Origin of the sequence: Methylobacterium cerastii (assembly GCF_022179125.1) — a bacterium.
Classification (GTDB): domain Bacteria; phylum Pseudomonadota; class Alphaproteobacteria; order Rhizobiales; family Beijerinckiaceae; genus Methylobacterium; species Methylobacterium cerastii.
Map to the genome: position 1 here is coordinate 54240 of NZ_BPQG01000074.1, position 56302 is coordinate 110541.

General features: G+C 71.0%; 50 protein-coding genes and 1 tRNA gene (2 of these 51 only partly in view). 15 read left to right on the forward strand and 36 right to left on the reverse strand.

Annotation, left to right across the window (positions count from 1 at the left end):
• A protein-coding gene (locus MFF13_RS21195) for an extensin-like domain-containing protein (RefSeq protein ID WP_238272904.1) crosses the window boundary here: on the reverse strand, positions 1–629 show its 5' portion. It extends 190 nt beyond the left edge of the window; the window shows 629 of its 819 coding nt (coding positions 1–629); its start codon is at positions 627–629; the stop codon falls past the left edge of the window.
• Between the two features lie 235 nt (positions 630–864).
• Here MFF13_RS21195 and MFF13_RS21200 point away from each other — a divergent pair, with 235 nt between their 5' ends.
• The 3 genes from MFF13_RS21200 (at position 865) to MFF13_RS21210 (ending at position 4661) form a co-directional block, all read left to right on the forward strand.
• Positions 865–1530 carry a dienelactone hydrolase family protein gene (locus MFF13_RS21200; protein WP_187273610.1) on the forward strand — a complete coding sequence of 222 codons (666 nt, stop codon included), beginning with the start codon at positions 865–867 and terminating at the stop codon, positions 1528–1530.
• Between the two features lie 73 nt (positions 1531–1603).
• Positions 1604–3682 carry a M3 family metallopeptidase gene (locus MFF13_RS21205; RefSeq protein WP_147764489.1) on the forward strand — a complete coding sequence of 693 codons (2079 nt, stop codon included), beginning with the start codon at positions 1604–1606 and terminating at the stop codon, positions 3680–3682.
• 157 nt (positions 3683–3839) lie between these two features.
• Positions 3840–4661 carry a hypothetical protein gene (locus MFF13_RS21210; protein ID WP_238272888.1) on the forward strand — a complete coding sequence of 274 codons (822 nt, stop codon included), beginning with the start codon at positions 3840–3842 and terminating at the stop codon, positions 4659–4661.
• A 16-nt stretch (positions 4662–4677) separates the two neighbouring features.
• Here MFF13_RS21210 and MFF13_RS21215 read toward each other — a convergent pair whose 3' ends face one another.
• From MFF13_RS21215 to recQ, 8 genes are all read right to left on the reverse strand, one after another.
• Complete coding sequence (locus MFF13_RS21215) at positions 4678–4896, reverse strand: hypothetical protein (protein WP_238272889.1); 219 nt, start codon at positions 4894–4896, stop codon at positions 4678–4680.
• Between the two features lie 288 nt (positions 4897–5184).
• Positions 5185–6084, reverse strand: a complete 900-nt coding sequence (locus MFF13_RS21220; RefSeq protein ID WP_147828589.1) for an NAD(P)/FAD-dependent oxidoreductase — start codon at positions 6082–6084, stop codon at positions 5185–5187.
• 133 nt (positions 6085–6217) lie between these two features.
• Entirely contained in the window at positions 6218–6556 is a 339-nt protein-coding gene (gene grxD / locus MFF13_RS21225; protein WP_147750751.1) for a Grx4 family monothiol glutaredoxin, read from the reverse strand.
• A gap of 30 nt (positions 6557–6586) precedes the next feature.
• Positions 6587–7093, reverse strand: coding sequence for a DUF29 domain-containing protein (locus MFF13_RS21230; protein ID WP_238272890.1), 507 nt, complete (start codon positions 7091–7093; stop codon positions 6587–6589).
• 20 nt (positions 7094–7113) lie between these two features.
• Entirely contained in the window at positions 7114–7350 is a 237-nt protein-coding gene (locus tag MFF13_RS21235; RefSeq protein WP_147727612.1) for a BolA/IbaG family iron-sulfur metabolism protein, read from the reverse strand.
• A gap of 22 nt (positions 7351–7372) precedes the next feature.
• Complete coding sequence (gene purL, locus MFF13_RS21240; protein WP_147828587.1) at positions 7373–9592, reverse strand: phosphoribosylformylglycinamidine synthase subunit PurL; 2220 nt, start codon at positions 9590–9592, stop codon at positions 7373–7375.
• A gap of 154 nt (positions 9593–9746) precedes the next feature.
• The gene (locus MFF13_RS21245) at positions 9747–10976 is read right to left on the reverse strand and encodes a hydrolase (RefSeq protein ID WP_147828600.1); all 1230 of its coding nucleotides are present in this window, start codon (positions 10974–10976) and stop codon (positions 9747–9749) included.
• Between the two features lie 127 nt (positions 10977–11103).
• Positions 11104–12954 carry a DNA helicase RecQ gene (gene recQ, locus MFF13_RS21250; protein ID WP_147828586.1) on the reverse strand — a complete coding sequence of 617 codons (1851 nt, stop codon included), beginning with the start codon at positions 12952–12954 and terminating at the stop codon, positions 11104–11106.
• A 78-nt stretch (positions 12955–13032) separates the two neighbouring features.
• On the opposite strand from recQ, the gene MFF13_RS21255 reads away from it, so the two are divergent.
• Positions 13033–13275, forward strand: coding sequence for a type II toxin-antitoxin system VapB family antitoxin (locus tag MFF13_RS21255; RefSeq protein WP_147828585.1), 243 nt, complete (start codon positions 13033–13035; stop codon positions 13273–13275).
• Entirely contained in the window at positions 13275–13679 is a 405-nt protein-coding gene (locus tag MFF13_RS21260) for a type II toxin-antitoxin system VapC family toxin (RefSeq protein ID WP_147828584.1), read from the forward strand. Before MFF13_RS21255 ends, MFF13_RS21260 begins: the two co-directional genes overlap by 1 nt.
• Before the next feature lie 20 nt (positions 13680–13699).
• Here the strand turns inward: MFF13_RS21260 and recF are convergent, their stop codons facing one another.
• The 5 genes from recF to rpsT all read right to left on the reverse strand — a co-directional run bounded on the left by recF (position 13700) and on the right by rpsT (position 19256).
• The gene (gene recF / locus MFF13_RS21265) at positions 13700–14851 is read right to left on the reverse strand and encodes a DNA replication/repair protein RecF (protein WP_238272905.1); all 1152 of its coding nucleotides are present in this window, start codon (positions 14849–14851) and stop codon (positions 13700–13702) included.
• A gap of 89 nt (positions 14852–14940) precedes the next feature.
• A complete protein-coding gene (locus MFF13_RS21270) occupies positions 14941–15279 on the reverse strand; it encodes a hypothetical protein (RefSeq protein WP_147828583.1) in 339 nt (112 codons plus the stop codon).
• Positions 15280–15310: 31 nt separating this feature from the next.
• A complete protein-coding gene (gene dnaN / locus MFF13_RS21275) occupies positions 15311–16429 on the reverse strand; it encodes a DNA polymerase III subunit beta (protein ID WP_147828582.1) in 1119 nt (372 codons plus the stop codon).
• A gap of 186 nt (positions 16430–16615) precedes the next feature.
• Positions 16616–18103 (reverse strand): chromosomal replication initiator protein DnaA, encoded by a 1488-nt coding sequence (gene dnaA / locus MFF13_RS21280; protein WP_147750761.1) that lies wholly within the window; start codon positions 18101–18103, stop codon positions 16616–16618.
• Positions 18104–18983: 880 nt separating this feature from the next.
• Complete coding sequence (gene rpsT, locus MFF13_RS21285) at positions 18984–19256, reverse strand: 30S ribosomal protein S20 (RefSeq protein ID WP_147750762.1); 273 nt, start codon at positions 19254–19256, stop codon at positions 18984–18986.
• A 307-nt stretch (positions 19257–19563) separates the two neighbouring features.
• On the opposite strand from rpsT, the gene speB reads away from it, so the two are divergent.
• Positions 19564–20532, forward strand: a complete 969-nt coding sequence (gene speB, locus MFF13_RS21290; protein ID WP_238272906.1) for an agmatinase — start codon at positions 19564–19566, stop codon at positions 20530–20532.
• Here the strand turns inward: speB and MFF13_RS21295 are convergent.
• From MFF13_RS21295 to MFF13_RS21315, 5 genes are all read right to left on the reverse strand, one after another.
• Positions 20511–21551, reverse strand: a complete 1041-nt coding sequence (locus MFF13_RS21295) for an aldose epimerase family protein (RefSeq protein WP_147828580.1) — start codon at positions 21549–21551, stop codon at positions 20511–20513. The genes speB and MFF13_RS21295 overlap by 22 nt on opposite strands.
• Positions 21552–21821: 270 nt before the next feature.
• On the reverse strand, positions 21822–22298 hold the full coding sequence (locus tag MFF13_RS21300; protein WP_147828579.1) for a BLUF domain-containing protein: 477 nt from the start codon (positions 22296–22298) through the stop codon (positions 21822–21824).
• A gap of 158 nt (positions 22299–22456) precedes the next feature.
• Positions 22457–22867, reverse strand: a complete 411-nt coding sequence (locus MFF13_RS21305) for a BLUF domain-containing protein (protein WP_147828578.1) — start codon at positions 22865–22867, stop codon at positions 22457–22459.
• A gap of 103 nt (positions 22868–22970) precedes the next feature.
• On the reverse strand, positions 22971–23948 hold the full coding sequence (locus MFF13_RS21310; protein WP_238272891.1) for a cobalamin B12-binding domain-containing protein: 978 nt from the start codon (positions 23946–23948) through the stop codon (positions 22971–22973).
• Between the two features lie 213 nt (positions 23949–24161).
• A complete protein-coding gene (locus MFF13_RS21315) occupies positions 24162–25934 on the reverse strand; it encodes an ABC transporter ATP-binding protein (RefSeq protein ID WP_147828577.1) in 1773 nt (590 codons plus the stop codon).
• Between the two features lie 263 nt (positions 25935–26197).
• Here MFF13_RS21315 and MFF13_RS21320 point away from each other — a divergent pair, with 263 nt between their 5' ends.
• Positions 26198–27142 carry a metal ABC transporter substrate-binding protein gene (locus MFF13_RS21320; protein WP_147828576.1) on the forward strand — a complete coding sequence of 315 codons (945 nt, stop codon included), beginning with the start codon at positions 26198–26200 and terminating at the stop codon, positions 27140–27142.
• A gap of 3 nt (positions 27143–27145) precedes the next feature.
• On the opposite strand, the gene MFF13_RS21325 is transcribed toward MFF13_RS21320, so the two are convergent.
• Complete coding sequence (locus tag MFF13_RS21325) at positions 27146–27373, reverse strand: hypothetical protein (protein WP_147750769.1); 228 nt, start codon at positions 27371–27373, stop codon at positions 27146–27148.
• Between the two features lie 289 nt (positions 27374–27662).
• A complete protein-coding gene (locus tag MFF13_RS21330) occupies positions 27663–27989 on the reverse strand; it encodes an amino acid transporter protein (RefSeq protein WP_238272892.1) in 327 nt (108 codons plus the stop codon).
• Between the two features lie 105 nt (positions 27990–28094).
• Here MFF13_RS21330 and MFF13_RS21335 point away from each other — a divergent pair, with 105 nt between their 5' ends.
• On the forward strand, positions 28095–29840 hold the full coding sequence (locus tag MFF13_RS21335; protein ID WP_238272893.1) for a heparinase II/III family protein: 1746 nt from the start codon (positions 28095–28097) through the stop codon (positions 29838–29840).
• 73 nt (positions 29841–29913) lie between these two features.
• Entirely contained in the window at positions 29914–31512 is a 1599-nt protein-coding gene (gene purH / locus MFF13_RS21340) for a bifunctional phosphoribosylaminoimidazolecarboxamide formyltransferase/IMP cyclohydrolase (protein ID WP_238272894.1), read from the forward strand.
• Between the two features lie 169 nt (positions 31513–31681).
• Here purH and MFF13_RS21345 read toward each other — a convergent pair whose 3' ends face one another.
• From MFF13_RS21345 to MFF13_RS21365, 5 genes are all read right to left on the reverse strand, one after another.
• Entirely contained in the window at positions 31682–33388 is a 1707-nt protein-coding gene (locus tag MFF13_RS21345) for an MFS transporter (RefSeq protein WP_238272895.1), read from the reverse strand.
• A 290-nt stretch (positions 33389–33678) separates the two neighbouring features.
• Positions 33679–35373, reverse strand: a complete 1695-nt coding sequence (locus tag MFF13_RS21350; RefSeq protein ID WP_147828573.1) for a cation acetate symporter — start codon at positions 35371–35373, stop codon at positions 33679–33681.
• Positions 35370–35744: a DUF485 domain-containing protein gene (locus MFF13_RS21355; RefSeq protein ID WP_147828572.1), complete on the reverse strand. Its 375-nt coding sequence runs from the start codon at positions 35742–35744 to the stop codon at positions 35370–35372. The genes MFF13_RS21350 and MFF13_RS21355 overlap by 4 nt, the downstream gene beginning before the upstream one ends.
• Before the next feature lie 144 nt (positions 35745–35888).
• A complete protein-coding gene (acs, locus tag MFF13_RS21360) occupies positions 35889–37838 on the reverse strand; it encodes an acetate--CoA ligase (RefSeq protein ID WP_147828571.1) in 1950 nt (649 codons plus the stop codon).
• 349 nt (positions 37839–38187) lie between these two features.
• A complete protein-coding gene (locus tag MFF13_RS21365; RefSeq protein ID WP_147828570.1) occupies positions 38188–40953 on the reverse strand; it encodes an ATP-binding protein in 2766 nt (921 codons plus the stop codon).
• Positions 40954–41181: 228 nt separating this feature from the next.
• On the opposite strand from MFF13_RS21365, the gene MFF13_RS21370 reads away from it, so the two are divergent.
• Together MFF13_RS21370 and MFF13_RS21375 are read left to right on the forward strand one after the other, a co-directional pair.
• A complete protein-coding gene (locus MFF13_RS21370) occupies positions 41182–41670 on the forward strand; it encodes a phasin (RefSeq protein ID WP_147828569.1) in 489 nt (162 codons plus the stop codon).
• Positions 41671–41831: 161 nt separating this feature from the next.
• The gene (locus tag MFF13_RS21375; RefSeq protein ID WP_147764034.1) at positions 41832–42167 is read left to right on the forward strand and encodes a hypothetical protein; all 336 of its coding nucleotides are present in this window, start codon (positions 41832–41834) and stop codon (positions 42165–42167) included.
• A 631-nt stretch (positions 42168–42798) separates the two neighbouring features.
• On the opposite strand, the gene MFF13_RS21380 is transcribed toward MFF13_RS21375, so the two are convergent.
• The 5 genes from MFF13_RS21380 to MFF13_RS21400 form a co-directional block, all read right to left on the reverse strand.
• Entirely contained in the window at positions 42799–43470 is a 672-nt protein-coding gene (locus MFF13_RS21380) for a L,D-transpeptidase (RefSeq protein ID WP_147828568.1), read from the reverse strand.
• Between the two features lie 150 nt (positions 43471–43620).
• Positions 43621–44439 carry a transglutaminase-like domain-containing protein gene (locus tag MFF13_RS21385; RefSeq protein WP_147828567.1) on the reverse strand — a complete coding sequence of 273 codons (819 nt, stop codon included), beginning with the start codon at positions 44437–44439 and terminating at the stop codon, positions 43621–43623.
• A gap of 68 nt (positions 44440–44507) precedes the next feature.
• On the reverse strand, positions 44508–45407 hold the full coding sequence (locus tag MFF13_RS21390; protein ID WP_147828566.1) for a transglutaminase family protein: 900 nt from the start codon (positions 45405–45407) through the stop codon (positions 44508–44510).
• 117 nt (positions 45408–45524) lie between these two features.
• Positions 45525–46046: a response regulator gene (locus MFF13_RS21395; RefSeq protein WP_147750790.1), complete on the reverse strand. Its 522-nt coding sequence runs from the start codon at positions 46044–46046 to the stop codon at positions 45525–45527.
• A 181-nt stretch (positions 46047–46227) separates the two neighbouring features.
• On the reverse strand, positions 46228–47412 hold the full coding sequence (locus MFF13_RS21400; RefSeq protein WP_147750784.1) for a transglycosylase SLT domain-containing protein: 1185 nt from the start codon (positions 47410–47412) through the stop codon (positions 46228–46230).
• A 315-nt stretch (positions 47413–47727) separates the two neighbouring features.
• Here MFF13_RS21400 and alaS point away from each other — a divergent pair, with 315 nt between their 5' ends.
• Positions 47728–50412, forward strand: a complete 2685-nt coding sequence (gene alaS / locus MFF13_RS21405) for an alanine--tRNA ligase (protein ID WP_238272896.1) — start codon at positions 47728–47730, stop codon at positions 50410–50412.
• A 176-nt stretch (positions 50413–50588) separates the two neighbouring features.
• On the opposite strand, the gene MFF13_RS21410 is transcribed toward alaS, so the two are convergent.
• The 3 genes from MFF13_RS21410 to aroQ form a co-directional block, all read right to left on the reverse strand.
• A complete protein-coding gene (locus tag MFF13_RS21410) occupies positions 50589–51005 on the reverse strand; it encodes a DUF2147 domain-containing protein (protein WP_147828564.1) in 417 nt (138 codons plus the stop codon).
• Between the two features lie 88 nt (positions 51006–51093).
• Complete coding sequence (locus MFF13_RS21415; protein WP_373322589.1) at positions 51094–51666, reverse strand: hypothetical protein; 573 nt, start codon at positions 51664–51666, stop codon at positions 51094–51096.
• A gap of 122 nt (positions 51667–51788) precedes the next feature.
• Positions 51789–52244 (reverse strand): type II 3-dehydroquinate dehydratase, encoded by a 456-nt coding sequence (gene aroQ, locus MFF13_RS21420; protein WP_147753590.1) that lies wholly within the window; start codon positions 52242–52244, stop codon positions 51789–51791.
• Positions 52245–52462: 218 nt separating this feature from the next.
• Between aroQ and MFF13_RS21425 the strand changes: the two genes are divergently transcribed.
• The gene (locus tag MFF13_RS21425) at positions 52463–53308 is read left to right on the forward strand and encodes a 3-oxoadipate:acetyl-CoA acetyltransferase (RefSeq protein WP_147753589.1); all 846 of its coding nucleotides are present in this window, start codon (positions 52463–52465) and stop codon (positions 53306–53308) included.
• A 2-nt stretch (positions 53309–53310) separates the two neighbouring features.
• Entirely contained in the window at positions 53311–54084 is a 774-nt protein-coding gene (pcaD, locus tag MFF13_RS21430; RefSeq protein ID WP_147828562.1) for a 3-oxoadipate enol-lactonase, read from the forward strand.
• Between the two features lie 24 nt (positions 54085–54108).
• Here pcaD and MFF13_RS21435 read toward each other — a convergent pair whose 3' ends face one another.
• A complete protein-coding gene (locus MFF13_RS21435) occupies positions 54109–54327 on the reverse strand; it encodes a hypothetical protein (RefSeq protein ID WP_147828561.1) in 219 nt (72 codons plus the stop codon).
• A gap of 285 nt (positions 54328–54612) precedes the next feature.
• Positions 54613–54688, reverse strand: a tRNA-Ala gene (locus MFF13_RS21440).
• A 340-nt stretch (positions 54689–55028) separates the two neighbouring features.
• On the opposite strand from MFF13_RS21440, the gene aroA reads away from it, so the two are divergent.
• Positions 55029–56302, forward strand: partial view of a 3-phosphoshikimate 1-carboxyvinyltransferase gene (gene aroA / locus MFF13_RS21445; protein ID WP_147828560.1) — the 5' portion only. Its footprint extends 76 nt past the window's final position; 1274 of the gene's 1350 nt are visible here — the first part of the coding sequence; the start codon lies at positions 55029–55031; its stop codon lies beyond the right edge, outside the window.

A 56302-nucleotide genomic window follows, 5' to 3' on the forward strand; every position in this document is an offset into this window, starting at 1 on the left:
GCGAAGGTGAAGCTCATCACGTCGACGCCGTTGGCGAAGGCATGCTCGCTGAGCTTGGCCTCGACGTCGTGGTTCTGCCCGCGGCACTCGTAGGAGGTGCCGATCGCGATCCCCGCCAGCGGCTGCTTCAGCTCGCGCTCGGCCGCGACCTGGACCTCGGTCGTCCAGCGCGCCAGCGCCTCGGCGGCGGCGCAGGTCAGGGTCGCCGGCTGCGGCAGCGCCACGTCGGTCAGACCCGTCAGCTTCAGCGGCAGCGGCGTGCCGCATTGCCCGTTGACGATCGCCGGCAGCGGCTCGAACGCGGCGCCGAGGCGCTTCAGCCGCACACGGCAGGCGGCGTCGTCGGGCGCCGCGACCTTGAGGGCGAGCGCCGCCTCGCCCGACAACTCGGCCGGCCGCTCCGGGGGAAGCGGCGGCGGGACCGGCATCTCGGGGGGCTTGTCGGCGACCTTGTCGCCGGGTTTGACCTCCGCCTGGGCGGGCGGCTCGGCGGGTTTCGGCTCCGGCGCCGAAGCCGGGGGCGTCGCCGGCGTCAGCTCGGCCGGGCGCTCCGGCGGGCGCGGCGGGTCGCTCACGGTCGCGCCCGGCGCGGTCGCGGGCTTCAGCTCCGCGGGCCGCTCGGGCGGCAGCGGCGGCGGCACGGGGACGGTCGCCTCGGGCGCCTGCGTTTGCGCCTTGATGCCCAATGCCTTGACGTCCAAGGCCTTGGCGTCCTGGGCCTTGGCGTCCTGGGCCTTGGCGTCCTGGGCCTTGGCGTCCTGCGCCCTCGCATCCTGGGCCCTCGCATCCCGTCCCGCCGTCATGGCAAGCAGGGTCGTGCCGGCGAGCGCGAGCGCCGCGAACCGTCGAGACCGACCTGACGCCATGACCCATCCACCCCATCCGGTCGTCACCCGCGACACGATCCTGTGCGAGGGACGACCCGTCACGATCGAGCGGTTCGCCCCGCACGGCAAGGACGCCCCGGCCACGGCGACCGTGATTCTGCTCCACGACGCCGAAGGGCCAGGCTCGGACCGGCCGGTCCGGGCCGAGGCCGCGGCCTTGGCGGAGGCCGGCTTCGCGGTGCTGCTGCCGCACTATCTCGACCGCACCGGCGAGGCACGGGTGGGCTTTTCGGGGATCAGCCGGCATTTCGGTGCGTGGCGCGACGCCCTCGAGACGGTCCGGGCGCAGGTCCCCGGCCCGGTGGCCCTGGTCGGCCGCTCGCTCGGCGGCGCCCTGGCGCTGGCGCTCGCCGCGCGGGCGCCGGGGGCGAACGCGGCGCTGGTGCTGCGCGCGACCTTCCTGCCGCCGGAGCTCGGTACCGGTCCCCTCGCCCTGCCGCCGGCGCTGGCGCTGCACGGCGCGCGGGACGCCCTCGTCGGCCCGAGCCATCCGGAAACCCTGCGGCGGCGGATGGAAGAGGCGGGCGGGACCTGCCGCGTCCACCTCTACCCGGACCAGGGCCACGCCTTCGACCCGGCGACGGATGCCGACGCGACCGCGCGCGGCGTCGGCTTCCTGAAGCGTGCGTTCGGTCCTATCTGAGGTGGACACGTATCCGACCGCCGCCCTCCGGCGGCCCCAGCCGACGCGCGGCGCGAGACATCGAGACCTTCAGATGACGACAGCGCAAAATCCCGGCCTCGCCGACCTGCCGGCCGGCAACCCCTTCTCCGAGGCGGCCTGGGGCACGCCGGCCGAGCTTCCGCCCTTCGAGCGCATCCGGCCCGAGCACTACCTGCCGGCCTTCGAGGCGGCGCTGGCGGCGCACGACGCCGAGATCGCGGCGATCGCAGGCGAGGCCGCGGCGCCGAGCTTTTCCAACACCGTCGCGGCGATGGAGCGGGCGGGCCTCGCCCTCGATCGGGTCGCCGGGGTGTTCTACAACCTCACCGGCAGCCACACGAACCCCGAGCTGCAGGCGATCGAGCGGACGATCGGCCCCAAGCTCTCGCGCCACGGCAGCGCGATCTACCTCAACCCGGAGCTGTGGGCGCGCATCTCCGCGGTGGACGCCGACGCCGAAGGCCTGGGCGACGAGGAGCGCCGGGTGCTGTCGCGCTACCGCACCCGCTTCCGCCGCGCGGGCGCCGACCTCGGGCCGGAGGACAAGCTGCGCGTCGCCGAGATCGCCGCGCGGATGTCGGAGCTCGGAACCCAGTTCAGCCAGAACCTGCTCGCCGACGAGAGCCGCTTCCTGCTGCCGCTGGACGCCGCCGAGGACCGCGCCGGCCTGCCCGACTTCCTGGTCGCCTCGGCCGCCGACGCCGCCAAGGAGCGCGGCGGCGCGCACAGCCACGTCGTCACCCTGTCGCGCTCGCTGATCGAGCCGTTCCTGGTGTCCTCGACCCGGCGCGACCTGCGCGAGCGCGCCTACGAGGCCTGGATCCGCCGCGGCGAGGGCGGCGGCGACACCGACAACCGCGGCATCATCCGCGAGATCGTACAGCTCCGCGCCGAGCGGGCGCGGCTGCTCGGCTTCGACAGCTTCGCCCACTTCAAGCTCGACGACACCATGGCGGCGACCCCGGACGCGGCGATGGACCTGCTGCGCGAGGTCTGGACCCCCGCCCTCAAGCGCGCCGGCGCCGAGCGCGACCGGCTGCAGGCGATCGTGCAGGCCGAGGGCGGCAACTTCGCGCTCCAGGCCCACGATTGGCGCCACTACGCCGAGAAGCTGCGGCGGGCCGAGCACGACCTCGACGAGAGCGAGATCAAGGCGTACCTGCCGCTCGATTCGGTGATCCATGCCGCCTTCGACACGGCCTCGCGCCTGTTCGGCCTGACCTTCGCCGAACTCCCGGACGTACCGCGCTACCACCCGGACGTCCGCGCCTGGCGCGTCGGAAACGCCGACGGCTCGGAGGTCGGCACCTTCCTCGGCGACTACTTCGCGCGGCCGACCAAGCGCAGCGGCGCCTGGATGAGCGCCTTCCGCTCGCAGGAGCGGCTCACCGGCGACGTGAAGCCGATCATCGTCAACGTGATGAACTTCGCCAAGGCCCCGGCCGGCGAGGCGCCGCTGTTGTCCTTCGACGACGCACGCACCCTGTTCCACGAGTTCGGCCACGCCCTGCACGGGCTCCTGTCCGACGTGACCTATCCGGTGCTGGCCGGCACCGCGGTGTCGGGCGACTTCGTCGAGCTGCCCTCGCAGCTCTACGAGCATTGGCTGGAGCAGCCGGAGGTGCTGCGGACCCATGCCCGCCACCATCGCACCGGCGAGCCGATGCCGGAGGCGCTGCTGACGAAGCTGCTCGCCGCCCGCACCTTCAACCAGGGATTCGCCACCGTGGAATACACCTCCTCGGCGATCGTCGACATGACCCTGCACCTCTCGGCCGGGGGCGAGGACGGCCTCGACGTGGGCGCCTTCGAGGCCGACGCGCTGGAGCGGATCGCGATGCCGTCCGAGATCAACATGCGCCACCGCACGCCGCATTTCGCGCACATCTTCTCGGGCGACGGCTATGCCGCGGGCTACTACAGCTATCTCTGGTCCGAGGTGCTGGATGCCGACGCGTTCGACGCCTTCCGCGAGGCCGGCGACATCTTCGATCCGGCCACCGCGAAGCGCCTTCGCACCTACGTCTACGGCGCCGGCAACCTGCGCGACCCGCGCGAGGCCTACACCGCCTTCCGCGGACGCCTGCCGAGCACCGGACCGCTGCTGCGCAAGCGCGGGCTGGCGGCCTGACCTCCGGGTCGGGCAGCGGCCGCATCGCACGCCTGCGGCCCTACGGGACCGGGGGCGGAATGGGCCGACGAGGCCCGGCGGGGGCGGTAACCCTTTGGTAAACAAACGTCCTTAACCAAAGCTTTCGACAGAGATGCCGGACGCGGAGGCGAGGGCCATGACGACGAACATCGATTCGCCCGCGGAGGCCGTGAAGGCCTCGCCGGACGCGCTGCTGAAGGCTGCCGTCTCCGGTGGCAAGCCCAAGGCGGCGCCGACTGTGCCGACGGCCGCCAAGGTTGGCCGCCGCCTCGACGGGGTGGCGATGGGTCTGGCCGGGGCCGCCCTCGCGCTCGGCACGGTGCTCGGCGCCGGCACCGCGATGCTGGCGACGCCTCGCTCCGAGGGCACGGGCGTCGTGCTGGCCGAGATCAACGCGGCCCTCGAAGCCAACCGGCTGGAAGCCTCGCGCCTCGCCATCGCCTCCGACCGCCTCGACAAGTCGGTCGCCGCCCTCAAGGAAGTCTCCGAGGCCGCCCGCAGCGAGGCGAAGGTCCGCGGCGGCGCGCTGATGGAGAAGGTCGGCAAGACGGAAACGGCCCTGGTGGCCAAGATCGCGGCCCTGGGCGAGCGCATCGACCAGGCCGAGAAGGAGCAGGCCGCCCGCCTTGCGGCGACGACCGCGCAAGCGGACAAGCGCACGGTGGCGGCAGCCACCGCTCCGGCGCCCGTGCCCGCTCCTCTACCGGCCGCCAAGGCGGAGCCGGTCCAGACCGGAAGCATCACCGAACCCAAGCCGAAGCCAGCGATCATCGAGTCCTGGGCCGTGCGCGACGTGTACGACGGCACCGCCATGCTGGAGGACCGCCGCCGCCGCCTCGTCGAGGTCGCGATCGGCGATTCGATCCCCGGCGTCGGCCGGGTCGAGGCCGTCGAGCGGCGCGGGCGGGAATGGGTGGTGGTGACGCGTCAGGGCCTGGTCACGCCGCAGCCCTGGTAGGGCGCGGGGAAAATCGTCAGCTCGAGGCGATCGGCGTCGGGGTGAGGGTGCCGGCGCCGACCGGGAAGCGATGCTCGATCGTCATCGGGTCGGCCATGATCGCGGCGCGCTCGGAGCGCTGGCGGCCATGCGTGAGGGCGCGGGTCTGTGCGGTGCGCGTCGGGTGCAGGATGGCCGCGAGAAGGGCTTGGCCTTCGAACTGGGACCCGAGGTTCTTGGCGTCGAAGACGGGCATGACCGGCCTTGCAGAGACAGCGGAGCGTCGGCACCGACGGCCCAGAAGAACTGGACCGTGCGGGAGTAACGGGGACAAGCTGAACAAGTTCCGAACCTTTGAGGATCGAAACTCTTTTTTCATCATTGCATTGCGGCGGCCCGGCCATGGTGCGAGATCGCACGCCGACTTGCAGCAGGGAGCGATTTCCAGACTACGCACCCTGGGTAGAACGCCGTCGCAGGTCGTCGCGCGCGGTGCGCGTGCCGCGCTGCCTGCCGGAAAAGCATCCGTTGCACGCCTGCGCGATCAGCGGGTGTCCTCGCGCAGCAGCTCGGTGTTGACCGCGAACGCCGCCATCGCGCCCTCCGCGGCGGCGACGACCGCGAACTGCACCCGGCGCGAGGCGTCGCCGGCGACGTAGAGCCCGGGCACGTTCGTCTTCTCGTACTCGCGGGTCGGCACCACGCCGGCCTCGTTCAGGGTGCAGCCGAGCTGCGTGATGAGCGTCGAGGGCAGACAGCCCGTCGGCATCAGGAACACCGCGCGGCAGGGCAGGGCGGTGCCGTCGGCGAAGGCGAGGTGAGTCGGCCCGTCGGCGTCGCCGTCGAGGCGTGCGATCGGCGCCTCGATCAGCCGGACCCCGTTGCGCGCCAGGCGGGCGCGGTCGTCGTCGGAGAGTTCGGTCGGGTGGCCGTCGGTGCACAGCGTCACGTCGCGGCTCCACGCCGTCAGCTCCAGGGCGAACCCCTTGGCGACCGGGCCGTGGGCGTAGGCGGCGATGGGGCTGTCGCGCCGCTCGTAGCCGTCGCAATAGGGGCAGGAATGGACGCCCGCGCCCCAGTAGCGCGCGAAGCCGTGGATCGCCGGCAGATCCTGGTGCAACCCGGTGGCGAGGATCAGGCGGCGGGCGGATTCGCGGCGCCCGTCGGCGAGCGTGATCGCGAACCCGTCCGCGACCGCTTCGGCCCCGATCGCCTCGCCGTCGCGAAGCTCGACGGTGTCGTAGCGGGCGAGGTCGGCGCGGGCGAGGGCCCGGAGTTCGTCGGGCGGCGTGCCGTCGCGGGTGAAGACGCCCCAGGTCAACCGGGCGGCGGCGTTGCGCGGCGTGCCCTGGTCGACGAGCAGGACCCGGCGGCGGCAGCGCCCGAGGATCAGGGCGGCGTTGAGGCCCGCCGGGCCGCCGCCCACGATGATGACGTCGTGCATGCCGCAGCACCTCCGGATGTCGCCCCCGATCCCCTCCCTGGGCTCAAGCCGCGGCATGCGCGAACGTTTCTCGGGAGCGGACACGAAAAAGGGCGCCGGGGCGCCCTTCGTCGTCGTCCGGTCGCGCGGCCCGTCAGGCGGCGGCGGACTTCACCGGGATGCCCTTCTCGGCCAGGAAGGTCTGCAGCTCGCCCGACTGGAACATCTCGCGGGTGATGTCGCAGCCGCCGACGAATTCGCCCTTCACGTAGATCTGCGGGATGGTCGGCCAGTTGGAGAAGGCCTTGATGCCGTCGCGGATGCCGGCGTCGGCCAGCACGTTCACGCCCTTGAACGGCACTTCGAGGTAGTTGAGGATCTGCACGACCTGCCCCGAGAAGCCGCATTGCGGCATGGTGGGCGTGCCCTTCATGAACACGACCACGTCCTGGGACTTGATCTCGTTCTCGATGCTTGCGTTGACGTCGGTCATGGGTTTCGGTCCTTGATCTGCAAGAGTGATCTAATGATGGTCGGGGCGCGCTTTCAACACCTCGGCGAGACGTTCCAGGGCGCGGTCCATGTCGAAACCGTCCGACGACATCTCCTCGGGGGTGAAGGGCATCCGGTCCGGCAGTCCGCCGATCAGCCTGCCGCCGAAGACGTCGAGCGAGGCGTCGGCGATCGTTTTGGCGTTCGCCCAGAGGCGCTCCCAATCGATCCTCTGGCGCAGGAAGGGACGATAGTTCCGCTGCGCCGAGGCCTGGAAGACCAGGACCTCCTTGCGCCAGGAACGGGTCGACTGCGCAGCCGGCGCGGAGGCATATTTCAGTACGTGGATCAGCATCTGGGACATCGCGCTCTCGACGCGATCGATCTCGGACCGGCCCACGCCCTCGATCTCCTCGGCGACGTTCTCCCAATCGGGGACGTTCGACAGCTCGGGGCGCGTCGCGAGGGACCGCAACGCGGCGACCTGCTGGTCGGCCCACGTCACCGTGTGGTCGTCGTAGAGGCTCGGCTGGTCCATCGGCACCACCGCTGCGGCGACTAATCCTGCGGGACGCCCGTCGTCAGCGCAAGGGCGTGGAGCACGCCCCCCATCCGCCCCTGGAGCGCGCCGTAGACCATCTGGTGCTGGGCGACGCGGGTCTTGCCCTTGAACGCCGCCGACAGCACCGTGGCGGCGTAGTGGTCGCCGTCGCCGGCGAGATCCTTGATCTCCACCTTGGCGTCGGGCAGGGCCTCGACGATCATCCGCTCGATCTCGCGCGCGTCCATCGGCATCGGTCGGTTCCTTGGTCGGGGTTCAGGCGGCGGCCGGCAGGCTCGCCATGTAGGCCGGCAGCCAGCCTTCGTGCGCCTCACGAAGCTCGGCGACGGATATGGTCTGCCCGCCCGGCAGGGTCAAACCGTCGCCCTCGACGACGCCGACCACCGAGGCGTCAATGCCCTGCGCCGAGGCGGCGTAGAGGATGTCGGTCGCGACCTCGGCCGGCACGGCGACGAGATAGCGGGCCTGGTCCTCGCCGAAGAGGTAGGCGTGGGCCGGCATGCCCTCGGGGGCCTCGGGCAGCGTCGCGCCGAACGAGCCGGCCATCGCCATCTCGGCCAAAGCCACCGCGAGGCCGCCGTCGGAGAGGTCGTGGACGGTGTCGATCTGTCCCGAGACGATCAGCCCGCGGACGAAGTCGCCGTTGCGGCGCTCGAGCGACAGGTCGACGGGGGGCGGCGCGCCCTCCTCGCGACCCTCGATCACCGACAGGTAGATCGACTGCCCGAGCCAGCCCTCGGCCGCGCCGACCAGCACCAGCACGTCGCCCGCGCGCTTCAGGGCGATGGTGGCGTGGCGCGCGACGTCGTCGAGCACGCCGACGCCGCCGATGGTCGGGGTCGGCAGGATGCCGACGCCGTTGGTCTCGTTGTAGAGCGAGACGTTGCCGGACACGACGGGGAAGTCGAGCGCCTTGCAGGCCTCGCCGATGCCCTGGATGCAGCCGACGAGCTGGCCCATCACCTCGGGTTTTTCCGGGTTGCCGAAATTGAGGTTGTCGGTGATCGCGAGCGGCCGGCCGCCGACGGCGGTGATGTTGCGCCACGCCTCGGCCACGGCCTGCCGCCCGCCCTCGACGGGGTCCGCCTCGCAATAGCGCGGCGTCACGTCCGCGGTGAGGGCCAGCCCGCGCGGGCCGTCCTCGACGCGGACGATCGCCGCGTCGCCGCCGGGCTTCTGCACGGTGTTGCCGCCGATGAAGTGGTCGTACTGCTCGTAGACCCAGCGCTTCGAGCACAGCTCGGGCGAGCCGACGAGGCGCTTCAGCGCCTCGGTCAGCGAGGCCGGGGCGGCCACGTCCGCGGCGTGGATCTCGGGCAGGTGCGTGTTGGCGATGTGGGGCCGGTCGTAGAGCGGCGCCTCGTCGCCGAGCTCCTTGATCGGCAGGTCGGCGACCACGTCGCCGTGCCACTTCACCACGAAGCGCAGGGTGTCGGTGGTCTTGCCGATCACCGCGAAGTCGAGGCCCCACTTCACGAAGATCGCCTCGGCCTCGGCCTCCATGCCGGGCTTGAGCACCATGAGCATGCGCTCCTGGCTCTCCGAGAGCATCATCTCGTAGGGGGTCATGCCCGCCTCGCGGGCCGGCACCTTCTCGATGTCGAGCTCGACGCCGAGATCCCCCTTGGCGCCCATCTCGACCGCCGAGCAGGTGAGCCCGGCCGCGCCCATGTCCTGGATCGCGATGACCGCGCCGGACTTCATCAGCTCCAGGCAGGCCTCGAGCAGGAGCTTCTCGGCGAAGGGGTCTCCGACCTGCACGGTCGGACGCTTCGATTCGGTCTCGGCGTCGAACTCGGCCGACGCCATGGTGGCGCCGTGGATGCCGTCGCGGCCGGTCTTGGAGCCGAGGTAGACGATCGGGTTCCCGACGCCGGAGGCCGCCGCGTAGAAGATCGCGTCGGCCTTCGCGAGGCCCACCGCCATGGCGTTGACCAGGATGTTGCCGTCGTAGCGCGGGTGGAAGCCGACGGCGCCGCCCACCGTGGGCACGCCGAACGAGTTGCCGTAGCCGCCGATGCCGGCGACCACGCCCGAGACGAGGTGCCGGGTGCGGGGATGGTCGGGCGAGCCGAAGCGCAGGGCGTTGAGCGCCGCGATCGGGCGCGCGCCCATCGTGAACACGTCGCGCAGGATGCCGCCGACGCCGGTCGCCGCGCCCTGGTAGGGCTCGATGAAGCTCGGGTGGTTGTGGCTCTCCATCTTGAAGACGCAGGCGAGCCCGTCGCCGATGTCGATGACGCCGGCATTCTCGCCCGGGCCCTGGATCACCCAGGGGCCCGTCGTCGGCAGTCCGCGCAGGTGCTTGCGCGAGGACTTGTACGAGCAGTGCTCGTTCCACATCGCCGAGACGATGCCGAGCTCGGTCAGCGTCGGGTCGCGCCCGATCAGCCCGCGGAAGCGTTGGTACTCGTCCGGCGTCAGGCCATGCTGGCGGACGAGTTCGGGCGTGATCGGGACGTCGTTGCGGAACATGCGGCGGTCTCGACGAAAATCCGGTCCCGATGAGAAGGTGCCCATCGGTGAGGTAGGCGCCGGCTCGGGGGTCGCCACGGCTCTAGAGGGTAAGCGCCCGCCCTGGCAACATTCGATCGCGCATCCGGGCGGGACCGTACCGGGGTCGAAGCGCTCAGGCCCGGGCCGGCGCGTCCGCATCGGCCTCGGATGCGCTTCCGGGCTTCGCCCTGCGGCGGCGGTCGATCGCCGCGTGCACCGGTTCGGCGCCCGAGACGAGGGCGACGTAGTCGAACCCCTCCGTGTCCAGGCTCGACATCAACAACTGGAAGTGCATCTGGAACAAGTTGAAGCGCCGCCCCCGGATCAAGCGGTCCTCGATCAGGTCTTCGAGGCGGACGTAGCGCGTCGCCGGGCGCGTCCGGTCGGGGGAGGGCACGTCGGACGCGGTCAGCGGATCGCGCAGGTGGATCGACAGCCAGTCCCAGGGGGCGCGCACGTCGAGCCAGCGGATGTGGTCGGCGGCGGCGAACCGCGCGAGCGCCGCCCGGAACGCCACGGCCGGCCGGTCGAGGGCGATCCAGGGAATCACGCTGCCGAGCGTCACGAACGAGACCGGGGTGTCGCGGGTGCCAAAGGCCGGGTCGGCCGCCAGGATGCGGTCGAGCACCTCGATTCCGAGGAAGCTCGAGGAGGAATGGCCGACCACCACGATCTCGTCGGCCGTCCCTTCCGCGGCGGCGATGCGCGCGGCCATCGCGTCGAGGCGGTCGGGCATCCGCGGCTCGCGTCCCGCCGCGTGGTCGTGGGTGAAGGCGGTGTCGTCGACGAGGTGGGCGCAGTAGAACGGCTTGCCGCGGGTGAGCGCCATGATGCCGGCCAGGATCGCGTAGGCCGCGACCGGCACCGCGAGCCAGGACCAGGGCCGCCAGCCCGCCGGCAGCGCCGACGGCAGGAGGGCGCCGAGCGCGAGGCTCACGGCGACGAACAGCAGGAACAGGTACTGGACCCCGAAGATCACCATGGCGAAGCTGCGCGCCTCGCGGCGCAGGCGGCGCGCGTAGCCCGAGCGCCGAAGCCGCCACAGCAGGGCCGGCACCGTGCCCAGGCGCCGCCAGTTGGCGCGCGGGAAGCGGGCGCGGACGATGTCGTCCCAGCGCAGCAGGCCGTAGCGCGTGCGGGTGGCGCCGGATTGCACGGTCCAGTCGAGGCTGAGGCGGTCGGCGCTGCGCGACGGTTCGCCGACCGCGATGTCGAGGCCGCGGCGCGCCGCGGTCAGCCGGCTCTCGCGGCGGAAGAGGCCCCAGTAGGTCTCCGGTTGGCGCGGGTCGAAGCCGGGCAGGTAGAAGACCTGGCGCGTGGTCGTGCCCGGCCGATCGGTTGCGGGCCGCTCGACCGTGGGCAGGTCGGCCGCGGCCGTGTCGTTGGACTGGGGAATGACGACGCGTTCCGGCGCTGGTGCTGGCAAGGGATTCCGGCTCCCTACACGACGGCGCGGCCCCGAGACGAGCGAAAAGACCGATTCCCGCCGCTCACGCGGCCGGGGGATGCGCCAGGAACTCGGCGATGGCCGCGACGAACCGGTCGCCGTAGGCCTCGCGCTTGCGCTCGCCGACGCCGTGGACGGTGCGCAGCGCGTAGAGGTCCACCGGCTTGCCCTTGGCCATCTCGATCAGCGTCCGGTCGGGAAACACCATGAAGGCGGCGATGTTCTCCGTGCGTGCGATCGTGGCGCGCAGGCCCCGGAGGTGCTGGAACAGGGCCTCGTCGGCGGGGCTCAGGTCGTCCGAGCCGGCGTCGCGCACGGCGCCCGTGCGGCGGCGCTCGCGCGGCTCGGCGGATTTCGGCTCCGGGTCGGGGCGGAGTTCCACCGGCTCGCGGCCGAACAGGATCGCCTCGCCCTTGTCGGTCATGGTGAGGCCGCCGTAGCCGTCGCCGTTCTCGGCCACCGCGCCGGCCGCGAAGAGCTGGCGCAGGATCGCCCGCCAGGCGGCGACCGGCTTGTCGGCGCCGACGCCGAAGGTCTTGAGCTGCTCGTGGCCGTTGCGGCGGATCGGCTCGCTCGCCTTGCCGTGGACGACGTCGCAGACGTAGGCCGCGCCGTAGCGCTGCCCGGTGCGCACGATCGCCGAGAGGATCTTCTGGGCCGAGACCGTGCCGTCGACCAGCGTGACGCCGCCGCGGCAGAGGTCGCACCGGCCGCAATGGCCGCTGGCCTCGTCGAAGTAGGCGAGCAGCGACTGCCGGCGGCAGGCCGCGCCCTCGCACAGCGAGATCATGGCCTCGAGCTTGCGCCGCTCGACGCGGCGGCGCTCGTCCGGCACCTCCTTCTCGTCGATCTGGCGGCGGCGCAGCGCCATGTCGTCGAGGCCGTAGAGGGTCAGGGTGTCGGCGGGCAGCCCGTCGCGGCCGGCCCGGCCGATCTCCTGGTAGTAGCCCTCGACGTTGCCCGGCATGTCGGCGTGGCAGACGAAGCGCACATCCGGCTTGTTGATGCCCATCCCGAAGGCCACCGTCGCGGTCATCACGACGCCGTCCTCCTGCAGGAAGGTGTCCTGGTTGCGCATCCGCGTGCCCTGGTCGAGGCCGGCATGGTAGGCCAGCGCGTTGAAGCCGTCCTTCTTCAGGCTTTCGGCCAGCTGCTCGGTGCGCTTGCGCGACGAGCAGTAGATGATCCCGCTCTCGGAGCGGCGGTGCTTGAGGAAGCGCTCGATCTGCCGGGTCGGGTTGTCCTTGGCGGCGAAGGTCAGGCCGATGTTCGGCCGGTCGAAGGAGTGCACGAAGGTCCTGAGGTCGCGCCCTTCCGGAAACAGCCGCTCGGCGATCTCGGCCCGCGTCGCCTTGTCGGCGGTCGCCGTCAGCGCCACGGTCTGGACGTCGCCGAGCGCCTCGCGCGCCCGCGACAGGGCGCGATACTCGGGCCGGAAGTCGTGGCCCCATTGCGAGACGCAATGCGCCTCGTCGACCGCGAGCCGGCGGACGCCGGCGCCGCGCAGCGCGTCCATGCAGCCGTCCATCAGCAGCCGCTCGGGCGAGACGAAGAGCAGGCGCAGCTCGTTCGCGCGGATCATCCGCCAGGTCTCGCGCGAAACGGATTCGGCCACCGACGAGTTGAGCGTCGCGGCCGCGACCCCGAAGCCGCGCATCTGCTGCACCTGGTCGTGCATCAGCGCGATCAGCGGCGAGACCACGACGGTGAGCGAATCCTCGACCAGCGCCGGCAACTGGTAGGTCATCGACTTGCCCGAGCCCGTCGGCATCACCGCGAACACGTCCGCCCCGGACAGAACCGCCTCGATCACCTCGTCCTGGCCGGGGCGGAAGTCGTCGTAGCCGAACGTCGTTTTCAGGGCCCGCCGCGCGTCGTCGAGTCGTGAGGTCATACCTGTCCCGGGCGATGCGGCCGCTTGCCGCCGCGGTGTGTATACACTAGCGTTGCACTGTCTACACGGAGACGCGCGATGCCGCTCAATATTCGAAGCGAGGAGGTCAACCGCCTCGCCGATAAGCTGGCTTCCCTGGCGCGCGTCAGCAAGACCGAGGCGGTGCGGATCGCGCTCGCCAACGAGCTGGAGCGGCGCGATGCGTCGCTGACTGCGTTCATCGCGGGGATCAAGCTGATCCAAGATCGTATCGCGGCCTGTCCGGAAACCGGGCTGGAGGCCGACAAGGCGTTCTTCGACGACCTGAACGGCGAGCCCTGATGTTCGTCGACGCGTCCGCGCTGGTCGCGATCCTCGCCGGCGAGCCCGGGAACGCGTCACTGGCGCGGGCCATCAAGGCGGCGCACGATCCGATCACGTCCGCGCTGGCCATCTTCGAGACCGCGAGCGCGCTCGCCCGAAAAAACGCGCTCGCGATCGACGCTGCCGAGACGGAGACCTACGCGTTTCTCGATCTCGCGGGCATCCGGATCGTCGCTCTCGGCGACGAGGAAGTGCGCGACGCGCTCGCCGCCTATGCCCGCTTCGGCAAGGGCCGGGGCCACCCGGCTCGGCTGAACATGGGCGACTGCTTCGCCTATGCCTGCGCGCGCGTCCACGACGTGCCGCTCCTCTTCGTCGGCGACGACTTCCCGCAGACCGACATCCACTCGGCGGCAGGCTGAGGCGAAGTCGCCCGAGGCGATTACCCGATCCGCACGATTTCGGCGGCCTCGCCGAGGCCGTCGAACATCGCCGGGTCGGCGCCCGTCATGAACACTTGCCCGGGCAGCGCGTCGAGCGCCTCGAACAGGCCGGCGCGGCGGCGCGGGTCGAGGTGGGCGGCGACCTCGTCGAGGAGGATCAGCGGCGCGATCCCGCTCATCGCCCGCACCAGCCGGGCGTGGGCCAGCACGAGGCCGATCAGCAGCGCCTTCTGCTCGCCGGTGGAGGCGGTCGCCGCCGGCACGTCCTTGGGGCCGTGGCGGACCACGAGGTCGCTGGTCTGCGGGCCGGAGAGCGTGCGCCCGGCGGCCCGGTCGCGCGCGCGGCCGCGGGCGAGCGCAAGGCGGAAGCGGTCTTCCGCCTCCAACGCCGGCCACACCGCCACGAGGTCGTCGAGGTCGCCCTCCAGGCGCAGGGCCGCCCAGGGAAACGGCTGCGCGTCGTCGCGGGTCTCGTGGATCAGCCGGTCGAGGCGCTCGGTGGTCTCGCGGCGGGCGAGCGCCACGGCGACGCCGAGCTCGGCGACCTCGCGCTCGATCGCGTCGAGCCAGCGGCCGTCGTTCGGGCGTTCTTCCAACAGCCGGTTGCGCGAGCGCAGCGCCCGCTCCATCGCCGAGACGCGGGCGCCGTGGCCGGAATCGACGGCGAGGACGAGGCGGTCGAGGAAGCGGCGGCGGTCGCCGCCGGGCCCGCGGAACAGCCCGTCGAGGTCCGGCGTCAGCCAGACCACGCGCACGAACTCCGAGAAGGCGACGGGCGAGGGCGCGCCGGCCCCGTCGACCCGGCAGAGCCGGCTGGTGCGCCCGTCGAAGCCCGGCGGCTCGCAGCCCGTGCCGAGGCGATGCTCGGCCCCGTCGCGCGCCAGCGTCACCGAGACGGCGAACCCGCCGGGGCCGTCCTTGCGCGCCATCGTGGCGAACTCGGCCCGCCGGAGCCCGCGCCCGGGGGCGAACAGCGAGACCGCCTCCAGGATGTTGGTCTTGCCCGCCCCGTTCTCGCCGACGAGCGCGACGAAGCGCGACGACAGCGGCAGGTCGAGGTCGGCGTGGTTGCGGAAGTCGCGGACGGTCAGGCGGGTGAGGCGCTGGGCGCCTTGCTCTGGCTCCAGACCGATGTCAGCTTCGGGCCTAATCACAGACGATCTGTTTCAGATTTTCGAGCGCCGGGACGTTGGGCAAGACCCTATAACGTGGCTCTCGCATCCTGACCAAAGCCCACTTCTCAGGGTAGAGCCGGACCGTCGATGGTCGGCACAAAGCGGAAAAGCAGGCCCAGATAGAAGCCATAGGCAATCAGGAACCCGACGGCGTGAATGGCCGTGTTGCGGCGTGCCAAGCGAGCATTTCGGCGATGAACCCAAAGATCGATCGCCATCAGGAGGGCCGCCAGCACCGGCACGAAGGCGAGAGCCAGCGGCCGAGGCGCACTCCAGTTCACCTCGCCCGACAGGCTCCATTGCATCGGTAGCCGATCGAGCGCGGAGAACCGTCCATTCGCCCATAACGAAAGCGCAGAGAGAACAGCGACGGCGGCAATCGCGATGAGACGGGCCGCCGTCATGTCCGCATCTCGGGGTCCGCGCGGCGCCGGCTCACACCCGCATCGGCATCAGCACGTAGAGCGCGGAGGCGCCCTCGCGGTCCTGGATCAGGGTCGGCGAGCCCGGGTCGGCGAGCTTGAACAGGGCGGTGTCGCCTTCGAGCTGGCCGGTGATGTCGAGGAGGTAGCGGGCGTTGAAGCCGATATCGAGGCCGGCGGCCTCGTAGTCGACGTCGAGCTCCTCCGTGGCGCTGCCCGAATCCGGGTTGTTGACCGAGAGCGAGAGGCGCCCTTCCTGCAGGCCGAGCTTCACCGCGCGGCCGCGCTCCGACGAGATCGTCGAGACCCGGTCGACGGCGCGCGCGAAGGCGTCGCGCTCCACCGTGAGGCGCTTGTCGTTCCCGGCCGGGATCACGCGCTGGTAGTCGGGGAAGGTGCCGTCGATCAGCTTCGAGATCAGCGTCACGCCCGAAGCGAAGCGCAGGCGGATCTTGGCCGGCGACAGGTCGATCGCGACGCTGTCGCCGCCGTCGTCGACGAGCTTCTGGATCTCGGCGACCGCCTTCCGGGGCACGATGATGCCCGGCATGCCGGCGCTGCCCTCCGGCGCGTCGATCTCGACGCGGGCGAGCCGGTGGCCGTCGGTGGCCACCGCGCGGAGCTTCAGCCCCTCGGACTCGATGGTGTGGAGGTAGATGCCGTTGAGGTAGTAGCGCGTCTCCTCGGTGGAGATCGCGAACTGGGTCTTCTCGATCAGCCGCTTGAGGTCGGAAGCCGCGATCTGGAAGCTGTGCGGCAGCTCGCCCGCGGCGAGGTCCGGGAAGTCGCCCTCGGGCAGCGCGCCGAGCGCGAAGCGCGAGCGGCCGGAGCGGATCGTCATCTGGCCGGATTCGCCGCCGGTCTCCAGCGAGACCTGCGCCCCCTCGGGCAGCTTGCGCACGATGTCGTAGATGACGTGCGCCGGCACGGTGGTGGCGCCGGGATCGCTGACGTCGGCCGGCACGGTCTCGGTCACCTCGATGTCGAGGTCGGTCGCCCGCAGCTGCAGGCCGCCGTCGGTGGCGCGCAGCAGCACGTTCGACAGGATCGGGATCGTGTTGCGCCGCTCCACGACGCGGTGCACGTGGCCGAGCGACCGTAGGAGGGCCGCACGCTCGACAGTGACTCTCATCGCAGTACTCTGAATGCTCGAAGGACCGTGCTCGAACGCCGCCGCGGCCGGCGGGTTCGGAGTTTGGCCGTTCAGCTTGGCGAAGGGCCGCCGCGAAGGCAAGGGCGCGATTCGTCCCCGCACAGGGTATGGGCGGGCGCGCGGCCCGCCCCCGTGCCGTCCTCCCCGCCGGGGGAGGAGGCGCGATCAATCCTGGAGCATGCGCTTCAGGAGCTCGACCTCGTCGCCGAGCACCGTGTCCTCGCCGATCAGCTTCTCGATCTTGCGCACGGCGTGGAGCACCGTGGTGTGGTCGCGGCCTCCGAAGCGGCGACCGATCTCGGGGAGCGAGCGCAGCGTCAGCACCTTCGACAGGTACATCGCGATCTGGCGGGGCTTCACCACGGCGGCGGTGCGGCGCTCGCTGAGGATGTCGGAGCGCGAGACGTTGTAGCGCGAGGCGACGAGCTTCTGGATGTCCTCGATCTTGATGCGCTTGGGCTCGCGGTTCTTCACGAGGTCGCGGATCGCGGTCTCGGCGGTCTCCATGGTCACGGCGGTGCCGGTGAGCGTAGCGTGCGCCAGGAGCCGGTTCACGGCGCCTTCGAGGTCGCGGCCGTTGGCGGTGATCGCGCGCGCCACGTAGGTCGCCACCGCCGGCGAGACCTCGAAGCTCGGATGCGCCACCCGCACCGCGGCGAGCCGGGCGGAGAGGATCGAGGCGCGCAACTGCTCGTCGAGCATCCCGATCTCGACCACCAGGCCGCCGGCGAGCCGCGAGCGCACGCGCTCGTCCAGGGCCTCGAGCTCCGTCGGCGGCCGGTCGGAGGCGACGACGACCTGGCGGCCGGCATCGATCAGCGCGTTGATGGTGTGGCCGAACTCGGCCTGGATCGACTTGCCCTGGATGAACTGCACGTCGTCGAGGATCAGCAGGTCGATGCCGCGCAGGCGCTCCTTGAAGGCCAGCGCGTTCTGCGTCTTCAGGGCGTTGACGAAGCCGTACATGAAGCGGTCGGCGGTGAGGTAGATCACCCGGCGGCCGGCCTCGCGGGCGGCGTGGCCGATGCCGTGCAGCAGGTGGGTCTTCCCGAGGCCGACGCCGGCATGGAAGTACAGCGGGTTGTAGAGCGCGCCCTCGCCGTCGTGGCGGGCGACGCGGTCGGCGGCGGCATGCGCCAGGGAATTCGAGCGGCCGAGCAGGAAGTTCGCGAAGGTCAGGCGGGCGTCGAGCGGCGCGCCGTTCAGCTCGCCGGCGATCTCGGCGCGCATGTCGGGGGCCGGCGTCGTCGGCATCGGCGCGGGCATGCCGGCGGCGTGGAGGCGGGCCAGCGGACCGCTGGTCGGGCCGGGCTTCGGGGCGCCCGGCGCCACCGGGCGGACCGGGGCGGTGGTGCCGCGCACGCCGACCTCGATGCGGCCGACCTCCTCGACCTCGGCCTTGAAGGTGTTCAGCACCCGATCGAGGTAGTGCGATTCGATCCAGCTCTTGAGGAACCGGGTCGGCACGGTGAGGCGGGCGGTGCCGCCCACGACGCAATCCAGCTCCAGGCGCGCGAACCAGCTCGCGAACACGTCCTCGCCGAGCTCGGCCCGCAGGCGGCGCTTCACGCGACCCCAGGCCGCCGCAGCCTCCGCGACCCCGTTTGCTCCGCCGCTTCCGCCGCCGCCCGACACGCTCTCGTCGACATGCATCACTGACACTCTCCTCGCACCGAGGACGGGAGACCCGCCGACGGGGCGTACGCACGCACACTGGAACACCCCGTGAACACGGGCGGGGCGCAAAAATCGGCGGGAGTCAACCCGTCCGACGACGCTGCTGGTCGATTGGGAGAGCCTATCAACAATTACCTACGGTAGTTTTAACAGTGGGACTTGCGGGGAAAGCCTTGATCGGCGCTGCAGCGAGTCGAGCGGAGTCGAGCCGAAGACGGATACCGCTTTGATTCGCCGAACGATTCGGGGTGATGTGGGAGATGCTGTGCCTTTGCTCAGGCGCGGTGAGGTTTTGTTAAGCTACACCTGCCCCGAAGACTCCGCAACGAAATCGATTTTTGGAAATGGGTTAACGCTTCGTCACCGGGCGGGCGCGGACATGGCGCGAACATCGGCGGGGCGTTCGGGGGGTTTTGGCGGGCAATCGCGGGCGCCGATCAGACACCGTCGCCGGACATGTCGGCGCCGTCTCCGCCTCTTCCCGCTTCTACGGGCGGGACCATCGCAGAAGGCGATTTGCTCTTCGGAAACCCGTTGGCAGCACCTCCGTCGTCCCGGGGCCGCGCAGCGGAGCCCCGGAATGACCGCGCGGTGCCGTCTGCAATGGATCTGAGCCAGGGGCGTGGGCTGGGACGAGCTGCGCGCCTGAGCCTAAGGGGTCACGCACCTCATCCTGTCCTTCTCCCCATGGGAGGAGGAACCCGCGCCGGATCGGCGAGCCCGGTGGCCGAGGGACAAGGGAACGGACGACTCGAACGAGAACCACATCACGGGTGCGACGCGAACACGAAAAAGCCCGGCGCTAAGGCCGGGCTTTTTCGTAACGGGTTCGATGGTTCGTCGGCGGCGGTCGCGCTTAGGCGGCGACGGCCAGGGCCTTCACGCGGGCGGCGAGGCGCGAGACCTTGCGCGAGGCGTTGTTCTTGTGAACGATGCCGCTCTGGGCGGCCCGCATGATCTCCGGCTCGGCGGCGCGAAGCGCGGTGAGGGCGTCGGACTGCACGCCCGAAGCGATCGCCTCCTCGACCTTGCGGACGAAGGTACGCATCCGGGAGCGGCGCGAGCGGTTGATCGCCGTGCGCTTGGCGATCTTGCGGGTCATTTTCTTGGCCGACACGGTGTTGGCCATGGGCATCCTCGTATCAAAGGGCGGGGACCTTCGAGCTCGGGGAGCCTCGGATCGGTCTGCGCTGGGTGTGGCGAATGGCGAAGCCGACGACGCGCGCAACCGCACGGGCCCTCGGCAGAGCCGGCTCTATAGCCACGGGACGCCGCGTCGTCAACGCACCTTGATGCACCGGCTTAACCGCGCCGGCTTGATCCCGCCCTGCCGGCCCCGGATGATCGCGGATCGATCCAGGAAGGGGACCGGCGTGGCGCACAGGGTGAACGAGACCGACGCGGCCCGTATCGCAAGGTTCCGTCCGGCGTCCGGCATGGAGACGCCGCGCTTTGCCGGCGTGGCGAGCTTCATGCGGCTGCCCTGCCGCGATCCGGGCGCGGCCGAGGGCGTCGAGATCGGCCTCGTCGGCATCCCGTTCGACGGGGCGACCACGAACCGGCCGGGCGCGCGCCTCGGACCGCGGGGCGTGCGCGAAGCCTCGACCGGCACGCGGGCGATCAACCATGCCAGCGGGATCGCGCCCTATGCTCTGGCGGCCTGCGCCGACCTCGGCGACGTGCCGGTGAACCCGGTCGATGCCGCCGAGACCTGCCGGCGGATCGAGGCGTTCATGCTCGGGCTCGCCGGCGCCGGCATCGTGCCGCTCTCCGTCGGCGGCGACCACCTCGTCACCTATCCGATCCTCCGGGCGCTGGGGCGCGGGCGCCCGCTCGGGCTCGTGCACATCGACGCCCACAGCGACACCGACGACCACCAGTACGGCGGCACCCGGCTCACCCACGGCACCCCGTTCCGCCGGGCGGTGGAGGACGGCGTGCTCGATCCGCGGCGCTGCGTGCAGGTCGGCATCCGCGGCAGCATGGACGCGGCGGACGAGCGCGACTGGGCCTGCGCCCAGGGCATTCGCGTCGTCACGATGGAGGAGGCGGCCGCCCGCGGAATGCCGGAGGTGGCGGCCGAGGCCCGCGCCGTCGTGGGCGCCGGCCCGACCTATCTCAGCTTCGACATCGACAGCCTCGACCCGGCCTACGCGCCGGGCACCGGCACGCCGGAGATCGGCGGCCTGACCACCCGCGAGGCCCTGGCCCTGCTGCGCAGCCTGCGCGGGCTCGACCTCGTCGGCGCCGACCTCGTGGAGGTGGCCCCGCCGCTGGACCCGTCCGGCCTCACCGCGCTCACCGGCGGCCAGCTCGCCTTCGAGATCCTGTGCCTGCTCGCCGATTCGGTGGCCGCGCGCCGGGCGGCGCGACGGGAATCCGATCAGACGACCGAGAACCGGTAGGTCGTCGTCGAGGCGAAAAGCTCACCCGGACGCAGCACGGCGGACGGGAAGCCGGGGTGGTTCGGCGCGTCGGGGAAGGCTTGCGTCTCGAAGCAGACCGCGTCGCCCGAGCGGTAGGCCCGCCCGCCCGGGCCGACCAGCGTCCCGTCGAGGTTGTTGCCGGTGTAGAGTTGCAGGCCCGGCAGCGTCGTCGCCACGTCGAGGCGGCGCCCGCTCGCCGGCTCGATGCAGCTCGCCGCCGGCCGCAGGCGCCCGTCCGCGCCGGCCAGGACGAAGCAATGGTCGTAGCCCTTGGCGATCACGAGCTGCTTGTCGCCCTCGCGGATGCGCCGGCCGAGCGGCATGCCGGCGCGAAAGTCGAACGCCGTGCCGGCCACCGGCCGCAACGCACCGGTCGGGACCTGCGTCGCGTCGGTCTCCAACACCGCGTCGGCCGCGATCGTGACGACGTGGCCCATCACGTCGCCGGCGCCTTCGCCCGCCAGGTTGAAGTAGCCGTGGTGGGTCAGGTTCAGCACGGTCGGGCGGTCGGTCCGCGCGCGGTAGTCGATCCGCAACGTCCCGTCCTCGGGCAGGCTGTAGGTCACGGTCACGTCGAGGTTGCCCGGAAAGCCCTCCTCGCCGTCGGGCGATCGGCGCGCCAGCGTCAGGTGGCCGTCGTCGGCCGACGCCACCTGCCACATCCGCCGGTCGAACCCGCGCGGGCCGCCATGCATCGCGTTCGGCGGCTCGTTGGTCGGCAGCGCGTAGGCGTGGCCGTCGATGGCGAAGCGCCCGTTCGCGATGCGGTTGGCGAAGCGTCCGATCAGGCCGCCGAAATGCGGGCTCTTCGTCTCGTAGGCCGCCACCGAGTCGAGCCCGAGCACGACGTTGGCCGCATGGCCCGCCCGGTCGGGCGTCTCGATCGCGGTGACGACGCCGCCGTAATCGAGCACCTGAACCCGAAGCGCGCCGCGCGCGAGGGTGAAGCGCGTCACCGTCTCGCCGTCCGCCGTCGTTCCGAAGGTCTCGCCCGCCATCCCTGGTCCCGACCGTGATCCGCCGCGCCGACCGTCGGCGACACCCTCGAAGACCGAACACCGGACCACGATCCGCCCGAACCGTCGCGGCCTGACCGCCGCGACCGCGGGGCGGCGGCGATGCGCCGGACCTCATGGGTTCCGACCCATGAGACCCGGTGCAAGCGGAGGCATTCCGACCCGTCGTGCCATCCGGCCGCCTCCGAGGTCGACCGGACGTGGCCGGATCCGTCGCCCTCCAGGCCTGCCGGGAAGCGGACGTGGCCCCGATCAACCTCGACCGATGGGCTCGAGCGAACCCGAACCGAGTTGTTCGAGGATCCGCGTCAGCGCCACGCGGTTGTTCTTGTCTTCCGCGCTTTCGAGGGCGTCCTGCAGCACGAGCCGGATGTCGTCGGCCTCGACCCGCTCCATGTCCCAATCCGGATAGAGGCGCTCTCGTTCCTCCTCGCTCTGGCTCAGCGAAACGATATCGTAGTGGCGCTCGTCTCGATGCAGGGTCGCGATCAATTTCCGTATCTCGGCGGCCGGCCCCTCGATCCACTGGAAGAAAACGCCGCTGCCGAAGACCAGCACGCCGGTAATGCCGTGGGCAAGATTGTTGCGCTTGGCCGCTTCGACGATACGGGTGACTTCGGCGTCGTCGACGTGTTCCGCGGCACGACTGCAATAGACGAAATGGTACAGAGGGACCAACGTCGCGTCGTCCGGCTCGGCGCCGCGCGGAATGCCGTACTCATCGAACATGGGTGAGATCGCTTCGTTGGCGGCAGGGAGACCGAGGCGTGGATGGGACGCTGGCGGCGCCCGCATCCACCGGACAGCATCGGTTCGATCAGGCTGTCGGCCATCCATCTTTCGAAGAACGCCGAGTCGTTCCCGATGCGCGTCGGTCCCGATGCGCGTTACGCGTCGTCGTATGCGGGTTCGGCGGCGAGCCGCTCGAATATTCTGAGCGCCTGCAGCGGAGTCGCCTGATCGATCGCTCCGTTGGCAACTTCGGCTTGCGACCACATCCAGGAGCGGGCCGGATCGTCGCGCATCGCCCAGCCGGGGAATAAACGGTCCGTCACCGGGTGATAGGACAACCGCCGGATCTCCAGATGCCGCTCGTCCCTCAAGATCCGGGCATAGGTGGCATCCAGCACCTCGGCCGAGCCCTCCAGCAACTGCATGTAGACATCCGCCCTGCAAATGAGGGCGCCGGTGATCCCATCGCGCGCGTTGCAACGCCGCGATTGCGATAGGATGCCGTTGAGCATCGCTTGGTCGAACCCGAAAGGCCGTGAGGCATAGATGAGCTGAACGACAGACATTGCTGCTGGATCCTGTCAGGACGTCGGATTGGCAGAGCGATCTACATGCGGTCGTTCGAAAGCTCCGAGGATCCGTGAAAGCCGAGGACGTCGCCCGTCGGCGTCATGGCCTGGGCGAGCGTTCGGCGCCTGCGGACGACAGCAGCCTCTGTGCAAGCAGCACCGCGGTGGGGGCGTCGACCGCCGAGGCGTCGGCGCCGACCCGGGCGACATGTTCGGGCTGCTCAAGGAAGACGGGTCCCCCGACCATGACGCTGATCGAAGGATTGAGCGACGCCCGTCGTACCGCCTGGATCGATGCGGCGAGCTGATCCAGGCGGCTCTCGCAGCTTAGCGTCAGACCTACCACGCCGAACGATTCCGAACCGACGAGATCGGCGATCTCCTCGGGCGTAGAGGCGAGGCCGCTCGCCACGTGCCAGCCGGCCTTCCGCAGGAACTGCTCGACGATCGCCAAGCCGAAGGTGTGGAGCTCGCCGGGTGCTCCCATGAGCAGGATACGGCGCCCGCTGTCGTAGGGCGCCAGGCCTCCGTCCGAGCGGAACGTGGCCAGCAGGAACTGGAGTTGGGCGAGGCCGGCCGTGACCTCGATGAAGTCGCACAGGTCGTCGTCCCACATGCGTCCCAGCAGAGCCGCCGAAGGTGCGAGCAGGTCGAGGAACAGGTCGTCGACGCAGTAACCCTTGGCCGTCAGGGCCGTGAACGCGCTCAGGAGGGCCGCGACGTCGTGCCCGAGGATCAGATCCGTGAAGCCCGCGACCGTTTCCGTATCTAGCTTCGGCAGCACGTCCGACCGGACCTGCCGCTCGCCGCGATCGAGCAGCATCAGCCGGGGGATGATGTCCGTCTGGACGATGCGGCCGAGCGCGAGGGTTCGCTGCCGGGCCTGGTCGACGGATCTTCGCCGCGCATAATCCTCGCGGACATACGCGGCTTCCGCGATCCCCTCCGTGATCAGACCGGCCCACTCACGGTGGGGTGATCCCTGATCCAGCATTGCCTCAACCCCATGGTCCGGGGTTGGCGTCCCCGTTTGTCGTCGACCGTCGTCCGGCGAGTACGGGGTGCAACAGAGACGCAAATGCGCACGTTGTAAAGACGGCGACGGTCCCGGCGCTTGCCGCCGATGGCGGTGGTTTCGGCGGGCTGAAAAGCCTCCGCTCGCCGAGGCGGAGGTCCTCGAACGTTCCCCTGCCGCCGGCCGTGGCCCGAAGCGGACCGACCGCTCCCGACCCGGCTCGGAGGCGTCTCGCGGGTGCCCGCCGTCGGATCTTCACGGCCGGGGCGGGTCGGCTCACGGCACGGTCGCCGGCTCCGCGGGATCGTCGGACAGCTGCATCCGGTGCAGGCGGGCGTAGGCGCCGCCTTGCGCGATCAGCGCCTCGTGCCGCCCGGTCTCGACGACGCGGCCGGCCTCCATCACCACGATCAGGTCGGCCTCGCGCACGGTCGAGAGCCGGTGGGCGATCACCAGCGTGGTGCGGCCCTTCATCAGCCGGGTCAGGGCGTCCTGCACCAGGCGCTCGGATTCGGAATCCAGCGCCGAGGTCGCCTCGTCGAGGAGCAGGATCGGCGCGTCCTTGAGGAAGGCGCGGGCGAGCGAGATGCGCTGGCGCTCGCCGCCCGAGAGCCGGCCGCCGGCCGGGCCGACGCGGAAGTCGTAGCCCTCGGGCAGGCGCGAGACGAAGCCGTGGGCGGCGGCGGCCTCGGCGGCGGCCATGATCTCGGGCATCGTCGCGCCGGGCCGGCCGAAGCCGATGTTGGCCGCGATGGTGTCGTCGAACAGCACCACCTCCTGCGAGACCACCGCGACGGCGGCGCGCAGCGACGAAAGCGTCACCCCGCGCACGTCCTGCCCGTCGATGGCGACGGTGCCACCGGTGGCGTCGTAGAGCCGCGGCACGAGGTTCAGGAGCGAGGACTTGCCCGAGCCCGAGCGGCCGACCAGCGCCGTGGTCGAGCCCGCCGGCACGACGAGGTCGATGCCCTCCAGCGCCGGCGCGTCCGCCCGATAGCGGAAATGCAGGTTCCGGTAGGCGATCTCGCCGGGGCCGGGCTTCAGCGCCTTGGCGCCCGACGCCTCGCGGATCGTCGGGGCCTCGTCCATCAGGGCGAAGTAGCGGGTGAGGGCGGCAGCCGCCTCCTGCAGGATCGCGTTGAGGGTGCCGAGCGCGCGGGCCGGCTGGGCGGCGAGCAGCAGGGCGGCGACGTAGCCGGTGAAGTCGCCGACCGTGCGCTCGCCCGCCATCACCCGCTGGCCGACCAGCATCAGCACCGCCGCCACGGCGAAGCCGCCGCCGACCTCGAGCAGCGGGTCGAGGCGGCCGCGGGCGTTGGCGGCCTTCATCTTGAGGCGGCGGACCGAATCGAGCGCGTCCGCCGCGCGGCCCTTGAGGTAGCCCTCCATCGCGTAGGTCTTTGCGATCCGCACGCCCTGCAGGCTCTCGGAGATCAGGCTCGCGGTGGCGCCCATCTGCTCCTGGGTGGTGGTGGAGACGCGCCTGAGCTTCTTGCCGATCTTCCCGATCGGCCCGGCGACGAACGGCACGGTGACGGCGGCAACCCCCGTCAGCACCGGGTCCATCCAGATCAGCGCGGCGACGAGGCCGACGAGCATCGCGACGTCGCGCAGCAGCACCGTCGAGATGCGGGTCAGCGCCTCCTTGATGAAGGCGAAGTCGGTGGTGAAGCGCTGGGTGAAGGCGGCCGGGCTCTCGCGGCCGAGCTGCGCCAGGTCGGCGTCGATCAGGTGGCCGTAGAGCGCCGCCTGCATGTCCGCCTCGACCCGCGTGACGACGCGGTTGGTCAGCACCGTCTGCCCGAACAGCGCAAAACCCCGCACCGAGGTGACGACGATGACGATCAGCGGGCCGTAGGCGAGAGCGCCGGAATCCTTCCGGTCGAACGCGTCGAACGCACCCTTGATCAGCGCCGGGTACAGGCCGGTGGACGCGCCGACGAGCGCGATCAGCACCAGCACGACGGCCAGCGTGCCCCGGTGCGGCGACAGCCATTCGCGCCAGAGCCGGCGGAGCAGGGGGATCGTGTCGCCCTTCAGGCGCGCCATCGCGGGTTCCGCAATCGTCCCGGCGAAGGGCGCCGGCCCACCGTCGCCCGAGGCGGCGGTGGCGCGGGTGTGCCGCCCTCGGCCCCGCGGATCAAGCGCCGCCTGGCCTCGGCGGGCGTCGCGGGGGCCGGCTCGTCGGTCGTGCCGCCTCCGTTAGGGCCTGACGGCGCCCGTGTTTCGGTGGTCCGCCCCGCCCGGCGGCTTGGCGATGTAACAGTATGACACTATCAGCAGGCACGACCGGCTTGAGGAGCGTGACCACGATGAGGACCTGGATTGCAGCCTGGCGAAGCTTCGCGCGTATGTCGGCCTTGGCGCTGAGCTTGGCCGGCGGCGCGCTCCCGGCCTCCGCGGCGGAGCGCCTGCGGGCGGTGGCGACCTTTTCGATCCTCGGCGACCTCGTGCGGCAGGTCGGCGGCGACGCGGTCGCGGTGACGACGCTGGTCGGACCCGATGCCGACGCCCACGGCTACAGCCCGGCGCCGGGCGATTCGCGGACGCTGGCCGCCGCCGGCATCGTCTTCGTCAACGGCCTCGGCTTCGAAGGCTGGATCGACCGGCTGATCCGCGCCTCGGGCTCGAAGGCCCCCGTGGTCGTCGCCTCGGCCGGCGTCGCCACGATCCCCGGCCGCCACGACCATCGCCACGGCGAGGGCGGCCGCGACGCGGCGGGTGCGGACGCCGACCCGCATGCCTGGCAGAGCGTTCCCAACGCGAAGGTCTACGTCGCCAACATCCGCGACGGGCTGGCGAAGGCCGATCCCGGCCACGCCGCCGACTACGCCCGCAACGCCGAGGCCTACCTCGCCAGGCTCGACGCGCTCGACGCCGAGATCCGCGCCGCGCTCGCCCGGATTCCCGCCGACCACCGCAAGGTCATCACCACGCACGACGCCTTCGGCTACTTCAGCGCCGCCTACGGCCTGACCTTCCTGGCGCCGCAAGGGGTCTCCACCGACAGCGAGGCGAGCCCGCAGGACGTCGCCCGGATCATCCGCCAGGTCCGGCAGGACAAGGTCCCGGCGGTGTTCATCGAGACCATCGCCGACCCGCGCCTGATGCAGCAGGTCGCCCGCGAAAGCGGCGCGCGGATCGGCGACAAGGTCTATTCCGACGCGCTCTCCGGGCCGGGCGGCCCCGCCTCGACCTATCTCGACATGATGCGGAGCAACCTGCGCGCGTTCAGCGCCGCGCTTTCGCCTTCGTAACCCTCAGAGCAGGCCGAGCTGCCCGCCGCCATCGCCGGCGCTGCGGCGCTTGGGCCCGTTCCCGACCAACACGCCGGCGCCCGACACCATCGCCTTGAACGCGGCGACGTCGGCATAGGCCTGGACCTGGGTCCGGAAGCGCACGGGCGAGCACACGACGGGCCCGTTGCGGTCGTCGACCAGCGTCCAGAGCCACAGGCCGGTCGCATCCTCGGTGATATCGAACTGCATCGACGCCGCCCCCCGGCAGGTGCTGGATGCCATCCTGGATACGCGAGAAAAAAGCTCGACGGGTAAACGGCTTAGGCCATTCAAGGCTTTGCCGGCAACGAACTGGCGAATCGGCCTGGTTGTCCCCGCTTTCCTCGGTTTTCACACGGAGAGCGGCCGGCGCCGGCGATGAGCAGCTTCGTCCTGCGGCCCGTCTAGTCGTGCGCGCGCCGCGTCAGCCAGAACGCCCAGAGGCCGAGCATGAGGCCACAGATCGGGAAGGCGAACATCAAGAGAACGTGCGGATCGCTCATCGGAGGGTCCTGAGAATCCTGCGTCCCAGCCAATTTAGGGCCGCACTCGTCGTCGCGCAAAGGAGGAGGTTGGCGCCCAGGAGCGCGGCTCCGAAGTCGATGCCGGCGAGTCGCCCCGAGAAGACGGGCGCGAGGCCGCCGACGGCCAGAATCGCGATGGCGACGCCGTTCACGTAGGTCGCGGTCAGCTTGGCGCTCTCGTTGGCGACGAGCTTGGCCCGATCGCCCGCATCTCGCGGAGCCTCGGATTCAGTGGCCATCAGGCGGCATGGCGGGCAACCCGGCAGGGAGAAACGGTCCGCCGACGCCGCGGCGCCGGTCATGTCGACCCATGACAGATCGTAAACCGATGGTTAAGACGCCCGCTCTAGCTTGATCGTGAGAGTGACCGGCGCCGATCTCCGCGCGCCGGCCTTCGGGGGACCGACGTGCGTTGGGGGGCTGATCGCTGGCGCTTGTATCGGCTGGTCGGGCGCGAGGTCGCGCGGACCGCGCGCGCCGCCTCGGCGCGTCTCTCCGCGCCGCCGGACATCCTCGCCCGCGTCCGCGTCACCGGCCTGGTCATCGCGCCGCACGACCTGCGCACCTCCGACGCCACCTTCGCCGACGACATCTATGCCGGGCTGTTCGTCTTCGCCGGGCGCTCGCTGGCGGTGAGCGGCGGCTCGCCGTTCGACTACACCCCGCCCTCGCCGGAATGGGCCGACGTGCTCTACGGCTTCGGCTGGCTCAGGCACCTGCGCGCCGCCGACACCGCGCTCGCCCGCTCCAACGCCCGCGCCTTCGTGGCCGACTTCATCGCCGGGCGCGGCGACGCCGCCCTGGCGCGCCAGACGCCGGTGGCCGCGCGCCGGCTGATCTCGTTCCTCAGCCAGTCGCCGCTGGTGCTGGAAGGGGCCGACCACGCCTTCTACCAGGCCTTCCTGAAGGCGCTGGCCCGGGGCGCGCAGCAGCTCGAGCGCGACCTGCGCCGCGGGGTGCCGCCGCAATGGCGGCTGAACGCGGCGGTCGCCTTGTGCTTCGCGGGCCTGTGCTGCGAAGGCATCCAGCCGATCCTGCGGCGGGCCACCCGCGTGCTCTCGCGCGAGCTCGACCGCCAGATCATGGCCGACGGCGGCCACCGCTCGCGCGACCCGCGCTTCGCGATGGAACTGCTCCTCGACCTGCTGCCCCTGCGCCAGAGCTATCTCAGCCGCAGCGTCGAGCCGCCGGCGGCTTTGCTCGGCGCCATCGACCGGATGCTGCCGCTGCTGCGCCTGCTCCGGCACGCCGACGCCTCGCTCAGCCACTTCAACGGCATGGGCGCGACGGCCGCCGACCACCTCGCGACGCTGCTGATCTACGACGGCGCCCTGGCGCAGCCGATGATGCACGCGCCGAACTCCGGCTACGAGCGCCTGGAAGGCGGCCGCATCGTCATCGTGGCCGATGTCGGCGCGCCGCCGCCGCTGCCGTACTCGCTCAACGCCGGGGCCGGCTGCCTCTCCTTCGAGATGTCGAGCGGGCCGCAGCGGATCGTGATCAATTGCGGCCTGCCCGCGAGCGGCCCGGAGCTGCGCCGGCTCGCCCGCACCACCGCCGCTCACTCGACCGCCTGCGTCGCCGACGCGTCGTCCTGCCGCTTCCTCGGGTCGGGCGGGTGGTGGGGCGAGCGCGTCGCCGCGCGCTGGCTCGAGCGGCGGGTCGGCCCCGTGGTCCTGCGCGGCCCCGCGGCGGTGAAGGCCGAGCGCAGCGACGAGGGCCCCGCCACCGTGCTGGCCGCCCGGCACGACGGCTACGCCCGCGACCACGGCATCGTCCACGAGCGGCGCTGGCAGCTCGACGGCGCGGAGGGCCGCCTGGACGGGCAGGACGCGTTCCTGCGCCCGGCGACGAAGGCGGGCCGCGTCCGGACGCAGGACGTGGCGATCCGATTCCACCTCCACCCGGCGATCGCCGTGCGGTCTTTGGAGGACGGGCTCGAATTGTCCTCGCCGCTGGGCGAGGTCTGGCGGTTCCACGCCACCGGCGCCGAGATCCGGCTGGAGGAGAGCGTCTACTTCGCCGGCCTCACCGGCGCGCGCCGCACCGACCAGATCGTGCTGCACCTGCCGGTCCACGACGACGTGCGCGTCGACTGGACGTTCGAGCGCCTCGCCTCCGCCCCGGGACACGCGCCGACTGCCGCGGCCTGAGCGGACTTCTGGCCCGACTGCGGCCATTCGTGCTACCGCGCCGCCAACGGCCCTCGAAACGACAAGACCCACGATGTCGCATGATCAGGTGCGGGTTGCCCGCGCGCTCCTTTCCGTCTCCGACAAGGCGGGGCTCGTCGACTTCGCCCGCGCCCTGAGCGCACGCGGCGTCGCCCTCGTCTCCACCGGCGGCACCCACAAGGCGCTGACCGAGGCCGGGCTGCCGGTCACCGAGGTCTCCGAGCTCACCGGCTTCCCCGAGATGATGGACGGGCGGGTGAAGACGCTGCACCCGGCGGTGCATGGCGGGCTGCTCGCCATCCGCGACAACCCCGAGCATCAGGCGGCGCTCGCCGCCCACGGCATCGCCGCGATCGACCTGCTCGTGGTCGACCTCTACCCGTTCGAGGCGACGATCGCGGCCGGCCGCTCTTACGACGACTGCGTCGAGAACATCGACATCGGCGGCCCGGCGATGATCCGCGCGGCGGCCAAGAACCACGCCGACGTCGCCGTCGTCACCGACGTCGCCGACTACGCCCCGGTGCTGGACGCCTTGGCGCAGGGGAACGGGACGCTCACCCGCCCGTTCTGCCGCGCGCTCGCCCAGAAGGCCTACGCCCGCACCGCCGCCTACGACGCGGCGATCGCCAACTGGATGTCGGGGCACGTCGAGGCCGCGAGCACCGCGCCCTTCCGGAGCTTCGGCGGAGCGCTCGCGCAGGGGCTGCGCTACGGCGAGAACCCGCACCAGGCGGCCGCCTTCTACCGGGCGCCGGGGATCGCGCGGGCGGGGATCGCCACCGCGCGGCAGGTGCAGGGCAAGGAACTATCCTACAACAACCTCAACGACACCGACGCGGCCTACGAATGCGTCGCCGAGTTCGATCCGGCGCGCGCGGCGGCGGTGGCGATTATCAAGCACGCCAACCCCTGCGGCGTGGCCGAGGGCGAAAACCTCGTCGAGGCCTATGCCCGCGCGCTCGCCTGCGACCCGACCTCGGCCTTCGGCGGCATCGTCGCCCTGAACCGGCCCCTCGACGCGCAGGCCGCCGCCGAGATCGTCAAGATCTTCACCGAAGTCATCATCGCGCCTGAGGCCTCGGAGGAGGCGATCGCGATCGTGGCCGCCAAGAAGAACCTGCGCCTGCTGCTGGCCGGCGGCCTGCCGGACCCGCGGGCCGCGGGCGACACCGTGCGCACGCTCGCCGGCGGCCTGCTGGTGCAGGGCCGCGACGCCAGGGTGATCGACGACATGGCGCTGACCGTGGTGACGAAGCGCGCCCCGAGCGAGGCGGAGCTTTCCGACCTGCACTTCGCCTACCGCGTCGCCAAGCACGTGAAGTCGAACGCCATCGTCTACGCCAAGGACGGCGCCACCGTCGGCATCGGCGCCGGGCAGATGTCGCGGGTCGATTCCTCGCGGATCGCCGCCTGGAAGGCCGCGGAGGGCGCCCAGCGCCTCGGCCGGGCGGAGAGCCTTGCGGTCGGGGCGGTGGTCGCCTCCGATGCGTTCTTCCCCTTCGCCGACGGCCTGATGGCGGCGGCCGAAGCCGGCGCCACGGCGGTGATCCAGCCCGGCGGCTCGATGCGCGACGACGACGTGATCCGCGCCGCCGACGAAGCCGGTCTGGCGATGGTGTTCACGGGGGTGCGCCACTTCCGGCACTGATCCGCCGTGCGGGCTTGCCTGAGCGACGCCCAAATCCGCCATCCTGGGGGATCGACCAAATTTGGCATGAGAAACGAGAAAGGCCCCGCCGGACAGGCGTGGCCTTTTTGCGTGACGCGACGACGATCATGCCCCGGCGCAGCGCCGGATCAGGACTGTTCGCCGAGGATCAGCGGGGTGGTGCGGGCGCGTCCGCGTCGGCGTAGAGGTCGCGATCCTTGGTCTCCGGCACCAGGAACACGCCGACGATCACGGTCGCGACCGCGATGACGATCGGGTACCAGAGGCCGTAATAGATGTCCCCGGTCTGGGCGACCATGGCGAAGGCGGTGGCCGGGAGCAGGCCGCCGAACCAGCCGTTGCCGATGTGGTAGGGCAGCGACATCGAGGTGTAGCGGATGCGGGTCGGGAACAGCTCCACCAGCATCGCCGCGATCGGCCCGTAGACCATCGTCACGAACAGGACGAGGACGAAGAGCAGCCCGATCACGCTCGCCACCTGCGGCCGGAAGACGTCGAACGGGCTCTTCATCTTGACGATGCCGGCGTCGTCCGCCTTCGGGTAGCCCGCGGCCTGGAGCGCCGCGGTGGCGGCCTTGCCGAAGTCCGCCGCCGGGCTTCCGGCCGGGAACGGCACGGCGGTGTCGTCGATCTTGACCACGGTCGGCTGGCCGGCGGGCCCGGCCTCGGTGGCGTACTTCACCGACGACTTCGCAAGGAAGTCGCGGGCGAGGTCGCAGGGCGCCGAGAACGTGCGGGTGCCGACCGGGTTGAACAGGTTGCCGCATTCCTTCGGGTCGGCCACCACCGTCACCTTCACCTGGTCGATCGCCCGCTCCAGGGCGGGGTTGGCCACCGCGGTCAGCCCATGGAACAGCGGGAAGAAGCTCGCCGCCGCGATGGCGCAGCCGGCCAGGATGATCGGCTTGCGGCCGATCCTGTCCGAGAGGCCGCCGAAGAACACGAAGAAGCCGGTGCCGAGCAGGAGCGACCAGGCGATCAGCAGGTTCGCGGTGTAGCCGTCGACCTTCAGGATCGATTGCAGGAAGAACAGCGCGTAGAACTGGCCGGTGTACCAAACGACACCCTGGCCGGCGACGAGGCCGAACAGGGCGATGAGCGCGATCTTCGCGTTCTTCCACCGGCCGAAAGCCTCCGTCAGCGGCGCCTTCGAGGTCGTGCCTTCGTCCTTCATCTTCTTGAAGGCAGGCGATTCGGCGAGTTGCAGGCGGATCCAGACCGAGACGCCGAGCAGCAGCACCGAGACCAGGAACGGGATGCGCCAGCCCCAGACCTTGAACGCCTCCTCGCCGGTGAACGAGCGTGTCGCCAGGATCACCAGCAGCGACAGGAACAGGCCCAGCGTCGCGGTGGTCTGGATCCAGCTGGTGTAGAAGCCGCGTCGTCCGTTCGGGGCGTGCTCGGCGACGTAGGTCGCCGCACCGCCGTACTCGCCGCCGAGCGCGAGGCCCTGCGCCAGGCGCAACACGATCAGGATGATCGGCGCCGCGATGCCGATCGTCTCGGCGTTGGGCAGGATGCCGACGACGAAGGTCGACAGGCCCATGATCAGGATGGTGACCAGGAAGGTGTACTTGCGCCCGACGAGGTCGCCGACGCGGCCGAACACCAGGGCGCCGAACGGGCGGACGATGAAGCCGGCGGCGAAGGCCAGCAACGCGAAGATGTCCCGCGTGGCCGGCGGGTAGGCGGAGAAGAACTGCGCCCCGATGATCGTCGCGAGCGCGCCGTAGAGGTAGAAGTCGTACCACTCGAACACCGTGCCGAGCGACGACGCGAAGATCACGCGCTTGTCGGCGGCTGTCATCGGGCGGGCGGCGTCTCCCGGCCGCGGGATCGTGGTTGCAGCGGCCATGGCGACGGTCCTCCCCATCCTGTCCGTCCCGGCACTCGTTTCGCGGAACCGGGCTCGACGACGACGTGCCGGCAACGCTCGGCCGTTCGCCGAGATTCGAACCCGCGAACGTTAGCGCAGGTGATGGTGCCACTGCATGGGCAGATGGTTTGGAAGGAAGATGAACATGTCGATGTGACGACTTTTCCCCCCCGGATCGCCCGTCGTCCGCGCGCCGCCGCCGGTACGAAAAAGGGGCGCGGCGGATGCCACGCCCCTTTTTCGTCGGGTCCCGTGCGTGACGCCGCGCGTCAGTGCGCGTGGGCGCCATCCGCGCCGATGCCGGTCTCCGAGCGCACGAACTGCGCCTCGAAGGCGGCCCGCTCGCGCTCGGCCCGCCGCGACTTGTCCAGCTTCGAGACGATCCAGATCGTCGCGAAGGCCAGCGGCATCGAGAACAGCGCCGGGTTGTCGTAGGGGAAGATCGCCACCGGGTTGCCGAAGGTCGTCACCCAGACCGCCTTGGACAGCACCACCATGCCGACCGCCGCGATGAGGCCGACGAGGCCGCCGACGAGGGCGCCCCAGGTCGTGGTGCCCTTCCACAGGATCGACATGGTCAGCACCGGGAAGTTGCAGCTCGCCGCCACCGAGAAGGCGAGGCCGACCATGAAGGCGACGTTCTGGTTCTCGAAGACGTAGCCGAGGTAGATCGCCACGATGCCGATGCCGACGGCGGCGAGCTTGGAGAGCCGGACCTCGGCGGCCTCGTTGACGCGCCCGCGGGCGATCACCTGGGCATAGAGGTCGTGGCTGACCGCGGAGGCGCCGGCGAGCGTCAGGCCCGCCACCACCGCGAGGATGGTCGCGAAGGCCACGGCCGAGATGAAGCCGAGGAAGTACGGGCCGCCCACGGCGTTGGCGAGGTTCACCGCCACCATGTTGGTGCCGCCGACCATGTCCTTCAGCTTGTCGAAGGCGCCGGCCGGGCCGAGCTTGAAGTAGCTCGGATCGGACATCAGCAGGGCGATGCCGCCGAAGCCGATGATGAAGGTGAGGATGTAGAAGTACCCAATCAACCCGGTCGCATAAAACACCGACTTGCGGGCCGCCTGCGCGTCCGACACCGTGAAGAAGCGCATCAGGATGTGCGGCAGGCCGGCGGTGCCAAACATCAGGCCGACGCCGAGCGAGATCGCCTCGATCGGGTTCGACACGAGACCGCCCGGCGCCATGATCGCGTCACCCTTTGGATGGGTGGCGACGGCGGCGGCGAACAGGGTCTCGGGGTTGAAGCCGTACTTGTAGAGCACCGCGCCGGCCATGAAGGTCGCGCCGCCGAGCAGCAGGCAGGCCTTGATCACCTGCACCCAAGTGGTCGCCTTCATGCCGCCGAACGCCACGTAGACGATCATCAGCACGCCGACGATGATCACGGCGTAGAGGTAGGGCAGGCCGAACAAGAGCTGGATCAGCTTACCCGCGCCGACCATCTGGGCGATCAGGTAGAACGCCACCACAACCAGCGTACCGACGGCCGAGATGATGCGGATCGAGGTCTGGTCGAGGCGGAACGACGCCACGTCGGCGAAGGTGAACTTGCCGAGGTTGCGCAGCCGCTCGGCGATGAGGAACAGCACGATCGGCCAGCCGACGAGGAAGCCGGTGGAGTAGATCAGGCCGTCGAAGCCGGAGGTGTAGACCAGGCCCGAGATGCCGAGAAACGAGGCGGCGGACATGTAGTCGCCGGCGATGGCGAGCGAATTGGTGCCGGCCGAGATGCCGCCGCCGGCGGCGTAGAAGTCGGCCGCCGACTTGGTGCCCTTGGCGGCTTTGTAGGTGATGCCCAGGGTGAGCAGCACGAAGAACCCGAACATGCCGATCGCCGGCCAGTTCGTCGCCGCCTTCGTGACCGCGCCGATGTCGGGGCCGGCGGCGAGGGCGGCCGTGACGGCGAGGACCGCGAGCGCGCTGCCGAGGACGAGGGGATGCTTGAGACGGTTCATCGGCCGAGATCCCGCTTGAGGGCGGCGGTCAGGTCGTCGTAGCGGCCGTTGGCGCGCTGGACGTAGATGCCGGTGAGAATGAAGGCGAAGAGGATCACGAGGACCCCGAGGAGCAGCCCGAGCGAGGCGGTGCCGCTGCCGATCTTCACGGCGAGCAGGCTCTTGTCGAAGGCGATCAGGCCGATGAAGCCGAAGTAGACGGCGAGCATCAGGCCGGTGAGGATCCAGCCGAAGCGCGTGCGCTCCTCGACGAGCTGGCGGAAGATCGGGCTCCTGGCGACCTTGTCGTCGGCGGAGCCGAGCACGGTGCCGCCGAGCCGCGGCGCTGCTGGGACGGGACGGCCGCCGGGGCCGCTTGTTGACGTGGACATGTACGCTCCCTCCGATGAAGGGGACCCGCGATCGGGGCCGCCTTCCGGTCGATGTGACGATGGTTTTTCATGTTGGAGGCGGACACCCGTGGGACGTCCGCCTCGGCGAGCGGGTCGGGGCCCGCCCAGCGTCGAAGACCGGCCTCAGGGGGCGCGGTTCTGTCGATTCTCGATCAGGTCGTCGACCACCGCGGGCTCCGCGAGCGTCGAGGTGTCGCCGAGCGAGGAGAAGTCGTCCTCGGCGATCTTGCGCAGGATGCGGCGCATGATCTTGCCCGAGCGGGTCTTGGGCAGGCCCGGTGCGAACTGGATGAGGTCCGGCGAGGCGATCGGGCCTATGTCCTTGCGGACCCAGGTCACCAGCTCCTTGCGCAGCGCGTCGTCGCCCTCCTCGCCCTCGTTAAGGGTGACGTAGGCGTAGATGCCCTGGCCCTTGAGGTTGTGCGGGTAGCCGACGACCGCCGCCTCGGCGACCTTGGCGTGGGCGACCAGCGAGGACTCGACCTCCGCCGTGCCCATGCGGTGGCCCGAGACGTTGATCACGTCGTCGACCCGGCCGGTGATCCAGTAGTAGCCGTCCGCGTCGCGGCGGGCGCCGTCGCCGGTGAAGTACTTGCCCGGATAGGTTGAGAAGTAGGTCTGCTCGAAGCGCTCGTGGTCGCCGTAGACGGTGCGCATCTGGCCGGGCCAAGAATCGGTGATGCAGAGGTTGCCCTCGCACGGGCCGTCGAGGACCTTGCCCTCGGCATCCACCATCGCCGGCTGCACGCCGAAGAAGGGGCGCGTCGCCGAACCGGGCTTCAGCCTGGTCGCCCCGGGCAGCGGCGTGATCAGGATGCCGCCGGTCTCGGTCTGCCACCAGGTGTCGACGACGGCGCAACGCGAGTCGCCGACCACCCTGTAGTACCAGTCCCAGGCCTCGGGGTTGATCGGCTCGCCGACCGACCCGAGCACGCGCAGGCTGGCGCGCGAGGTCTTCTTCACCGGCCCCTCGCCGCCGCCCATCAGCGAGCGGATCGCGGTGGGCGCGGTGTAGAAGATGTTGACCTTGTGCTTGTCGACCACGTCCCAGAAGCGGGAGTTCGACGGATAGGTCGGGATGCCCTCGAACATCAGCGTCGTCGCACCGTTGGCGAGCGGCCCGTAGACGATGTAGCTGTGGCCGGTGACCCAGCCGACGTCGGCGGTGCACCAGTAGACCTCGCCCTCGCGGTAGTCGAAGACGTACTCGTGCGTCATCGCCGCGTAGACCAGGTAGCCGCCGGTGGTGTGCACCACGCCCTTGGGCTGTCCGGTCGAGCCCGAGGTGTAGAGGATGAAGAGCGGGTGCTCGGCCTCCACCGCCTCGGCCGGGCACTGGTCGGTCACCTGCTCGGCGGCCTCGTGGTAGTAGACGTCGCGGCCGGGCTCCATCGCCACGCTGCCGCCGGTGCGGCGCACGACCACGACGTGATCGACCACGTCCTTGCCGAGGCGAGCGATCGCCGCGTCGACGTTGGCCTTTAGCGGCACCTTGCGGCCGCCGCGCAGGCCCTCGTCGGCGGTGATGACGATCTTCGAGTCGCAGCCCTCGATGCGCGAGGCCAGCGAATCCGGCGAGAAGCCGCCGAAGACGATCGAATGCACGGCACCGAGGCGGGCGCAGGCCAGCATCGCGTAGGCGGCCTCGGGAATCATCGGCATGTAGATCGTGACGCGATCACCCTTCTCGACGCCGCGGTTGCGCAGCACGTTGGCCATCCGGCAGACCTGCGCGTGCAGCTCGCGGTAGGTGATGTGCTTGGACTCGTTCGGGTCGTCGCCTTCCCAGATGATCGCGGTCTGGTCTCCGCGGGTCTCGAGGTGCCGGTCGACGCAGTTGTAGGCGACGTTGGTCCTGCCGTCCTCGAACCACTTGATCGAGACCTTGCCCGGCTCGAAGCTGGTGTCCTTGACCTTCGAGAACGGCGTCACCCAATCGATGCGCTTGCCATGCTCGGCCCAGAAGGCATCCGGGTCCGAGACGGAGGCCGCGTACATCTCGAGATACTTGGCGTCGTCGGCATGGGCGCCCTCGCGCCACGAATCCCGCACCTCGACGATCTTCTCGTCCATCCCGCGTCTCCCTGATTGGTGCCCGATCGTATCGCGGTGGCCCGCGCAGCCGGGTCTTCCAAAGATTATCGTCGGCTTCGGCATGACGCCAACGCCTGCCACAGCCTCGAACCTTAAAAGGTCAGGGGCAACCCAATTCCTGCTAGGGGCGCCCGCAGAGGACTGTCAAGCCGGTCCGTCGCCCGCGACGACGCCTCGTTCCACCCGTGTTCAGATGATCGAGGCGGCCCGACGTTCCGATTTCGTGCCTGATGGATGATCTGCACGGCTGAGCGTGCGGAGTCTAACGGCACTGCTACGTTTCTAGCCAGTCTTCTGACAAAGATCGGGGATTGTTTTGGCACGCCCGTCACATAGCCCGCATTTTAGATCCTGGGAGAATAATCTCCACCAGCATCCCCTCACCGCTACGGTTGGAGACGCGCACGCGGCCGTGGTTGGCCTCGATCAACGCCTTGGTGAGCGGCAAGCCGAGCCCGGTACCATGCGCCTCGCCGCCCTCGCGCGGGGCACGCCCGGCCTCGATCTCGGACGCGCGCGCGCCCGGGCCGGTGCCGCGCACCTTGAGCGCGACCCCGCCGCGCTCTCCCGGCGTCGTCGAGACGATTACCTGGCCGCCGGCCGCGGTCGCCCGGATCGCCTCGCCGATCACGGCGAGCGCCGCCTGCCGCAGCGACGGCTCGTCCGCCTCCAGTGGCGCCAGGTCTGGCGAGAAGCTGGTGCGCAGGACGATGCGCCCGCGCGCCGCCTCGGGCTGCAGGAGTTCGACGCAGCCCGAGACGAGCTCGTTCAGGGGCAGCGGCCGGACTGAGAGGGCGAGGCCGCCGGACTCGATGGTGGCGATCTCGATCAGGTCGGAGACCAGTCCGCGCACGTGGTCGCCCGCCGCCCGGATCGCGCGCAGCGGCACGCGGTAACGCTCGTCGAGCACCCCGTGCGGTTCCGCGAGGATGCCGTCGGCGAGGCCGACGATGCCCTCGACCGGCGTGCGGATCTCGCGGTCGAGGCGCCCAAGGAAGGCGGGGCGATCGAAGGCTTGGGGATCGAAGGCTTGGGGATCGACATCCGAAGTGCTCCGCGCCGCGACCTCGGACGGCGCGCGCAGTACCGCGACGCGGGCGCCCTCTCGGACCGACACACGCAGCGTCACGGGCCGGCCGCTGGCGGCGATGCTGATTTCGGTGCCGAGGCCGGCGAGGGCGGCGCGGACCACGTCCCGCTGCGCGGCATCGAACAGGGAATCGAAGGCGGTGCCGACCACCTCGCGCGGCTCGCAGGCGAACAGGGCGGCGGCGGCGCGGTTCATCGCGACGATGCGGCCGGCCGCATCGAGGGTGACGACGCCGTCGTCGAGGGCGTTGAGGGTCGCGCGGGCGTCGGCGGCGTGACGCTCGCGAAACGACTCGGCCAAGCGCTCGGCCGCCCGCTCGCGGGCCGGATCGGCCTCGGCGACCACGCGCAGGATGAGGCAGGTCGCCGGCGCGCCGTCCCAGGCCATCGGCCCGCGTTCCACCGCGACCGGCCGGCTGCCGCCCTGCGCCGTCTCGATGATGCGGGGGCCGTCCGACGCCGCCGGATCGCCGCCGGACGGTGCCGGAGGCAGCCCGCGGAACAGGCGACGGAGCCCGGCCGCCTGCAGGCTCGCCAGGTCGGCATGGCCCGTCAGGTCGAGCAGGCGGCGGTTGGCGGCCAGCACCGCGTCGCCGCGATGGATCAGGAGCGCGGCCGGAACGTCGTCTAGCGGCGGCGGCAACGTGTCCCGTGGTGCCGGCGGCGGCGTCTCGGCCGGCCTCGGCACAGGGAAGGGCATCACCGCCGCGCCCGCGCCACGCGCATCCGCGTCGATCGCCTCGCGAACCTCGTCGTCTCCTGCGTAGCGGGCGCCGAGGGCGCGCGCGATTTCGCGGAAGGCCGCGTGCTCGGTCACCGACAGGGCGGCATCGGTACCCTCCTGCGCCGCCACCGGGCGGTCGATGGGAAGGCTCGGCGCGACGGGTTCCGGCACCACACGGGAGAGGAGAGCGTTCGGTGCCACGCCGACGGCCTCGTGCCCCCGACCGGGGCCACGCGCGCCGGACCAGGGATCGCCAGCCGCATGGTCGTCGAGGTGTTCGGTCGCGACCGCGACCGGAGGCCATGCGGCGTTGCGGATGTCGGGGAGCACACGATCCGGCTCACCGGCGGCATTCGGGCGGTCGGTATTCGCGTCGGACGGAAGATCGAAGTCCGGCACCTCGACGCTTGCGGTTTCAACCGGATCGGGATGCGTTTCTACCGGGGCGGCCGGCGGTACGGTCGCCACGGCCGGCGCGGTCACGGCGCGCACGACGCCGTACCCGCCCAGACCCGAGAACGCGTCGCCGCTGCGGCCGAGGCAGGCGCCGGACAGGTCGAGGGCGAGCGTGCCGACTGTGCCGGCATCCAGAACCGCCGGCAGGGCGCGGAAGGTGTGCCGGGTTTCGACCGCAGCGAGGAACGCGTCGGCGTCGCGCAGCTGGCCGGCCTCGGCGAGGTTGGCCCAGCTGCGCCCGACGAGGCGCGGCGCGAGCGCTTCGAAGGATGGTCCCGAGATCGTCGCGATGCGGTCGCCGGCGTCGCTCCGCCAGACGAAGCGGTCGCCCGCCGCCGGCGCGACGGCTCGGTCGGAATCGCCGGGCGCATCCGGTGCGGCGTGTCCGGTCGGCTCGGCGGACGCCGCTTGGCGATCCGGCGCCGGATCGGCCCGGACGGCGCGTGGGCGAATCGCGGGGAGGGGGCCGAGGGCGACGAGGAGCAGGGCGGGCGCGGCCTCGACGGTGCCGCCCGCGATCAGGCACGCGGTCGGCGGCGCGATCCGACGGGGATCGAGGCGCAAGCGCACGAGCCGCGGCCGGGCAATGCCGCTGACGGCGCGGATCTGGCCGGCGAGGCCGGGGCTCAAGCGGCCCACCTCATCCGCCACCGCGTCGCGGAACGGCACGGCGGCCGGCGAGGCGTGCAGGATCGTGGTCGCCATCCCGTCGAGGACGAGGAAGGCGCGCGCCGAATCAGCTAGCGGCGCGGCCAGGACGGGATCGCCCGCCCAGGCCTCCAGTGCGGCCTGGAGGCCCGCGCGCGTGCTGTCGCCAACGTTCACCGAACAGTCCCCATCGGCCGCGCCCCAGCCCGTTTCGTGACGGAAAATATGATTGCCCAAGGCTTATTGTAGGCGGAGCGGCTCCGGACGCTGGACCTTTCGCGCGTCCGTCACACGTTTACCTCGCATCAACGTTAATGCTGCTCCGGCGGGTGGCGTACGATGATACATGTGTTATTGTGCAGCGCACAATGATGCGTCCACAGGCAACGTGAGAGGAGACGAGCGATGAGCAATCCCCCGACCTACGAAGTCCCGACCGAGATGCGCGACTTCGCCGAGAAGAGCGTCGACCAGGCCCGCAAGGCCTTCGACAGCTTCATCGGCGCCGCACGCCGCACCGCGGAGACCGTCACCGGCTCCACAGAGGTGACCCGCACTAGCGTCAAGGACGTGTCCTCCCGCGGCTTCGAGTATGCCGAGCAGAACGTCAACGCCGCCTTCGACCTCGCGCAGAAGCTCGTCCGTTCGAAGGACGTGCAGGAGGCGATGCAGCACCAGGCCGAGTTCGTGCGCAGCCAGTTCGCCGCGATCCAGGCGCAGGCCAAGGATTTCGGCGGCCTCGCCCAGAACGCGATGCAGCAGGGTGCCGAGCGCGCCAAGTCCGCGATGCAGGAAGGTGCCGACAACGCCCGCAAGGCGATGGAGCAGGGCGCCGACGCCGCCAAGCAGGCCGCGCACGACTCGCAGGACGCCGCCAACAAGGCGACCCACTAAGCCCGCCGCCAGGCTCGCCCCTCGAGGGCGGGCCACCCGCGCCCGCTCCCGGCCCGTTCCCGATCCATCGGGGGCGGGCCGTCTCGTTTTCGCCCCGATTGCGCGGGCATGCCTGCGTCGCGCCCGGACCGGGCATCAGACCCTCCGCCGACAGGGATGCCATGCGACAGATCACACGCCTCGGCCTCGCCGCCCTCCTCGCGACCTGCGCCGTGCAGGCCGCCGACGCGCAGTACTACGATGCGCCGCGGCGCGGGTATTACGAGGAGCGCCCGGCCTACGACGAACGTCCCGTCTACCCGCGGCGCGGCGAGCGCCCGGGCCCGGCCCGCCCGGTCGGCCTGAACTGCGATGCGGTCCAGCAGGGCCTCTCCGGGCCGCAGCCCTATTCCTGCCCGCTGCCGGGTCCGCGCCCGCTCGGGGCGCGCTGCTTCTGCGACATGCCGATCGCCTCCTTCAGCCAGCCGCAGACCGCGGTCGGCCGCGTGGTGCCCTGAACGGACGATCCGGCCGCAGGCCCGCGACGGGCGATTCGCTGAGCGCGCGATGGCTCGCGGGCGTCGGCCTCGCGTCGGGGCTCGGTGTCGCCGCCGCGTCGGCGCAGGGGCTCGGCACGGAAGCGATTCGGGCTCCGATGGACGTCGCCGGGCCGGAGGGGCTCGATGCCCTGGTGATGACGCCCGGCACCCTGGGCCGGCATCTCTTGGCGCTGATCAGCCACGGCTCGCCGCGTTGGGCCGCCGACGGGCTCGGACGGGCACGGCCTGTTCACGCAAGGGGGCGGACCGATCTGGGAGCCGATCGTCGAGGCCTTCCTCCAGGCGCGCGGCCATCCGACCGCCGCCGCAGGTCGGCGCCGGCGAACGTAGGGATTTCGACACCTATCGCGCGGCGGCCTCGCACAAGGCCTTCGCCGTCAGCGCCGGTAGCGCCTACGCGTGGCAGACCGCGCAGGGCACGAAGGCGGCGGCGATCGAGGCGGAGCTGCATCGCTGCGAATCGTCGGCCGGCGGCAAGCCGTGCCGCCTCTACGCGGTCGACGACGCCTACGCAGCGGAATGACGAGGGCCGCGCCACCCTTCCGGATGGCGCGGCCCCAATCGGATCGCGAAGTTGCGTCGCGCGAGATCAGTTCAGGACGACGACCTTGGCGCCGACCTTCACGCGCTCGTAGAGGTCGGTGACATCGTCGTTGGTCATCCGGATGCAGCCCGAGGACACGGCTTGACCGATCGTGTCCGGCTCGTTGGAGCCGTGAATGCGGTACTCGGTGTTGCCGATGTACATGGCGCGCGCGCCGAGCGGGTTCTCGATGCCGCCGGCCATGTAGCGCGGCAGGTCGGGGCGACGGGCGATCATCGCGGCAGGGGGCGTCCACGACGGCCACTCCTTCTTGGCGGTCACGGTCTTGGTGCCCGACCAAGTAAAGCCGGGACGGCCGACGCCGACCCCGTAGCGGATCGCCTCGCCGTTTGGCATCACGAAGTACAGGCGACGCTCGGCGGTGGAGACGACGACGGTGCCTGGGGCGTAGTTGCCGTTGAACGCCACGATCTCGCGGGGGATCGGCTGGACCTGCGCCTGCGGCGCGGCCTGGACACCCTGGCCGTAGCCGGGGGAGTAGGCGGGCTGCTGACCGTAATAGTCGCGGTTCTGCGTGCCCTGGTAACCGTAAGACTGGTCTTCCTCGTATCCGGCATCGGTGCCGAAGGGATCGTAGGTCGAGGCGGCCATGGCCGGCACGCTGGCAACAATCGAAAGTCCGAGGAGGGCGGCGAGAGCGGTGGCTGAGGTCTTCATGATGTGGCCTACCTGTGCAGTAACCTTTGCCATTACAAGCGTGAGCATAGGCAGAGGGTTCCACGGCCGGGCGAAGATTTCAGCGGCGCGGGAATACGTAAGCGGACAAGACGTGGCCGGCGAAGATGTGACCCGCCCGGCGGGGCGCGCTCATGCCATCTCGTCGGTGTGCACGTCGAAGCGGGCTAGGTGCACGTAGCCGAAGTTGGTGGTGATCGCGACGTCGGTGGCGTCGCGCCCTCGGGCCATGACGATGCGGCCGATGCGCGGTGCGTTGTGGCGGGCGTCGAACGTGTACCAGCATCCGCCCTGCGGCCCGTCGAGGTAGACCTCGAACCAGGCGGAGAAGTCCATCGGCGCCGGGTCCTTCGGCACGCCGATATCGCCGAGATAGCCGGTGCAGTAGCGCGCCGGGATGTTCATGCAGCGGCAGAAGGTGACGGCCAGGTGCGCGAAGTCGCGGCACACGCCCTCGCGCTGCATGAAGCCGTCATGGGCGCTGCGGGTGGCGTCGGCGCGCATGTAGTCGAAGCGGATGCGCTCGTGGGTGTAGTCGACGATCGCCTGGACCCGGGCCCAGCCCTCCGGCGTCGCGCCGAACAGCGACCAAGCGGTCTGCGAGAGCTTGTCGGTGTCGCAGTAGCGCGAGCCGAGGAGGTAGACGAGGACCTCGTCCGGCAGGTTCTGCACCGCGAACTGCCGCGCATCCGGCGCATATGCGTCCGGCAGGCCGGAATCCCGCACCGTGAAGTCGGCCGAGATCGTCAGCGGGCCGGTCGGCGTGACGATGCGATGGCAGAGGTTGCCTAAGGCATCCTCGTATTGATGGCAGGGGATCGGCGGATCGAAACTGATCGCCTGCGGCGTCACCAGGTCCGGCAGGCGTGACGGGTGGATGCTGAGCATCAGGATCATCGGGGTCGGCTGCGCTGAGTCGAAGGCGATATCGAAACCGGTCCTGATCTTCATCGCGCCACCTGCCAACCTTTCTCACCGAAGCGCGCGCCGGGCGTGTCCGCTCTGGCGCGCCGAGATGCCTAATGCGCCGGGACGAGGTCCGGTGCTGATGTCTCCGTCACGGCGACGTCGACGCGCATGCCGAGGTCGTCGCTCGTCAGACCGAAATACGAGCCGTGCAGCGGCACCGCCTGCCGCGGGTCGCGGGCGATGGCGACGCGGATCAGGTCGCGGTTGCCGACGATGCCGTTGGTCGGATCGAACTCGATCCAGCCGGCGCCGGGCAGGTAGACGCCGACCCAGGCATGGGTCGAGCCGCCGCCGACGTGGCGGTCGCGGTCGTTGCGCGGATTGTAGAGGTAGCCGGAGACGAAGCGGGCCGCCATGCCGAGGGAGCGCACGCCCTCCATCATCAGTACCGCGAAGTCGCGGCACGAGCCGCGCTTGAGGCGGAGCGTCGTCACCGGGTCCTGCACGCCCTTCTCGCTGCGGGCGAGGTAGGTAAAGTTGCAGCGGATGCCGCGGGTCATGTCGGCGAGCAGGTCCTGCGTCGGGATGCGGCCGTCGGCCGGGATGAAGCTGCGTGCCCAGGCATCGACCATGTGGTGGGTGTCGGGCCATTGTCGCTCGATCGAGCGCGACAGGTCCGGCATATCCTCGACGCCGTAGCCGAAGGGATAGTGGGTCGCGTGCGGCGCCAGCGGGAATACGGGCGCGTGCTCTGGGGTGTGGTCGAGGGTGATGCCGCAAGTGAACCGGAGCGTGTCGCTACGCGTGTCGAAGCTCGCGATCGCGACGCAGTTGCCGAACACGTCGAACATCCACCGCACACTCGCCGGCAGCGGGTCGATGTCCAGGGTGGCCTCGATCAGGCGCTGGTCGTAGCTGTCCCGCGGGCGGAACATGATCCGGTGCTCACCGAACGAGACCGGGCGGCGGTAGCGGTACACGGTGACGTGCCGGACGGACAGGATCGGCAAGGACGTAACACTCCGCGGATGCGCCGGTGCGACGGCCACGCTGCAAGTATCACGCCTCGGCGCCCGTCCCGACTCGGCATCACGGAGGAAACACTTCCGTCGAGGAAACGTTTGGCGTCAGCGGATCGGCGGCGCCGACCCGCCCACGGCACGCTCGGCTTCCACCAGCACGTCGAAGGCGCGCCAGGGCTTCTGAATGAAGACAGCCTCCACCGGAATCTCGGGGCGGCCGACGCAATGCCCGGAGGTGACGACCAGCCGCGCCCGCGGCCACAGCGTCGCGACCGCATGCGCCAGCTGGAGCCCGTCCATCTCACCGGCGAGGCGCACGTCGGCGAAGACCAGGGCGACGTCGCCGCCGCGCGCCTGCAGAACCGCGAGCGCCGCCTCGGCGCTGTCGCAGCCGACCACCGCGAGCTCGGTCTCCTCGAGCAGGGCCTCGGCGAGGACGCGCACTTCCCGGTTGTCCTCGACCACCAGCGCGATGCGCTGCAGCTGTGCGACCGGTGCCGCGGCAGGCTCGCCGGCCTCGGACTGCCGGACCTTGCGTACCAGGGCGGCCAGATGCTCCGGCACGCCCTCGGCGACCAGGCTGTCGTAGAACGAGGCCAGGGTCTCCCCGATCCGGTCGAGGGGGATGTCGGGGCTCAAGGTGTCGATGGGCCGGTGGCGCAGCGGATTGGTCAAGAACTTCCCCCGAAGTCTTCGCGTCGCGCCCCGCGGATGCGGAGGCTCTTGAAGCAAGAAGTCGGGAACGCGCCGTCAGTTGCGCCGGCTCCACGATTCAGGCGGTCGTTCGATCCGGGCGGACCGCGAAAAATCAGCGGGCCGTCGCGTCGGCGTCGGCGTAGGCCATCACGCCCGACACGGCGCGGACGTCGCGGTAGCGCGCGCCGCGGGCGCTCATCATCGCCTCGAACTTCTCGTGGACCTGGGCGACCGACAAGCTCGCGGCCTTGCGGCGACGGCTGCGCTCGGAGGCGAAGAAGATCGAGCGGTTGGCACGCGCCGGCCCGGGAAGCAGCTGGGCGGCGGCGGCACCGGGCTTGTCGACGACCTTGGCAAGGAACGATTCGGCGTCGTCCGGCCCGAGGAAGTGGGCGAGGTAGACCTCGCCGAGCGACAGCTCGCGCCCGATCCGCAGGGAGATCCGCGCGGCGTCGCGCTTCAGCATCTCGCCGGCGAGCAGCGCCGAGAGGTAGGGGTCGCGGCGCAATTCGAGAATCCGGGTGCGCTCGGCGGCATCCGCCACCGTCGGCCGGTCGTTGGCGTCGGGGACGATCACCGACGCCTCCTTCTCCATCCCGTACTTGGCGCCGAAGTCGCGCACGCAGCCGAGCCAGGTCCGCTCGATGAACTGGTACAGACCGGTGGCCGAAGAGGTCTTCGCCTGCACGGCGGTGATGAAGCTCGATTCCTTGTCGGCCACCGCCATCAGCAGCACCGGATCGGTCTGCACGGCCTGGGCGGCGCGCACGATCGTCTGAACGATGTGGCGGCGGATCTTCATCGGCCCGAACTCAAGCACGTCGTTCGGGTCGCCGCCGGCGCTCTCCGAGAGCAGGAAGTCGTAGGAGACGCGGTCGACCGCGTTGGAGCCGAGCTCGGTGTCCAGGTCGTGGACCGCGGCGAAGGCCGAGGAGGCGCGCAGCACCACCGGCGCCTCGGCGACGACGGGCGGCAGCGCGCTCACCTGGATGCGCGGGCGGGGCATCGGGATCTCGGTGGCGGCCTGGGCCGACGACACCGCGTTCTCGAGGCCGATCTTGCCGAGCTCGACGCCCGAGCCGATCAGCAGGGCGCTCAGCGCGCCGGCGAACAGCGACATCGAGAGGACGGAGCGGGCGAGCGCCGGACGGCTGCCGTGGCCGCGGCCGACCGGGGCGGAGAGGGTGATGCAGTCGGCGGCGCCTGCGCCGAAACGGCCCGCGGGCGCCACCTTGGAGACGCCGGCGGTGCTGGACGTGATGGCCTTGCGAGACGTTCCGACGGTGCGGCCCAGCATGTGCGACTCAAAATCCCAATTTCGCGCCGACGGCGGCGCCACCCCCTGATCTGGCTTGACAGATGTGGCGACAACACGGCCGCGGTTGGGTTATTCCGGTGGCGCCGCCGGTTTTGCGCGCCCAGGCATCCGCTACCCTCTCGCGAGCCCTTCGCGCGGACCCAAGTTGCGAACCCATGATCGGAAACTGTGACTTGTGATCGGAACCCGTGACTTGGAGCCCGTCCCTCCGTATGAGGGCGCATCCGCGACGAACGGCCCGGGACGGCCGGGCGTCGCCGCGCGAAAAAGCCCGGCCCAGCACAGAGTTATCCGATGAGCGGCGTCAACGAGATCCGGTCGGCCTTCCTCGACTACTTCGCGGGTGCGGGGCACACGATCGTGCCCTCGTCCTCGCTCGTGCCGAAGAACGACCCGACCCTGATGTTCACCAACGCCGGGATGGTGCAGTTCAAGAACGTCTTCACCGGCGTCGAGAAGCGCCCCTACAGCCAGGCGACGACGGCGCAGAAATGCGTCCGCGCCGGCGGCAAGCACAACGACCTCGACAACGTCGGCTACACCGCGCGTCACCACACCTTCTTCGAGATGCTCGGCAACTTCTCGTTCGGCGACTACTTCAAGCCGCGAGCGATCGAGCTGGCCTGGAACCTGATCACCAAGGAGTTCGGCCTGAAGCCGGACCGGCTCCTGGTCACCGTCTACGCCGACGACGACGAGGCGGCGACGCTGTGGCGCAAGATCGCCGGGTTCTCCGACGACCGGATCATCCGCATCGGCACCTCGGACAACTTCTGGCAGATGGGCGACACCGGTCCCTGCGGGCCGTGCTCGGAGATCTTCATCGACCAGGGTCCGGGGCTCGCCGGCGGCCCACCCGGCTCGCCCGACGAAGACGGCGACCGCTTCCTCGAGTTCTGGAACCTCGTGTTCATGCAGTACGAGCAGGTCGAGCCGGGCAACCGGCTGGTCCTGCCGCGTCCGTCGATCGACACCGGCATGGGCCTCGAGCGCATGGCCGCGATCCTACAGGGCGTGACCTCGAACTACGAGACCGACCTCTTCCGCGCGCTGATCGACGCCGTGTCGCACGCGGTCGGCCGGCCGCCGGAGGCCTCCAACGTCGCCTCCTACCGCGTCATCGCCGACCACCTGCGCGCCGGCAGCTTCCTGATCGGGGACGGCGTGCTGCCGGGCAACGAGGGCCGCGGCTACGTGCTGCGCCGCATCCTGCGCCGCGCCATGCGCCACCTCGAGCTGCTCGGCTCGCGCGAGCCCGTGATGTTCCGCCTGGTGCCGACGCTGGTGCGCGAGATGGGGCAGGCCTACCCCGAGCTGGTGCGGGCCGAGAGCCTGATCTCCGAGACCCTGCGCCTCGAGGAGACCCGCTTCCGCCGCACCCTGGAGCGCGGCCTCGCGATCCTCGACGCCGAGACCCGCGACCTCGCCGCCGGCCAGAACCTCGCCGGCGAGACCGCCTTCACCCTCTACGATACCTACGGCTTCCCCCTCGACCTGACGCAGGACGCACTGAAGGCCCGCGGCATCGGCGTCGACACCGACGCCTTCGCCGTCGCGATGCAGCGCCAGAAGCAGGCGGCGCGCGCGGCGTGGTCGGGCTCGGGCGAGGCCGCCACCGAGACCGTGTGGTTCTCCGTGCGCGACCGAACCGGCGCCACCGAGTTCCTGGGCTACGAGGCGGAGGCCGCCGAGGGCGTCGTGACGGCGCTGCTGCGCGACGGCGCCGAGGTCGAGGCCCTGCAGGCCGGCGAGAGCGGGCTGCTCGTGGCCAACCAGACGCCGTTCTACGCCGAATCGGGCGGCCAGGTCGGCGACACCGGCACGCTCGCGGCGCCGGGGCTGAAGGCGCGGGTCACCAAGACCGAGAAGAAGCTCGGCGATCTCTTCGTCCACCACGTCAGCGTGGACGAAGGCACGCTAAGCGTCGGCCAGGCCGTCGAGCTGAAGGTCGACCACGCCCGCCGGGCCGCGATCCGCGCCAACCACTCCGCCACCCACCTCCTGCACGAAGCCTTGCGCCAGGTGCTCGGCGACCACGTCGCGCAGAAGGGCTCGCTCGTCTCGTCCGAGCGCCTACGCTTCGACATCTCCCACCCGAAGCCGATCGAGGCAGCCGAACTCGCCCGCGTCGAGGATATCGCCAACGCGGTGCTGCTGCAGAACGCGCCGGTGGTGACCAAGCTGATGGCGGTGGACGAGGCGATCGAATCCGGCGCCCGCGCGCTGTTTGGCGAGAAGTACGGCGACGAGGTCCGCGTCGTCTCCATGGGCCGGCCGGTGGACGAGGCCGGGCGGGAGGTCGAGGGCGGGCGCCTACAGAGCTTCTCGATCGAGCTCTGCGGCGGCACGCACGCCGCCCGCACCGGCGACATCGGCACCATCACGATCCTCGCCGAGAGCGCGGTCGGCGCCGGCATCCGCCGCATCGAGGCGATGACGGCCGACGCCGCCCGCCGACACCGCAGCGAGGAGAGCCGCACCCTCGGGGCGCTCGCCTCCCAGCTCAAGGCGCCGGTGGCGGAGGTGTCCGACCGGCTCACAGGGCTGCTGGAGGATCGCCGCCGGCTGGAGCGCGAGGTCTCGGACCTGCGCAAGAAGCTGGCGATGGGCGGCAGCGCCGGAGGCGGCGACGAGGCCACGGAGGTGGCCGGCGTCAAGCTGATGGCGCGCGCCATCGAGGGCGTCGAGATGCGCGACCTCAAGAGCCTGGCCGATGCCGGCAAGCAGAAGCTCGGCTCCGGCATCGTCGTCATCGTCGGCGTCGGCGCCGACGGCAAGGCCGGTCTCGTGGTCGGCGTCACCGCCGACCTCACCGAGCGCTACGACGCCGTCGCCCTGGTGCGGGCCGGCGCCGGCCATCTCGGCGGCAAGGGCGGCGGCGGCCGGCGCGACATGGCCCAGGCCGGCGGCCCCGAGGGCGGCGGCGCACAGGCCGCCCTCGACGCCATCACCGCGGCGGTTGCCGCCGCCGCCGGCTAAGCGTCCATCGAACCTGTTGTCGGCCAATCGGTCCGGTCGTGCGCGCGCTGCCTCCCCCCGACGGATCTCGGGCTTGCCCGAGGTCCGCACTCTGTGTGCCCGAGTCGGGCAAGCCCGACTTGGGTGCGGGGGAGGGTACGCAGCCTGAATCGCCAGACGATAAACCGCGGAAACCTTCAGCCCACCCGCTTCCAGGTCTGGCGCTTGCAGAACACGCTCATCACGCAGCCCGAAACTTCGATCGCGTTCGGGCCGGTCATCTTGAGCGAGCCGGAATAGGTCTTCCCGTCCTTCGGATTGTAGAGGGTGCCGGAATAGCCGTCGCCCGATGCGTTCGTGGCGTTGACGATCTGCACGCCGACGACGCTGCGGGCGCGTAGGGCCGGGTCCGGGTTGTTGGCGTCGAGGCCCTTGCCCGTGGTGCTGACGATGGTGCCGCAATACCCGGCGCCGCACCGCGACAGCCGAACCTTGGAATCGCCGGTCTCGGTCAGCCAGATCCCGGCCGGGTCGGCGGCCTTCTGCGCCTGCGCGCCGCCGCCGGCGAGGCAGAGGGCGACGAGGGCGGGAGCGAACACTGTTGCCGGTCTCATGCGGGGTCTCCGAGGGTGCCGCCCGTCCAGGCGATCGCCCCGGCAATAGCCGCGCGCACCGCGCTCCCGCAAGCCGCGGAAGCGTCCGCTAGAGCCCGCGCCCGAGCACGGCCCCGAGATAGGTCTCGGCGACCTCGCAGAACGGCAGGCCGGCCCCGGTCGCAAGCACTGCGTCGATCTCGAACAGCGGGTCGTCCGGCCCCGGGGGAGGGGCGTCGGGGTCGCGCAGCGGCCGCAGCGCGACGTTGCGCCGGGTCGGCTCCAGCGGGCGCACCACCCGGCCGAACGGCGCGTCGGTCTCGTCGAGAGCCGCGTTCATCGCGGGCGTGAGCCGGCCCGGCACGTACCAGTTGTCGGCCTCCGACAGAACGTGGACGCCGCAGGCGAGCCGGACCCGCCGGTAGCGGACGGGCTCGTCCGGCGCGAGCCCGAGCCGCTGGCGCTGGGCCGCGTCGAGGGGCTTGTCGGGGCCCGAGATCCGGCGGGCGACGAGGTGCGGGTCGGCCGACAGGCCGCGCTCGGCGCACCACGCCTCGAGCACCGCGGTAGCGCTGTGGCCGGACAGGATGCGGGCCTGGAGGGCCGCGACCAGCCCAGCCGTCGCCTCGGCGGGCGGGACCGGTTCGGCCGAGACGGGACGCATCGAACCGAACATCGCCATCGCAAGCAGGAGGAGCACCCGGACCGGCGGACGCGGGCTCGCGCAACGCCATAGGCATCGGCGGCCGAACCGTCCATGCGCCGCGTGCACGCTCCTGTCGCGGTCCACCGCGCCGTCACGCATCAGCGCGCCGCCTCGGCCAGGCCGATCAGCGTCGCGACGCGGCGGAGCGCCAGCCCGTAACCCTCGGTGCCGAGCCCGGCGATGACGCCGTCGGCGCGCAGCGAGACGTAGGAATGGTGCCGGAAGGTTTCGCGCTTGTGGACGTTCGAGATGTGCACCTCGATCACCGGCCCGTCGAAGGCGTTGAGCGCGTCGAGCAACGCCACCGAGGTGTGAGTGAAGGCGGCCGGGTTGATGACGATGCCGGCGGCCTCGTCCCGCGCCGCGTGGATCCAATCGATCAGCTCGCCCTCGTGGTTCGATTGGTGGAACTGCAGCCCGAGCCCGAGCTCGTCGGCGAGCGCCCGGCAGGCGGCCTCGATGTCGGCCAGGGTCTCATGGCCGTAGATCTCCGGCTGGCGCCGGCCGAGGAGGTTCAGGTTCGGACCGTTCAGCACGGTGACGAGACGGCTCATGACATCCTCCATCGCACGCGGCTCGCGGTCGCTCGCGCTCGACTCGCGGACCGCGGCGCGGACCATCAACCCATGAACCGGTGCGACCGCCGCATCAAGCGGGCCGCGCCGGTGCGGACAGAGCGGCGGCGCTGTCTCCGTCCCGGGCTTTGCGCGCGGGCGCGGCGGTCTACATCCGTCGGCAGCGCGCGGAGACGCGGCCGACCCACGGAGGGACCATGAGCCAGATCGAGACCAGCGCGCCCGTCGTCATCGCCGTGGCGATCACCGGCTCGGTGCCGCGCAAGGCGGACAACCCGGCGCTTCCGGTGACCGTGGCCGAGCAGGTCGAGTCGACGCATCAGGCCTACGAGGCGGGGGCGACGCTGGCGCACATTCACGTGCGCAACGACGACGAGACGCCGTCCTCAGACCCCGATCGCTTCGCCGCCGTTCAGGAGGGCCTGCGCAAGCATTGCCCCGGCCTCGTGGTGCAGTTCTCCACCGGCGGGCGGGGACGCGACCCGGCGAGCCGCGGGCTCTCGCTGCAGCACCGGCCGGACATGGCCTCGCTCTCGACCGGATCGGTCAACTTCCCGACCATCGTCTACGAGAACGCAGCCACCCTGGTCACCGATCTCGCCACGCAAATGAAGCGATACGGCGTGCGGCCCGAGATCGAGATCTTCGACCTGTCGCACCTCCACGGCGCCCGGCGCCTCGTCGAGGCCGGCCTGATCGACGCGCGTCCGCACGTGCAGTTCGTGATGGGCGTTCAGAACGCGATGCCGGCCGATGAGCACCTGCTCGACATCCTGCTCGCCGAGAGCCGGCGCATCCTGCCCGGGGCGACCTGGACCGCCGCCGGCATCGGCCGAAACCAGGCGATCGTGATGGAGTGGGCGCTGGCGCGCGGCGCCGACGCGGTCCGCACCGGCCTCGAGGACAACATCCGGATCACGAAGGATCGGCTCGCCGCGAGCAACGCCGAGCTCGTCGGGCTCGCGGCCGAGGCGGTGCGCCGTCACGGCCGCCGAGTGGCGAACCCGGCCGAGGCGCGCGCCGTCCTTGGGCTCGCGGCCTGACCATGGCGCCCGCTTCCCTGCACCACACCCTCTCCGGCCCGGAGGACGCGCCGGTGGTGGCGTTCTCGAATTCGCTCGGGACCACGCTGGTCATGTGGGACGCGCTGATGCCGCGCCTCTCCGACCGCTACCGCATCCTGCGCTACGACACCCGCGGCCACGGCGGCTCGGCGACCCAGGACGCACCGGCCGAGATCGACGACCTCGCCGGCGACCTTCTCGCGTTGCTCGACACGCTCGGCATCGCCCGCATCCACGCCGTCGGCCTGTCGCTCGGCGGCATGACGATGCAGGCGCTGGCGAGCGCCGCGCCCGACCGCGTGGCGAGCCTAACCCTGATGGCGACCGCCGCCCACATGCCGAGCGAGGCGAGCTGGAACGCCCGCGCCGCGACGGTGCGGGCGGAGGGCACCGGGGCGATCGTCGAGGCGACGCTCGGCCGTTGGTTCACGCCGGGCTTTCCCGAGCGGCATCCGGACGTGGTCGAGCCGATTCGTCACGCGTTCACGGCCTGCGACGCCGTCGGATACGCGGTCTGCTGCGGCGCGATCGGCCGGATGGACCTGCGCCCGAGGCTCCCGGCGATCACCGCCCCGACGCTGATCGTCGCAGGACGAGACGACCCGGCCACCCCGCCTGCGATGGCCGAAGAGATCTGCCAGGGCATCCGTCAGGCGGAGCTCGTGATCCTGCCGCAGGCCGCCCACCTCCTCGCCGTGGAACGGCCGGACGCAGCTGGGGCCTACCTCGCACAGTTCCTGGACAGGCACGGCTGAAGCACGGGCGACGGAGGCGTCGGGTCAACGAGCGACGGGGAAGGCGCGCACCGCAACACGAGGTTCGCACGTCCGGCCCCGAAAGTGCCGATCCCGCGCCACGGCCAAGCCCAATGCGGCCGCCATGCCGGCAGCGCTTCCACCGATGGGGATCGCCAGGAGTGCGGTCAGCAAGCCGAATTTCGCCAGCAACAGCGTCGACGCACCCGCACCGAACAGCGCCGCCATCACGATCGCAACCATCACGGCCTCATACACAACCACTGATTGAGCGATGAAGGGCGTGGTAGACGATTCGGTTCCTCGGAGAGGCGGGAAAAATTCCACCGCGACCGATCAGGATGAACGCAACCCGCCGGCCGCGCGCACGCGCCGATGGCGATCCGATGCAGGAAAGCTGACGCGTAGGAGCAGCCTGAAACGAGCCGCCGCGCGTGCGAGACACGATGCGAGCGCCCGTTTTTTGCTAAACACCGAGCGCACCTTTACGGGGTGCCTATCGAAGCAAATTGAGTTGGAAAGGGAGAGTGGTGGAGCCTAACGGGATCGAACCGATGACCTCTTCCATGCCATGGAAGCGCTCTCCCAGCTGAGCTAAGGCCCCACTCTCTTCCACCGCGGCTCTGGAGGTCCGCGCTGGTGTCTCGCTGGCCCGGCGATGCCGTCCGGCGAGGGCGGTTCTATAGGCGGGCGTCGGATCGGACTCAACCCCCTTTTTGCCGAAAAATGAACTTGGGTCGTTCGTCGGCGACATTCGGTGCGCGCCTGAGCCTCACTGGACACCGGATCGAGCTGCGCCTCGGATGACGGATCGCGGCGCGCGTGATAACCGACCGCCCCATGTTCCCGCACGACGCCCCGGCGTCGCGACGGCTTTCGGCGCCCCAGCGCCTTCCGGCGATCCCCAGGCCTCGGCCCGGATGCCCTCGCGAAGTTGACCGCCCGTGTCGCACGATTCCGAGCCGACTCCGCTGACCGCCGCGCCCGGCGCGCCCCTGCGTGGGCGGCTTCGCCCGCCCGGCGACAAGTCGATCTCGCACCGGGCGATGATCCTCGGCCTGCTTTCCATCGGCGAGACGCGGGTGGAGGGCCTGCTGGAGGGCGACGACGTGCTGCGCACCGCCGCCAGCGCCCGCGCGCTCGGCGCCTCAATGGAGCGCCTGGGCGAGGGGCGCTGGGTCGTCCGCGGCGTCGGCGTCGGCGGCCTGTCCGATCCGGCCGAGACCCTCGATTTCGGCAATGCCGGCACTGGCTCGCGCCTGATGATGGGCGTGGTCGGCGGCCAGCCGGTCACCGCGACCTTCGACGGCGACGCCTCCCTGCGCAGCCGGCCGATGCGCCGCATCCTCGATCCGCTCCGGCTCATGGGCACACAGGTGCTGGCCGAGGCGGAGGGCGGCCGCGTGCCGCTGACGTTGCGCGGCCCGCGCGAGGCGATCCCGATCCGCTACGAGACGCCGGCGGCCTCGGCGCAGATCAAGTCCGCGGTGCTGCTCGCCGGCCTCAACGCCGCTGGAGCCACCACCGTCATCGAGGCCGCGGCCACCCGCGACCACACCGAGCGGATGCTGCGCCTGTTCGGCGCCGAAGTCTCCGTGGTCCCACACGGGCCCGACGGCCACGGCCGCGCGATCACGCTGACCGGCCAGCCGACGCTGCGCGGCACCGACGTGGTGGTGCCGGCCGACCCGTCCTCGGCTGCCTTCCCGCTGGTGGCCGCGCTGATCGTGCCGGGCTCGGAGGTCACGATCGAGGGCGTGATGATGAACCCGTTGCGCACCGGGCTGATCACGACGCTCATCGAGATGGGCGCCGACATCGAGCGCCTGCGCGAGCGCGAGGAGGGCGGCGAGACCGTCGCCGACCTGCGCGTCCGTGCGAGCCGGCTCAGGGGCGTCGACGTGCCGGCCGAGCGGGCGCCGGCGATGATCGACGAGTACCCGGTGCTCGCGGTCGCCGCGGCGTTCGCCGAGGGCACAACGCGGATGCACGGACTGCACGAGTTGCGGGTAAAGGAATCGGACAGGCTCGCCGCGGTGGCCGCCGGCCTCAAGGCCAACGGCGTCGCCCACCTGATCCAGGGCGACGACCTGATCGTCCACGGCGACGGCACCGCGCCGGTGGGCGGCGGCACGGTCGCGACCCATCTCGACCATCGCATCGCCATGGCATTCCTGGTGATGGGGCTGGCCACCGCCAAGCCGGTCACCGTCGACGA

Excerpts from the sequence above, each read along its gene's own strand:
- MFF13_RS21385 (WP_147828567.1), bottom strand. The coding sequence starts at position 44,439 with ATGAAGATCAGGACCGGTTTCGATATCGCCTTCGACTCAGCGCAGCCG.
- MFF13_RS21255 (WP_147828585.1), top strand. The coding sequence starts at position 13,033 with ATGCCGCTCAATATTCGAAGCGAGGAGGTCAACCGCCTCGCCGATAAG.
- MFF13_RS21350 (WP_147828573.1), bottom strand. The coding sequence starts at position 35,373 with ATGAACCGTCTCAAGCATCCCCTCGTCCTCGGCAGCGCGCTCGCGGTC.
- MFF13_RS21435 (WP_147828561.1), bottom strand. The coding sequence starts at position 54,327 with ATGGTTGCGATCGTGATGGCGGCGCTGTTCGGTGCGGGTGCGTCGACG.
- MFF13_RS21230 (WP_238272890.1), bottom strand. The coding sequence starts at position 7,093 with ATGGACCAGCCGAGCCTCTACGACGACCACACGGTGACGTGGGCCGAC.
- MFF13_RS21205 (WP_147764489.1), top strand. The coding sequence starts at position 1,604 with ATGACGACAGCGCAAAATCCCGGCCTCGCCGACCTGCCGGCCGGCAAC.
- MFF13_RS21370 (WP_147828569.1), top strand. The coding sequence starts at position 41,182 with ATGAGCAATCCCCCGACCTACGAAGTCCCGACCGAGATGCGCGACTTC.
- acs (WP_147828571.1), bottom strand. The coding sequence starts at position 37,838 with ATGGACGAGAAGATCGTCGAGGTGCGGGATTCGTGGCGCGAGGGCGCC.
- recQ (WP_147828586.1), bottom strand. The coding sequence starts at position 12,954 with ATGACCTCACGACTCGACGACGCGCGGCGGGCCCTGAAAACGACGTTC.
- MFF13_RS21200 (WP_187273610.1), top strand. The coding sequence starts at position 865 with ATGACCCATCCACCCCATCCGGTCGTCACCCGCGACACGATCCTGTGC.
- MFF13_RS21320 (WP_147828576.1), top strand. The coding sequence starts at position 26,198 with ATGAGGACCTGGATTGCAGCCTGGCGAAGCTTCGCGCGTATGTCGGCC.
- MFF13_RS21380 (WP_147828568.1), bottom strand. The coding sequence starts at position 43,470 with ATGAAGACCTCAGCCACCGCTCTCGCCGCCCTCCTCGGACTTTCGATT.
- dnaA (WP_147750761.1), bottom strand. The coding sequence starts at position 18,103 with ATGCATGTCGACGAGAGCGTGTCGGGCGGCGGCGGAAGCGGCGGAGCA.
- MFF13_RS21315 (WP_147828577.1), bottom strand. The coding sequence starts at position 25,934 with ATGGCGCGCCTGAAGGGCGACACGATCCCCCTGCTCCGCCGGCTCTGG.
- MFF13_RS21260 (WP_147828584.1), top strand. The coding sequence starts at position 13,275 with ATGTTCGTCGACGCGTCCGCGCTGGTCGCGATCCTCGCCGGCGAGCCC.
- MFF13_RS21210 (WP_238272888.1), top strand. The coding sequence starts at position 3,840 with ATGACGACGAACATCGATTCGCCCGCGGAGGCCGTGAAGGCCTCGCCG.
- MFF13_RS21425 (WP_147753589.1), top strand. The coding sequence starts at position 52,463 with ATGAGCCAGATCGAGACCAGCGCGCCCGTCGTCATCGCCGTGGCGATC.
- dnaN (WP_147828582.1), bottom strand. The coding sequence starts at position 16,429 with ATGAGAGTCACTGTCGAGCGTGCGGCCCTCCTACGGTCGCTCGGCCAC.
- MFF13_RS21375 (WP_147764034.1), top strand. The coding sequence starts at position 41,832 with ATGCGACAGATCACACGCCTCGGCCTCGCCGCCCTCCTCGCGACCTGC.
- MFF13_RS21270 (WP_147828583.1), bottom strand. The coding sequence starts at position 15,279 with ATGACGGCGGCCCGTCTCATCGCGATTGCCGCCGTCGCTGTTCTCTCT.
- MFF13_RS21325 (WP_147750769.1), bottom strand. The coding sequence starts at position 27,373 with ATGCAGTTCGATATCACCGAGGATGCGACCGGCCTGTGGCTCTGGACG.
- MFF13_RS21220 (WP_147828589.1), bottom strand. The coding sequence starts at position 6,084 with ATGCACGACGTCATCATCGTGGGCGGCGGCCCGGCGGGCCTCAACGCC.
- alaS (WP_238272896.1), top strand. The coding sequence starts at position 47,728 with ATGAGCGGCGTCAACGAGATCCGGTCGGCCTTCCTCGACTACTTCGCG.
- MFF13_RS21330 (WP_238272892.1), bottom strand. The coding sequence starts at position 27,989 with ATGACCGGCGCCGCGGCGTCGGCGGACCGTTTCTCCCTGCCGGGTTGC.
- purL (WP_147828587.1), bottom strand. The coding sequence starts at position 9,592 with ATGTTCCGCAACGACGTCCCGATCACGCCCGAACTCGTCCGCCAGCAT.
- MFF13_RS21415 (WP_373322589.1), bottom strand. The coding sequence starts at position 51,666 with ATGGCGATGTTCGGTTCGATGCGTCCCGTCTCGGCCGAACCGGTCCCG.
- pcaD (WP_147828562.1), top strand. The coding sequence starts at position 53,311 with ATGGCGCCCGCTTCCCTGCACCACACCCTCTCCGGCCCGGAGGACGCG.
- MFF13_RS21355 (WP_147828572.1), bottom strand. The coding sequence starts at position 35,744 with ATGTCCACGTCAACAAGCGGCCCCGGCGGCCGTCCCGTCCCAGCAGCG.
- MFF13_RS21235 (WP_147727612.1), bottom strand. The coding sequence starts at position 7,350 with ATGCCGATGGACGCGCGCGAGATCGAGCGGATGATCGTCGAGGCCCTG.
- MFF13_RS21305 (WP_147828578.1), bottom strand. The coding sequence starts at position 22,867 with ATGTCTGTCGTTCAGCTCATCTATGCCTCACGGCCTTTCGGGTTCGAC.
- MFF13_RS21295 (WP_147828580.1), bottom strand. The coding sequence starts at position 21,551 with ATGGCGGGCGAGACCTTCGGAACGACGGCGGACGGCGAGACGGTGACG.
- grxD (WP_147750751.1), bottom strand. The coding sequence starts at position 6,556 with ATGACCGACGTCAACGCAAGCATCGAGAACGAGATCAAGTCCCAGGAC.
- rpsT (WP_147750762.1), bottom strand. The coding sequence starts at position 19,256 with ATGGCCAACACCGTGTCGGCCAAGAAAATGACCCGCAAGATCGCCAAG.
- purH (WP_238272894.1), top strand. The coding sequence starts at position 29,914 with ATGTCGCATGATCAGGTGCGGGTTGCCCGCGCGCTCCTTTCCGTCTCC.
- MFF13_RS21300 (WP_147828579.1), bottom strand. The coding sequence starts at position 22,298 with ATGTTCGATGAGTACGGCATTCCGCGCGGCGCCGAGCCGGACGACGCG.
- MFF13_RS21400 (WP_147750784.1), bottom strand. The coding sequence starts at position 47,412 with ATGCTGGGCCGCACCGTCGGAACGTCTCGCAAGGCCATCACGTCCAGC.
- MFF13_RS21345 (WP_238272895.1), bottom strand. The coding sequence starts at position 33,388 with ATGGCCGCTGCAACCACGATCCCGCGGCCGGGAGACGCCGCCCGCCCG.
- aroQ (WP_147753590.1), bottom strand. The coding sequence starts at position 52,244 with ATGAGCCGTCTCGTCACCGTGCTGAACGGTCCGAACCTGAACCTCCTC.
- MFF13_RS21215 (WP_238272889.1), bottom strand. The coding sequence starts at position 4,896 with ATGCCCGTCTTCGACGCCAAGAACCTCGGGTCCCAGTTCGAAGGCCAA.
- speB (WP_238272906.1), top strand. The coding sequence starts at position 19,564 with ATGGAGACGCCGCGCTTTGCCGGCGTGGCGAGCTTCATGCGGCTGCCC.
- MFF13_RS21410 (WP_147828564.1), bottom strand. The coding sequence starts at position 51,005 with ATGAGACCGGCAACAGTGTTCGCTCCCGCCCTCGTCGCCCTCTGCCTC.